This is a genomic window from Neomoorella sulfitireducens (genome assembly GCF_024733845.1).
Taxonomy (GTDB): domain Bacteria; phylum Bacillota; class DSM-521; order Neomoorellales; family Neomoorellaceae; genus Neomoorella; species Neomoorella sulfitireducens.
In genome coordinates, this window is sequence record NZ_JANRHG010000016.1 from 1 (window position 1) to 57,671 (window position 57,671).

General features: G+C 54.4%; 49 protein-coding genes, 1 other RNA gene and 1 pseudogene (1 of these 51 running past the window's edge). 8 read left to right on the forward strand and 43 right to left on the reverse strand.

Annotated elements, in window-relative coordinates; translation table 11 throughout:
- Positions 1-20 precede the first annotated feature (20 nt).
- Positions 21-968 (forward strand): 4Fe-4S binding protein, encoded by a 948-nt coding sequence (locus NWF31_RS12810; RefSeq protein WP_258360903.1) that lies wholly within the window; start codon positions 21-23, stop codon positions 966-968.
- 72 nt (positions 969-1,040) lie between these two features.
- On the opposite strand, the gene NWF31_RS12815 is transcribed toward NWF31_RS12810, so the two are convergent.
- Positions 1,041-1,541 carry a hypothetical protein gene (locus NWF31_RS12815; RefSeq protein WP_258360904.1) on the reverse strand — a complete coding sequence of 167 codons (501 nt, stop codon included), beginning with the start codon at positions 1,539-1,541 and terminating at the stop codon, positions 1,041-1,043.
- Between the two features lie 577 nt (positions 1,542-2,118).
- Between NWF31_RS12815 and NWF31_RS12820 the strand changes: the two genes are divergently transcribed.
- Together NWF31_RS12820 and NWF31_RS12825 are read left to right on the forward strand one after the other, a co-directional pair.
- A complete protein-coding gene (locus NWF31_RS12820) occupies positions 2,119-2,727 on the forward strand; it encodes a C-GCAxxG-C-C family protein (RefSeq protein ID WP_258360905.1) in 609 nt (202 codons plus the stop codon).
- 22 nt (positions 2,728-2,749) lie between these two features.
- Positions 2,750-3,940 (forward strand): MFS transporter, encoded by a 1,191-nt coding sequence (locus NWF31_RS12825; protein ID WP_258360906.1) that lies wholly within the window; start codon positions 2,750-2,752, stop codon positions 3,938-3,940.
- Positions 3,941-4,061: 121 nt separating this feature from the next.
- Here the strand turns inward: NWF31_RS12825 and ssrA are convergent.
- From ssrA to secG, 6 genes are all read right to left on the reverse strand, one after another.
- Positions 4,062-4,417: a transfer-messenger RNA gene (gene ssrA, locus NWF31_RS12830) on the reverse strand.
- A 3-nt stretch (positions 4,418-4,420) separates the two neighbouring features.
- Positions 4,421-4,888, reverse strand: coding sequence for an SsrA-binding protein SmpB (smpB, locus tag NWF31_RS12835; RefSeq protein ID WP_258360951.1), 468 nt, complete (start codon positions 4,886-4,888; stop codon positions 4,421-4,423).
- A gap of 77 nt (positions 4,889-4,965) precedes the next feature.
- Positions 4,966-5,232, reverse strand: a complete 267-nt coding sequence (locus NWF31_RS12840; RefSeq protein ID WP_258360907.1) for a YkuS family protein — start codon at positions 5,230-5,232, stop codon at positions 4,966-4,968.
- A 37-nt stretch (positions 5,233-5,269) separates the two neighbouring features.
- On the reverse strand, positions 5,270-7,546 hold the full coding sequence (gene rnr, locus NWF31_RS12845; protein ID WP_258360908.1) for a ribonuclease R: 2,277 nt from the start codon (positions 7,544-7,546) through the stop codon (positions 5,270-5,272).
- 101 nt (positions 7,547-7,647) lie between these two features.
- Complete coding sequence (locus NWF31_RS12850) at positions 7,648-8,199, reverse strand: HDIG domain-containing metalloprotein (RefSeq protein ID WP_258360909.1); 552 nt, start codon at positions 8,197-8,199, stop codon at positions 7,648-7,650.
- An 87-nt stretch (positions 8,200-8,286) separates the two neighbouring features.
- Positions 8,287-8,511 (reverse strand): preprotein translocase subunit SecG, encoded by a 225-nt coding sequence (gene secG / locus NWF31_RS12855; RefSeq protein WP_277999030.1) that lies wholly within the window; start codon positions 8,509-8,511, stop codon positions 8,287-8,289.
- Between the two features lie 213 nt (positions 8,512-8,724).
- On the opposite strand from secG, the gene NWF31_RS12860 reads away from it, so the two are divergent.
- Positions 8,725-8,934: a hypothetical protein gene (locus NWF31_RS12860; RefSeq protein WP_258360911.1), complete on the forward strand. Its 210-nt coding sequence runs from the start codon at positions 8,725-8,727 to the stop codon at positions 8,932-8,934.
- Positions 8,935-9,017: 83 nt separating this feature from the next.
- Here NWF31_RS12860 and NWF31_RS12865 read toward each other — a convergent pair whose 3' ends face one another.
- Positions 9,018-9,800: a DUF72 domain-containing protein gene (locus NWF31_RS12865; RefSeq protein WP_258360912.1), complete on the reverse strand. Its 783-nt coding sequence runs from the start codon at positions 9,798-9,800 to the stop codon at positions 9,018-9,020.
- Positions 9,801-9,896: 96 nt separating this feature from the next.
- On the opposite strand from NWF31_RS12865, the gene corA reads away from it, so the two are divergent.
- Positions 9,897-10,847: a magnesium/cobalt transporter CorA gene (corA, locus tag NWF31_RS12870; protein ID WP_258360913.1), complete on the forward strand. Its 951-nt coding sequence runs from the start codon at positions 9,897-9,899 to the stop codon at positions 10,845-10,847.
- A 57-nt stretch (positions 10,848-10,904) separates the two neighbouring features.
- On the opposite strand, the gene eno is transcribed toward corA, so the two are convergent.
- From eno to NWF31_RS12955, 17 genes are all read right to left on the reverse strand, one after another.
- Positions 10,905-12,191 (reverse strand): phosphopyruvate hydratase, encoded by a 1,287-nt coding sequence (gene eno, locus NWF31_RS12875; protein WP_258360914.1) that lies wholly within the window; start codon positions 12,189-12,191, stop codon positions 10,905-10,907.
- A 32-nt stretch (positions 12,192-12,223) separates the two neighbouring features.
- Positions 12,224-12,382, reverse strand: coding sequence for a hypothetical protein (locus NWF31_RS12880; protein WP_258360915.1), 159 nt, complete (start codon positions 12,380-12,382; stop codon positions 12,224-12,226).
- Positions 12,373-13,890: a 2,3-bisphosphoglycerate-independent phosphoglycerate mutase gene (gpmI, locus tag NWF31_RS12885; protein WP_258360952.1), complete on the reverse strand. Its 1,518-nt coding sequence runs from the start codon at positions 13,888-13,890 to the stop codon at positions 12,373-12,375. The genes NWF31_RS12880 and gpmI overlap by 10 nt, the downstream gene beginning before the upstream one ends.
- Positions 13,891-13,993: 103 nt before the next feature.
- Positions 13,994-14,746 (reverse strand): triose-phosphate isomerase, encoded by a 753-nt coding sequence (gene tpiA / locus NWF31_RS12890; protein WP_258360916.1) that lies wholly within the window; start codon positions 14,744-14,746, stop codon positions 13,994-13,996.
- 5 nt (positions 14,747-14,751) lie between these two features.
- Entirely contained in the window at positions 14,752-15,945 is a 1,194-nt protein-coding gene (locus NWF31_RS12895) for a phosphoglycerate kinase (protein WP_258360917.1), read from the reverse strand.
- 466 nt (positions 15,946-16,411) lie between these two features.
- Positions 16,412-17,419 (reverse strand): type I glyceraldehyde-3-phosphate dehydrogenase, encoded by a 1,008-nt coding sequence (gap, locus tag NWF31_RS12900; protein WP_258360918.1) that lies wholly within the window; start codon positions 17,417-17,419, stop codon positions 16,412-16,414.
- Positions 17,420-17,645: 226 nt separating this feature from the next.
- Complete coding sequence (gene rpoN / locus NWF31_RS12905) at positions 17,646-19,031, reverse strand: RNA polymerase factor sigma-54 (protein WP_258360919.1); 1,386 nt, start codon at positions 19,029-19,031, stop codon at positions 17,646-17,648.
- Between the two features lie 54 nt (positions 19,032-19,085).
- Positions 19,086-19,694, reverse strand: coding sequence for a DUF1405 domain-containing protein (locus NWF31_RS12910; protein ID WP_258360920.1), 609 nt, complete (start codon positions 19,692-19,694; stop codon positions 19,086-19,088).
- Between the two features lie 4 nt (positions 19,695-19,698).
- Positions 19,699-20,262, reverse strand: a complete 564-nt coding sequence (locus NWF31_RS12915) for an acyltransferase (RefSeq protein ID WP_258360921.1) — start codon at positions 20,260-20,262, stop codon at positions 19,699-19,701.
- Positions 20,234-21,169 carry a DNA-binding protein WhiA gene (gene whiA / locus NWF31_RS12920; RefSeq protein ID WP_258360922.1) on the reverse strand — a complete coding sequence of 312 codons (936 nt, stop codon included), beginning with the start codon at positions 21,167-21,169 and terminating at the stop codon, positions 20,234-20,236. The genes NWF31_RS12915 and whiA overlap by 29 nt, the downstream gene beginning before the upstream one ends.
- Positions 21,170-21,216: 47 nt before the next feature.
- Positions 21,217-22,557, reverse strand: a complete 1,341-nt coding sequence (locus tag NWF31_RS12925; protein WP_258360923.1) for a gluconeogenesis factor YvcK family protein — start codon at positions 22,555-22,557, stop codon at positions 21,217-21,219.
- A gap of 6 nt (positions 22,558-22,563) precedes the next feature.
- Positions 22,564-23,460 (reverse strand): RNase adapter RapZ, encoded by an 897-nt coding sequence (gene rapZ, locus NWF31_RS12930; RefSeq protein WP_258360924.1) that lies wholly within the window; start codon positions 23,458-23,460, stop codon positions 22,564-22,566.
- Positions 23,461-23,482: 22 nt separating this feature from the next.
- A complete protein-coding gene (locus NWF31_RS12935; protein WP_258360925.1) occupies positions 23,483-24,217 on the reverse strand; it encodes a PHP domain-containing protein in 735 nt (244 codons plus the stop codon).
- 3 nt (positions 24,218-24,220) lie between these two features.
- A complete protein-coding gene (locus NWF31_RS12940) occupies positions 24,221-25,033 on the reverse strand; it encodes a Cof-type HAD-IIB family hydrolase (RefSeq protein ID WP_258360926.1) in 813 nt (270 codons plus the stop codon).
- Positions 25,005-26,846, reverse strand: coding sequence for an excinuclease ABC subunit UvrC (uvrC, locus tag NWF31_RS12945; RefSeq protein WP_258360927.1), 1,842 nt, complete (start codon positions 26,844-26,846; stop codon positions 25,005-25,007). Before uvrC ends, NWF31_RS12940 begins: the two co-directional genes overlap by 29 nt.
- Before the next feature lie 16 nt (positions 26,847-26,862).
- Positions 26,863-29,781, reverse strand: coding sequence for an excinuclease ABC subunit UvrA (gene uvrA, locus NWF31_RS12950; protein ID WP_258360928.1), 2,919 nt, complete (start codon positions 29,779-29,781; stop codon positions 26,863-26,865).
- Between the two features lie 300 nt (positions 29,782-30,081).
- The gene (locus tag NWF31_RS12955; RefSeq protein WP_258360929.1) at positions 30,082-33,846 is read right to left on the reverse strand and encodes a UvrD-helicase domain-containing protein; all 3,765 of its coding nucleotides are present in this window, start codon (positions 33,844-33,846) and stop codon (positions 30,082-30,084) included.
- 110 nt (positions 33,847-33,956) lie between these two features.
- Between NWF31_RS12955 and NWF31_RS12960 the strand changes: the two genes are divergently transcribed.
- Positions 33,957-34,214: an AbrB/MazE/SpoVT family DNA-binding domain-containing protein gene (locus tag NWF31_RS12960; protein WP_258360930.1), complete on the forward strand. Its 258-nt coding sequence runs from the start codon at positions 33,957-33,959 to the stop codon at positions 34,212-34,214.
- Entirely contained in the window at positions 34,193-34,666 is a 474-nt protein-coding gene (locus NWF31_RS12965) for a type II toxin-antitoxin system VapC family toxin (RefSeq protein ID WP_258360931.1), read from the forward strand. The genes NWF31_RS12960 and NWF31_RS12965 overlap by 22 nt, the downstream gene beginning before the upstream one ends.
- Before the next feature lie 45 nt (positions 34,667-34,711).
- Here NWF31_RS12965 and uvrB read toward each other — a convergent pair whose 3' ends face one another.
- From uvrB to NWF31_RS13015, 10 genes are all read right to left on the reverse strand, one after another.
- Positions 34,712-36,700 (reverse strand): excinuclease ABC subunit UvrB, encoded by a 1,989-nt coding sequence (gene uvrB / locus NWF31_RS12970; protein ID WP_258360932.1) that lies wholly within the window; start codon positions 36,698-36,700, stop codon positions 34,712-34,714.
- Positions 36,701-36,877: 177 nt separating this feature from the next.
- Entirely contained in the window at positions 36,878-38,311 is a 1,434-nt protein-coding gene (locus NWF31_RS12975; protein WP_258360933.1) for an RtcB family protein, read from the reverse strand.
- Between the two features lie 215 nt (positions 38,312-38,526).
- The gene (locus tag NWF31_RS12980) at positions 38,527-39,084 is read right to left on the reverse strand and encodes a cysteine hydrolase family protein (RefSeq protein ID WP_258360934.1); all 558 of its coding nucleotides are present in this window, start codon (positions 39,082-39,084) and stop codon (positions 38,527-38,529) included.
- Between the two features lie 112 nt (positions 39,085-39,196).
- Positions 39,197-39,811, reverse strand: a complete 615-nt coding sequence (locus NWF31_RS12985; protein WP_258360935.1) for a glycerol-3-phosphate responsive antiterminator — start codon at positions 39,809-39,811, stop codon at positions 39,197-39,199.
- Between the two features lie 184 nt (positions 39,812-39,995).
- Positions 39,996-40,934, reverse strand: a complete 939-nt coding sequence (locus tag NWF31_RS12990; RefSeq protein WP_258360936.1) for a metallophosphoesterase family protein — start codon at positions 40,932-40,934, stop codon at positions 39,996-39,998.
- Positions 40,935-40,959: 25 nt separating this feature from the next.
- Positions 40,960-42,582: an amino acid permease gene (locus tag NWF31_RS12995; protein WP_258360937.1), complete on the reverse strand. Its 1,623-nt coding sequence runs from the start codon at positions 42,580-42,582 to the stop codon at positions 40,960-40,962.
- A gap of 40 nt (positions 42,583-42,622) precedes the next feature.
- Positions 42,623-43,381, reverse strand: coding sequence for a hypothetical protein (locus NWF31_RS13000; protein ID WP_258360938.1), 759 nt, complete (start codon positions 43,379-43,381; stop codon positions 42,623-42,625).
- Positions 43,336-43,572 carry a hypothetical protein gene (locus NWF31_RS13005; RefSeq protein ID WP_258360939.1) on the reverse strand — a complete coding sequence of 79 codons (237 nt, stop codon included), beginning with the start codon at positions 43,570-43,572 and terminating at the stop codon, positions 43,336-43,338. Before NWF31_RS13005 ends, NWF31_RS13000 begins: the two co-directional genes overlap by 46 nt.
- A gap of 172 nt (positions 43,573-43,744) precedes the next feature.
- A complete protein-coding gene (gene glpK, locus NWF31_RS13010) occupies positions 43,745-45,238 on the reverse strand; it encodes a glycerol kinase GlpK (RefSeq protein WP_258360940.1) in 1,494 nt (497 codons plus the stop codon).
- Positions 45,239-45,458: 220 nt separating this feature from the next.
- Positions 45,459-46,760, reverse strand: a complete 1,302-nt coding sequence (locus NWF31_RS13015) for an FAD-dependent oxidoreductase (protein WP_258360941.1) — start codon at positions 46,758-46,760, stop codon at positions 45,459-45,461.
- A gap of 371 nt (positions 46,761-47,131) precedes the next feature.
- Here NWF31_RS13015 and NWF31_RS13020 point away from each other — a divergent pair.
- Positions 47,132-47,584: pseudogene (locus tag NWF31_RS13020) on the forward strand (IS110 family transposase); the annotation flags it as partial.
- Positions 47,585-47,742: 158 nt separating this feature from the next.
- Here NWF31_RS13020 and NWF31_RS13025 read toward each other — a convergent pair.
- The 8 genes from NWF31_RS13025 to NWF31_RS14845 all read right to left on the reverse strand — a co-directional run.
- Positions 47,743-49,104, reverse strand: a complete 1,362-nt coding sequence (locus tag NWF31_RS13025) for an FAD-dependent oxidoreductase (protein ID WP_258360942.1) — start codon at positions 49,102-49,104, stop codon at positions 47,743-47,745.
- A gap of 102 nt (positions 49,105-49,206) precedes the next feature.
- Positions 49,207-50,820 carry a BCCT family transporter gene (locus tag NWF31_RS13030; RefSeq protein ID WP_258360943.1) on the reverse strand — a complete coding sequence of 538 codons (1,614 nt, stop codon included), beginning with the start codon at positions 50,818-50,820 and terminating at the stop codon, positions 49,207-49,209.
- 267 nt (positions 50,821-51,087) lie between these two features.
- Positions 51,088-52,350: an anaerobic glycerol-3-phosphate dehydrogenase subunit C gene (locus NWF31_RS13035; RefSeq protein ID WP_258360944.1), complete on the reverse strand. Its 1,263-nt coding sequence runs from the start codon at positions 52,348-52,350 to the stop codon at positions 51,088-51,090.
- Positions 52,316-53,623, reverse strand: a complete 1,308-nt coding sequence (gene glpB / locus NWF31_RS13040) for an anaerobic glycerol-3-phosphate dehydrogenase subunit GlpB (protein ID WP_258360945.1) — start codon at positions 53,621-53,623, stop codon at positions 52,316-52,318. The genes NWF31_RS13035 and glpB overlap by 35 nt, the downstream gene beginning before the upstream one ends.
- On the reverse strand, positions 53,616-55,211 hold the full coding sequence (gene glpA / locus NWF31_RS13045; RefSeq protein ID WP_258360946.1) for an anaerobic glycerol-3-phosphate dehydrogenase subunit GlpA: 1,596 nt from the start codon (positions 55,209-55,211) through the stop codon (positions 53,616-53,618). The genes glpB and glpA overlap by 8 nt, the downstream gene beginning before the upstream one ends.
- A complete protein-coding gene (locus NWF31_RS13050; protein WP_258360947.1) occupies positions 55,201-55,992 on the reverse strand; it encodes an HAD-IIA family hydrolase in 792 nt (263 codons plus the stop codon). The genes glpA and NWF31_RS13050 overlap by 11 nt, the downstream gene beginning before the upstream one ends.
- Before the next feature lie 198 nt (positions 55,993-56,190).
- Positions 56,191-57,354 carry a S41 family peptidase gene (locus tag NWF31_RS13055; protein WP_258360948.1) on the reverse strand — a complete coding sequence of 388 codons (1,164 nt, stop codon included), beginning with the start codon at positions 57,352-57,354 and terminating at the stop codon, positions 56,191-56,193.
- A gap of 66 nt (positions 57,355-57,420) precedes the next feature.
- On the reverse strand, positions 57,421-57,671 hold the 3' portion of the coding sequence (locus NWF31_RS14845) for a murein hydrolase activator EnvC family protein (RefSeq protein WP_258360949.1). 883 nt of this gene lie beyond the right edge of the window; the window shows 251 of its 1,134 coding nt (coding positions 884-1,134); its start codon lies off the right edge, out of view; its stop codon occupies positions 57,421-57,423.

Below are 57,671 nucleotides of genomic sequence, written 5' to 3' on the forward strand. Positions count from 1 at the left end.
TGTAGCGGGAGGAATGTCCAATGGAATGGGAACCGGATGCCCTGGCCAGGTTGGAAAGGGTACCGCTTTTTATACGAAAGAAGGTAAAAAAACAGATTGAGGATTATGTGCGGGAAAAAGCCGGCCGGGTAGTAACCGGTGAAGATGTAGCGGCAGCCCGCCGGGCCCTGGTAGGAGGAAAACGCCCGGAAATAAAGCAAACGACAGGGCAGGGAGGTGACCCTTCAGGACCGGCAGAAGCCACCCTGGAAACTCCGGCCGGCAGCCTGTCGTCCCAGGAACTGGCACGCATCGAGAACCTTGTAGAAAAGGGCCTGGTCATGGAGGGCCTTAAAACCCGTTACCATGAAGTAAAGGTATGCGGGGGTGCTACCGGCTGCCCGTTAACTTTAATCAACGACGCGGCCATCGCCCGAGCCCTGGCCCGTATTCTGGAAACTTCAGGGCTTGACCAGCACCTGGCAGGCCGGATCGACGGGCCGGTGCTGTTTCACCACAGGTTTAAGGTAGTCGTAGCCGGCTGCCCCAATGCCTGCTCTCAACCGCAGATCGCCGACTTCGGGGTAATAGGCCAGTCTTTCCCGGGCCGGGGAGACGACCATTGCAGCGGCTGCAGCCTGTGCGTTGAAAAATGCCAGGAAAATGCCGTCCGGCTTGAACCGGGAGGTCCCGCCTTTGATTATACCAGGTGCCTGGGGTGCGGTGATTGCCTGCGGGTATGTCCAACAGGAGCCATCAAAGAAAAAGTAAAAGGTTACCGGGTGCTGATAGGGGGAAAGCTGGGACGGCATCCCAGGCTCGCTGAAACCATCCTTGAAGGAGCAGAAGAAAACCTGGTGCTGATAGCCCTGGAAACGGCAGTCAGATTTTTCATGGACCACGGCCGCAAAGGGGAACGCCTGGGCCAGCTGTTAGAACGCACGGGCCGGGAAGCAATCACCGCCAGGTTACCGGGAAAGGCCCTTTAAGGGTGCGAAAACCCGGGATAATGAAATAAGCCAGCCTGATTTCCGGGCTGGCTTATTTGCCGTCCTGACTTTTTAAGTTTCTGTTGGCCTTTGGGTAAGCCCACGCAAGTTCTCCAAACGCCCCGTTGCATAAAGATAAAGCATAATCACAAGATGGATACCCAGGGAGAGAATGAAAGTCAAGGGCAGGTTCCAGTTGTAATAAAATAGCATACCGTTAGCCCGCAGGAGCAGGTGGATCAAGGTGGCGCCCAATGGAAAGGCCAGCAGTACAAGCACCACCGGCAAGAGGCTCCTGTACTGGGCCAGGAGATGGCTGAAGGTAATTACCAGCGGGAACCAGCTTGCCGCGAGGAAAAGGGGTATGCCGCCGATGCCGATCAGATCGACACGGCGAAAAGCCCAGAAACCCAAGTAATTTTGCATCAGGTAAATTACCAGGAAAGCCAGGACCAATCCGCCTACCAGGCCGATTAAGGCCAGTTCCTTGACTCGCTCCCAGGGCACGACCAGTAACATGAGTATCAAGCCGCCCAGGAAAATAATAGGTCCTGCCAGACCTTCTAAAACCATTTTCCATCACCTCAAGGATATTTTCCCCGGAAAAACTATAAATATACAGGTCATGAGGCACCGGCATATGTGAACCGGTTTACCCCGGAGGGCATTGTACCATAAATGGCACCATCGTCAGTTTATCTTTAGAGATAATGTTGCTCAGGAAGTACCACCCTTGGACTGAGCAACCGGAACAGGGTTGCTTCCCTTTTCATCTATAGACTGGCATGGTAATTGCATATAAGAAGGTCAAGGAAACCCCTGGCTTACCTTGTTACTTCATTCCCCGGCAATATGGGGTATCTTAGGCTCGGTTCTTGCAAGCGAAGATGCGGCAATACGTCCTGCTTATTGATGTGGTAGTTGGAATAGAACAACTTAAAAGAATGGGGGTGTTTATCAAAAGGCACGCCATTCCTTCAAATGGCGGAATATTGTGAAGGGATAGCGTTTTTATAGTTTCGCTGCTTCCGGAAAACGTGAACCTTCATGACGTAAGGAGGTGGTTACAGGGATAGGTAAAAGAAGCCTGTGAGTTTACCGTATCAAAACCAAGGCCGCATTAGCAACTTTTTTGGGGGGAGGGAACACCATGACGGACAATAATAAAAGTGGAATAATGGTATTAAATGGAGAACGAGTGACCGTCCCGTCCCCGCAAGGGACAGGTTTGGTGGTGCCGCCTTTGCCCTGGCCTTACAAAAAGCTTGATCCAGAAGTCGTTCGCAGGAGGGGATATGAGCTTTGCTTTGAAGCCGACAACTGTATGTATGGAAGTGGCGCCGCCCTGCTTCTTACCCTACAGGAAGAAATCGGCTTTCCCTATACCTGCATCCCGGCCGACATGTTCCGTTACGGCGCCGGAGGAGGTGTCGGGTGGGGAAGCTTATGCGGGGCTTTGAACGGCAGCGGGGCTATAATCGCTTTGGTGTGCAAGGATTATTTCAAGGTCTTCCGGGAACTCATAATATGGTACACGGGATTTGCTTTTCCCAGCGATAAGCATGAAGCTTACTGTAAATATGAAACCAGGGTTAGAACTGTGGCCTATTCGCCCCTTTGTAGCGACTCGCTGTTTAAGTGGGGAGCGGAAACGAAAGAAAGTATTCGTTCGGAGATACAAAAAGACCGTTGTTCCAAAGTTGTAGGAGATACGGCGGCCAAAACAGTAGAGATGCTCAATGCCCTGTTCGGTAATTAAAAAGGGAAAGGAGCCTGTTGTCATGAAACAGTCAGAGGGTAAAATCAAATTGGCCATATTAAGTGTTGGCATATTAATGATGGGCATTATGGCTATTGCCAGCGGGCTGTCGGTAATTGCCCAGCATTTCACCGAAGTATCCCAGCTTTCCATCCAGCTCCTAATAACCCTCCCCTGCATTATAATCATCATAGTTACTCCTATAGTAGGCAAGCTGCAGGAATACATTTCGATGAAGACGCTGGTTTTATTGGGTATACTATGCTTCCTGGTTGGAGGAGTTGTGCCGGCTTTCCTCACTTCCTTCACCCTGATACTGGTGTGCAGAGCTATACTGGGCGTTGGCATAGGGACGGTACAGGTACTTTGCCCGGCTATGGTCGCGGCGTACTTTGAAGGCGACGAGCGTTCGAATGTCATGGGCCAGCTGAGTTCGGCCCAGATGATCGGCTGTGCTGTAATGGTTTTTGCCAGCGGGTATCTGGCCATGATGGGCTGGAATATCACCTTCTATGTCCATCTTATCGCCCTCATCTCCCTGTTCTGCGTGGCGGTGTTTTTACCCCATACCAGGCCTATCAAAGGTGCCGGCGCTGAAGGCGGGCCTGCCGAAAAAGTCGAACTTACCGGTGCCGCCTATGGCTGGGCGCTGACCATGCTTATCTTCTTCATCAGCGGGTTGATCCTGGCGACATACCTGGCCTTCTTTGTAGCTGACCATAATCTCGGAACTGCCGCCCAGGCCGGGCAGGCAACCATGCTGTTCGCCATCGGCGGCTTTTTGATGGGCCTCGTATACGGCAGGCTGGCCCAGTGGGCCAAAAATACCAGCCTGGCTGTGGGGCTGTTCATAGGTGTTGTATCATATCTGATCATAGCTTTTGCGCCCAATATTTTCATGGTGTACCTGGGAAGCCTGATTTATGGTTTTTCGGTAACCACGGTTTTTGCCAGCATTATGGTTGGTACCTCTATGTCGGTGAAGCCTATTGCCGTACCCCTGGCCACTTCCTTTGTGGTAGCCGGCCAGAATCTGGGTTCGTTTTTATGCCCATACATCATAACTCCCGTATCGGCTTTAATGAGTTCTGACGTCAACATGTTTGCCTTTATAACCGGTGCTATCCTGTTTGCGATAATGGGCATTATCGCCCTGATCTGGGGCATGGCTAAAAACGCCAGGCCATCGGCGCCGACTAATATTAACGCATAAATGATGATAATTTCCGCAAATACCAATAAAGAAAACCCGGCTTTATTACTTTATTAAGAGCCGGGTTTCTTTTTTCCCTTTCCGGTTGCGAAAGGCCTCTAAACTTTAATTTGTGGTCTGGTGGTGGAGGCGGGGGGAGTCGAACCCCCGTCCGAAGGTGCACCCACAGTAGCTTCTACCAGGATAGTTTCCGTTTTGCGTCTCGCCCTCGGGCCTCCCGGAAACCGGATGCCCTCAGGCCAGCCTGATTGGAAATTCCCTTGAGGCCCCCAGGCCGGGGCCCTGCCGGTAGCCTGCTAGCTTTGACACCCGGTACTGGTCCCCGCAGGCCGGGACCAGGCGGATGGGCCGCTTAAATTAAGCAGCCAGAGCTAAATTATCTTCGGCACTTATAGCCGTTCCACCGTTTAACGAGCCGGTGGGATCTCGCCTGGCTACTACTGCCAATGCCACCCCCGTCGAAACCATTACGCCCCCATATTAAAACTTTTGCCGTTCACGGAAAGCTTTAGCGATTTCCCGCTGGGCATCGCGGGCGGCGATATCTTCCCTTTTGTCGTAAAGGCGCTTGCCTTTGGCCAGGCCCAGCTCTACCTTGGCCCGGCCGCGTTCATTGAAATACACCTTTAACGGTATCAGGGTCAAACCCTTTTCCCTGATCTTGCCGTACAGGCGCTGGATCTCATAACGGTGCATGAGCAGGCGCCTCGGCCGCCGTGGTTCGTGGTTAAAACGGTTCCCCTGTTCATAAGGGCTGATGTGCATATCGTGAAGAATTAGCTCACCGTTTTCGACCCGGGCATAGCTGTCCTTGATATTGGCCTTACCGTTGCGCAGGGATTTAACTTCCGTGCCGGTAAGGGCAATACCTGCTTCATAGGTCTCTAAGATAAAATAATCGTGACGGGCACGACGATTGTCCGTCACAATTTTTACCTGGCGGCCCATCGAGTTCACTCCCGCTCTCCCGCGTGTTTATTATATCACACCGGCCAGGGGTAACGTCAAGGGCCGCCAGTTCCTGCTTAACCTTGCAATTGCAGGCGCTCTTTTACCATAGCCGTAATTTCATCCGCCGTCCTGCCTGCAGCTTCAATCACCGGGATATCAGCTTTTATATCTTCCATGCCCAAAAAATTGGTTGCCTGCCCGCTCACAACGACGGCCCCGTATCCCTGCAACCGCGACGGCGTCAGATCACCCCTATCCACCCGCTCGACTTCGATGCCGTTTTGTGCCAGGTGATCACCGATGGCGCTGAGATTCTTTTCCACTGCTACCCGACGGGGCATAACCATGCCTCCTTTACTGCAGATATGTCTACGGCTATTATGAACGTCCCCGGGAATCTTTATTCCGTTTACGCCCCCTCTGCCCGCTAACCTTGCGCCTGGCCCTGTCTCCTCCAGCAACAGTTTTCTTTCGGCTCTTTTTCACCTTCTTAATGCCTTTTTGTGAAGCTGCTGTCCCCTGCCCCTTTGCGGTCATGTCCTCCGCTTTGACCAGCTCAAAGTCAACCTGCCGGGCCTCCACATTAGCCCTGGCCACCAGCACTTCTACCGGCAAGCCAATGCGGAATACCCTGCCGGTATGTTCTCCCACCAGGGCAAGCTGTTCCTCTTGATAATGGTAATAGTCATCAGCCAGGGTCGATACATGCACCAGGCCTTCAACGGTATTTTCCAGTTCCACAAAAAAGCCGTAAGGAACCACGCCGCTGATAACGCCGGAAAAAATTTCACCGATATGGCGTTCCATGTACTGTACCTTCTTCATATCCAGGGCTTCCCGCTCGGCTTCCTCTGCCATCTTTTCCCTTTCTGAAGCACGGGCCGCAGCCCGGGCTACAAAAGCCTCGAGTTCCGCCAGGCGTTGCGGCGTTAACCCGGCCGGGGACCAGGTTTCTCGCAAAATGCGGTGCACCACCAGGTCCGGGTAGCGGCGGATGGGCGAGGTGAAATGGCAGTAGAAAGGCGAGGCCAGGCCAAAGTGACCCAGGCACTGGCCGGCGTAACGGGCATGCATCATAGAACGCAGCAAGACGGTGCTGATTACCCGCTCCTCGGGCCGCCCCTTGAAGTTAACCAGTATTTCCTGGAAAGCAGCCGGTTTAACGCGCCCCTCCCTGTTGGGGCGGACCTGCACCCCGAAGTAACCCAGGAATTTATTTAGCTCTTCCATCTTATCCGGCGCCGGTTCTTCGTGGATACGGTAAACGGCAGGGACGGCCAGTTCGTACAGGTGCCTGGCCACCACTTCATTGGCGGCAATCATAAATTCTTCGATAATCCCTTCGGCCACCGAACGCCGGCGCGGGATAATGGCCACCGGCAGCCCCTGGTCGTCAAGTTCTACCTTGGCCTCCGGGAAATCAAAATCAATAGCACCCCGCTTTTCCCGCCGCTGCCTTAAAACTGCCGCCAGCCTGGCCATAAGCCGGAAATCCGGCACCAGCTCCCGGTAACGTTCCTGGAGTTCCGGGTCGCCATCATCCAGGATGCGCCGGACGGCGTCATAGGTCATACGCTCGCGCACGCGGATAATTGAGGGGAAAAGCTCGTAACTTTTCACTGTGCCCCGCGGCGTGATGGTCATCAGGGCCGTTATTGCCAGGCGGTCTTCGCCGGCATTTAACGAACAGATATCATTTGATAACCGGGGCGGTAGCATGGGGATCACCCGGTCCACAAAGTAGACGCTCGTACCCCGGTTAAAAGCCTCCCGGTCCAGGGCGCTGCCTTCCCGGACGTAGAAGCTGACATCGGCAATATGTACCCCCAGGAGATAATTACCGCCTGGCAAAAGCTCCAGGGACACGGCGTCATCCAGGTCGCGGGCATCGGCCCCATCAATGGTTACCAGGCGCCACTCCCGCAGGTCCCGGCGCCCGGCCAGCTCCCGGGTACTAAAATTCTTGCTTAAACCGTCGGCTTCGCGTAAAACCTCAGGAGGAAATTCAGGTTCCAGGTCGTACTTTTTGATTATGCTTAAAACATCTACTCCCGGCCGGCCCACCTGGCCAAGGATTTCCACCACCCGGCCTTCAGGGTTGCGCCGGGTCTCCGGCCAGCGGGTAATCTCTACGACGACCTTATCCTTTTCCCTGGCCCCGAGAGAATTATCCGGGGCGATTAAAATGTCCTGGTGCAGGCGGGGGTCATCGGGCACCACAAAACTTAAGTGCCGGGTAGAGGTAAAGGTTCCCACCACCCTTCTGTTGGCCCGCTGCAGGACGCGGATGATCTCTCCCTCCTGGCGGCGTCCCATAGTGCCGGGTAAAATCCTGGCCAGGACGAGGTCCCCGTGCATGGCCCCGTTGAGGTTAAGGGCACTGATATAAACATCGGCCTGCTCCCTTTCCCGGGGTACGACAAAGGCATAACCCCTGGGTGAAGCCTGGAGAAAGCCGCTGGCCAGTCCCATCTTTTCCGGCAAGCCGTATTTATCCTTGCGGGTACGGACGATATAACCTTCTTGCTCCAGGGTCTTTAACAACTCCCGGAAGGCTTCCTCATCCTCTACTCCCAGGGCATCCAGGAGCTCGGCCGCCGTCATGGGCCGGTAAGAACGGGTACGCATGAGGGACAGTAATTCTTCTCTATCCATAAAGGTTTCCTTTCTCAATTTTTAAGTTGATGATAACGTCTCACTATATTATTCCTGCCGCCCAGGTAAAAAGATACCCGGTTGTTTACCGGGTATCATGTCTAAAGGCCCAGCTCGCCGGCAATTGCCTGCATGGCTTCCAGGCCGATATGCATGAAGTCTTCCAAGGAGAGACCAAGCTCGCTGCAGGCAGCTATAGTTTCCCGGCTGGCCCCCCGGGCAAAGGATTTCTCGTGGTAACGGTTCATTAAGAAAGGAACGTCTATGATGGCCAGCTTTTTTTCGGGGCGAATGAGGGCCGCAGCTACAATTAAGCCCGTCAGGGGGTCGGTAGCATACAGGGCCTTGCTCATCAAGTCCGTCCTGGCCAGGCCGTGGTGCCCGTTATGGGCTTTAACGGCATATACCACTTCTTCCGGCAGGCCTTCCCGGGCCAGCATTTCCGCCCCCACCAGGCTGTGCCGGTGGGGAGCGTCTTTGGTGCTTTCGTAGTCGATATCATGGAGCAAACCGGCCAGGCTCCATTTTTCCTCATCCTCGCCGAAGTGCCTGGCCAGGGCCCGCATTACTGCTTCCACGGCGAGGCAGTGCTTGCGCAGGTTTTGATTTTTCACGTGTTTTGCCAATAACTGCAGTGCTTCCTGCCGGGTCATCAAACTCAACCTCCATGAAAAAAATTGGGCGCTGCCGCCCATTACATTTTTAAAGGATGTACTTTATGAAAATTATACCGGTGCCAATTAAAAAACCGAGAGGATCAGGGTCAATAGCAAGAATAAACCGGCCAGTACAGCTGAAACCTTGTTAAGAAAGGTATCGAGCCCTTTTTTCTTGCCAAAAATCGCTTCCGCGCCCCCGGCAATGGCACCTGAAATACCGGCGCTGCGGCCGGACTGCAAAAGGACCGTGGCAATCAGCCCGAGGGCCACCAGTATATCAATAACCAGGATAATGTTATACAGCAACAGCTTCACCTCCTGCCTACCTGCCGTGACGTCATAATTTTAACAAATAATAGCCCTGTAAAGCAAGGAAAAACGTAAATCTTCCTGCGCGTCCAAAACCTCAAACCACAGGCCGGAAAACAGTGAAATCATGGCAAAATAGTCTGAAATAGTCCTTGGGGAATTTAATGTATACATGATACAATATTCTCGGGACGGGATGGGAAGGAGACGATGGCGATGTTCCAGGAGGTTTATGATAATTGGGTAAAAGAAATCACCGGCGAAGGAAAAAAGGTTATGACTGCTCCTCCCACCGGTAGTATAGTGCCGTGCGAAATGACAGAATGCATCTATTGTTTAGACAACAAATACTGCGGTCGCCTTTACCCACCCCGCAACGGGGATGGGTATTGTAAAGATTTTATATCCATTAACGATTAGTGCCGGAAGGCACTTTTTTTATACCCCCGGGGCGGTTTAACCCTTCACGGCGGGCCAGTGTGACGGCTTTTTAGCTACACCCTTTAAGCCCCGGCCAGCAATTCCTTCAACATCCTGGCATTGGTTACCGCCTGGGAGTGATAATGGTTGTTAAAGGCCACAAAGACCCGTTCGGCCTGCCCGGCCAGGTAAGCTATGCCCGGCAGCCACCCTTTCAGTTCGGCTTCATTATAAAGGTAATCATAGCGTTCGTAGGCTTCGTCATGCCGCCACCACCGCTCCGCATTGCGGCCGTGAAAACGAACGTAAGCCACTGCCGCCGTACAGCGGACCACCGGCCCCACCAGCCCCGGCAGACCCGGCTCATCAACACAGGTATAGGCCAGTTCGTGACGCTGTAAGAAATCCCAGACGGCGTCATTCACCCAGCTGTTGTGGCGAAATTCTACCACCAGGGGGACATCGGGTAAAAGTTCTTTCAGCCTGGTTAAATGCTCGCGGTTGGCCTGGTTATTGCGGAAAGAAAAGGGAAACTGGAGCAGGACGGCCCCTAGCCGCCCCCTGTCAATCAGGGGCTGGAGGGCCTGGCGCAGTTGCCGGCCGTCACCGTACAGGCTGTCACCCCGTTCATGGGTCAGGGTGCGATAGGCTTTCACGGTAAAAATAAACCCTTCCGGCACCTTGCGGGCCATTTGCTCCAGGTTCTGGGGCCGCGGCAGGGCGTAATAGGTGGAATTTATTTCGGTAAAGTTAAACTCCCGGGCATAATAAGGGAGCATATCCTTCGCCGCCAAACCCGGCGGGTAGAAATGGCCCAGCCAGTCGCGGTAGCTGTAGCCGGAAGTGCCGATGTAGATGGCCGTCATTTGACCTCTCCATTTCCCTGGTAGTCCTGTGGGGTATCATTGAAATGCATATCTAATGGTAAACTAAAGCCGAATCCCTGTCCAGGGGTGACTGGTATGAAACACGTCTTAATTTTTTACCCGGCCCGGGGACTTAAAGAAGAGGTGCCGGAGGACTTTCAACCCCGCATCAGCGAGGCTTATACCTGGCTGGACCTGGTACAACCGACACCGGCGGAACTGGACCTTTTGACAGATCTTTTCCACTTTCACCCCCTGTCCGTAAAAGACTGCCGTCACCCCCATTATCGTCCCGGGATCGCCCAGTATGATGAATACGCCTTCCTCACCCTGCGCCTGGTCAAGCCCGGCCAGCGCTCCCTGACGGCAACCCTGAACGTCTTCCTGGGGCCAAGGTTCATAGTTACCGTCCACCAGGAAGAACTGGAGTTCGTAACTAAACTCTGGCACCAGTACCGCCGGGACCCGCAGCTTTTCCAGAAGGGCACCGACTTTATCCTTTACAGCCTGCTCGAACCCCTGTCGGATACCTTTTTTGCCTTTTTCGACCGTACTGAAGGCAAAATCGAATACCTGGAAGAGGAAGTCTTCCGCCGCCCTAACCGTCAGATCCTCAATCAAGTATTCACCTTGAGGCGCCAGGCCATTAAGCTGCGCAAAATTCTCGGCGCCCAGCGGGATATTTTGAACCTCCTGGCCTATCCCGAGTTCAAGCTGGTAAAGCCGGAAAACCGGGTCTTTTTCCTGGATATCTACAATGAAATGCTACGCCTTATGGACCAGGTGGAAACCTTTCATGACCTGGCCAGTTCCACCCTGGAAATCTATCTTTCCCTGACCTCCAATCGCCTGAACGAGATCATGAAGGTCCTGACGGTAATCACCACCATCATGATGCCTTTAACCCTCATCGCCGGCATTTACGGTATGAATTTCCGCTACATGCCGGAGCTGGAATGGCGCTACGGCTATTTTACCGTCCTGGGGGTAATGGCCCTCCTGGCGGCAGTGATGCTCTTTTTCTTCCGGCGCAAGGGATGGTTTTGAGAACACCGTAATGATTAACCCCGGCAGATTGCCCGCCGGGGTTTTGATTTGACTAAACTATTTCTTCAGGTTGTAGAAGGCCTTCAAGCCCGGGTAGAGGGCGGCGGCGTCCAGCTCTTCTTCAATGCGCAGGAGCTGGTTGTACTTGGCCACCCGGTCGGTCCGGGAGGGGGCGCCGGTCTTGATCTGGCCGGCGTTTACGGCCACCACGATGTCGGCGATGGTGGTATCCTCCGTTTCCCCGGACCGATGGGAGACAACGGCCGTATAGCCCGCCTTTTTGGCCATCTCAATAGCTTCCAGGGTTTCCGTCAGGGTGCCGATCTGGTTGACTTTGATAAGGATGGCATTGGCCGCCCCCATCTTTATGCCGCGGCCCAGGCGTTCCGTATTGGTGACAAAGAGGTCGTCGCCCACCAGCTGGACTTTATGGCCCAGCCGTTTGGTAAGCTCCTGCCAGCCCTCCCAGTCGTCCTCGGCCAGGCCGTCCTCAATAGAGATAATGGGGTACTTCTCTACCAGGCCGGCGTAGAAGTCAATCATCTCCGCACTGGTGCGGGTGACGCCTTCGCCGGCGAAGACGTATTTCCCGTCCTTATAAAGTTCCGTGGCGGCCGGGTCCAGGGCGATGAAGCAGTCCTTGCCCGGCTCGTAGCCGGCTCTGGTAATGGCCTCCAGGATGACTTCGATGGCTTCCACATTGGAACGCAAATCAGGGGCAAAACCGCCTTCATCGCCGACGGCCGTACCCAGCCCTTTCCCTTTCAATACGGCCTTCAGGCTGTGGAAGACCTCGGCGCCCATGCGGAGCGCTTCGGCAAAACTGCCGGCGCCGGCGGGCATGACCATAAACTCCTGGAGGTCGACGTTGTTGTCAGCGTGCTTGCCGCCGTTTAAAATGTTCATCATGGGCACCGGCAGGGTATGGGCATTGACCCCGCCCAGGTAACGGTACAGGGGCAGGCCCAGGGCATCGGCTGCCGCTTTAGCGACGGCAAGGGAAACTCCCAGGATGGCGTTGGCCCCCAGCTTGCCCTTGTTGGGGGTACCGTCCAGCTCGATGAGCTGGCGGTCCACTTCCCGCTGGTCCAGGGCATCCATGCCCACCAGTTCCGGGGCGATGATGGCATTGACGTTGTTGACGGCGTCCAGGACCCCTTTGCCAAAGTAACGCTTTTCATCTTTATCCCGGAGCTCTACGGCTTCATAGGCCCCCGTGGAAGCCCCCGAAGGTACGGCCGCCCGGCCCCACCCGCCGCCTTCCAGGAAAACCTCCACTTCAACTGTGGGGTTACCGCGGGAGTCAAGGATCTCCCGGGCATAAATGTCGTTGATAATGGTCATCGGACAACACCTCCGTGCATAATTTGGTTGCGCTATTTGTTAAACAACCGCGACGCCCGGCCTTTATTCCACTTTTGCTTCTCCCGGGCTGCAATGGCTTGAATCAGCCAGGCGCATGCGAGGGAAAAACCGGCCGCGCCACTAACCCTGACTTGCGCCGGCCACACAGGAATAATTATTCCTAGCTGCATTTTTTTATCAAGCTCTTCCCCGTCATCTCCGCCGGCCGGGGCAGTCTCAGGATGTCCAGGATCGTCGGAGCTACGTCCTCCAGGGCCCCTTCCCGCAAATGAACGTTGCGGTAGCCGGCGTCGACCAGGATAAAGGGTACCAGGTTGCTGGTGTGGGCAGTGTGGGGCTCCCCGTTGGGTTCCCGCATCTCTTCGGCGTTGCCGTGGTCGGCCGTAACCAGGAGGGGAGCCCGCCGTTCTTCCATAGCCGCAGCGATGCGGCCCAGACACTCGTCCACCGTTTCCACCGCGGCAATGGCCGCCGCCAGGTCGCCGGTATGGCCGACCATATCGGGGTTGGCGAAATTCAGGACAATAAAGTCATATTTATCCAGGCGTTCCAGGACTGCGTCCGTCACTTCCCGGGCGCTCATGGCCGGTTTTTGATCATAGGTTGCTACTTTCGGCGAAGGAATAAGCAAGCGATCTTCGCCGGGGAAGGGCTCCTCCACGCCGCCGTTGAAGAAAAAGGTGACGTGGGCGTACTTTTCCGTCTCGGCAATGCGTAGCTGCTTTAACCCGTTATTGGCGATGACCTCGCCCAGGACGTTGGTCAAAACCTGGGGCGGGAAGGCCACCGGCGCCGGGATGGTGACGTCGTACTGGGTCAGGCAGACAAAGTCGATATCCAGGCGGCCGCCGGGGCGGTCAAAGGATTCAAAGTCGCGGTCGACAAAGGCCCGGGTCAGCTGGCGCGCCCGGTCGGCGCGGAAGTTAAAGAAAATCACGCTGTCCTTGTCCCGGACCTGGGCCAGGGGCCGGCCATGGCGGGTTATTACCGACGGTTCCACAAATTCGTCGGTAATGTCCCGGTCATAAGAAGCCTGGATGGCCGCCGCCGCCGATGGGAAGGGGTGCCCTTCTCCCGCCACTAGGGCCCGGTAGGCCTTTTCCGTCCGCTCCCAGCGGCGGTCCCGGTCCATGGAATAGTAACGGCCCGTGATGGTGGCAATGGACCCTATGCCCCACCGCCGGCATTCTTCTTCCACCTGCTTGAGGTACCCAGCGGCACTGGCGGGGGGCACATCGCGGCCGTCCAGGAAGGCGTGGATGTAAACCTGCTGCAGGCCCTCCCTTTGGGCCAGTTCCAGGAGGGCATACAGGTGCTCCAGGTGGCTGTGGACGCCGCCGTCGGAAACCAGGCCCATCAGGTGCAGGGCGCCGCCCCGTTCCCTCGTCCCCCGAACGGCTTTAAGGAGCACTTCATTGCTAAAAAAGGTACCATCTTTAATGGCCCTGGAAATCCGGGTCAACTCCTGGTAGACTATACGGCCGGCGCCGATATTCAGATGGCCAACTTCGGAGTTGCCCATCTGGCCCGCCGGCAGACCCACAGCTTCCCCGGAAGCCCGGAGGCGGGTATGGGGATATGCGGCCATGAGGCGGCGGTAATTGGGCAAACGCCCCTGACTGATGGCATTGCCTTCGCCCGGATGGCCCAGGCCGAAACCGTCGAGGATCATTAACATTAAAGGACGATTGTTATTCACCAACACAACTTCTCCTGTTCCCTGCTCTTTTGGGGAGTTGCAGGATGGACGTCACTCCGACCACACAATCTCCCTTTTTATGCTAGTGTTCTTTGTAATTGACAATGGCGGCAAAGGATACGGCGTCCAGGCTGGCGCCCCCCACCAGAGCACCGTCGATATCCGGCTGGGCCATAAGTTCGGCGATATTTTCCGGCTTGACGCTGCCGCCGTACTGGATGCGGGTCGCCCGGGCCTTTTCACCGTACATGGCCCTTAAAGTCTCCCGGATAAAGGCGATGACTTCCTGGGCGTCGGCCGCCGTAGCCGTACGGCCGGTGCCAATGGCCCACACCGGCTCATAGGCCACCACCAGGGTTTCAACTTGATCCGCTGCCAGCCCCTGCAAACCCTCCTGGACCTGGCGGCCGACTACGTCCAGGGTGTTACCGGCCTCCCTTTCGGCCAGGGTTTCACCCACGCAGACGATGGGTACAAGGCCGTGGCGCAAAGCGGCATGGAGCTTTTTATTGACGGTGGCGTCGGTCTCGCCAAAGTACTGGCGCCGCTCGGAGTGGCCGATAATAACATAGCGGCAGCCGAGTTCTTTGAGCATTGGCCCGGACACTTCGCCGGTATAGGCGCCCCAATCTTCCCAGAAGAGGTCCTGGGCGCCGACAGAAATGTTGGAACCGGCGGCGGCATTGACTGCCGCCGCTATGGCCGTGAAGGGCGGGCAGACGACCACTTCCACGTCGGTGGCTCCTACCAGGGGCCGCAGCAGGGTAACCAGCTCCCTGGCCTTTTCCGTAGTATTATACATCTTCCAGTTGCCGGCAATAATGGGTCGGCGCAAGTCAATCACTCCTCAGCCTGTTTTTCCGTCAGGGCTACTACCCCGGGAAGGGCCTTGCCTTCCAGGAACTCCAGGGAGGCGCCGCCGCCGGTGGAAATATGCCCTATTTTTCCTGCCACACCAACCTTCTCTACCGCGGCCACCGAGTCTCCCCCGCCGACGATGGTCATGCCGTCCACGGCCGCTACGGCCCGGGCTACGGCCTCGGTACCGTGGGCAAAGGGCTCCATTTCAAAAACACCCATGGGCCCGTTCCAGACGACGGTGCGGGCACCGTTCAGGGCGTTGGCGTACTCGCGCGCCGTTTCGGGGCCGATGTCCAGGGCCATCCAGCCGTCGGGAACGGCATTGGCGGCCACTACCTGGTGGGGCGCGTCGGCCTTGAACTCCTGGGCCACCACCAGATCCCGGGGCAACAGCATTTTTACCCCCTGCCGTTCGGCCTGGGCCATAAGTTCCCGGGCCAGGGGGACCTGATCCTCTTCCACCAGGGATTTGCCCATGGAGTAACCCCTGGCCCTGAGGAAGGTGTTGGCCATGCCGCCGCCGATAATCAGGGTATCGACTTTGGTGAGGAGGTTACGGATAACACTGATCTTATCGGAAACCTTGGCCCCGCCGATAATGGCCACAAAGGGCCTCTCCGGATCGGCCAGGGCTTTGCCCAGGGTTTCGATTTCCTTCTGCAGCAGGAAACCGGCCGCCGCCGGCAGGTAGTGGGCCACGCCTTCGGTGGAAGCATGGGCGCGGTGGGCGGCGCCGAAGGCGTCATTGACGTAAAGGTCGGCCAGGGAGGCCAGCTTCCTGGCAAACTCCGGGTCGTTTTTCTCTTCTTCCGGGTGAAAACGCAGGTTTTCCAGGAGGAGGACTTCGCCGGGTTGTAGAGCGGCTGCCGCGGCCTTTACTTCCGGGCCAATACAATCGTTGACCTTATGTACCGGCCGCCCCAGGAGGCCTTCCAGTTCTTTAGCCACCGGGTCGAGGCGCAGTTCTTCCTTGACTTTACCCTTGGGGCGTCCCAGGTGAGACATGAGGATTACCCGGGCGCCACGGTCAATGAGGTACTGGATGGTGGGCAGGGCCGCCCGGATGCGGGTGTTGTCCGTTACCCGGCCTGCCTCCAGGGGTACGTTGAAGTCGACCCGTACCAGGACGCGTCTATTTTGGAGATCCAGGTCTTTCAGGGTTAACTTGGCCACCAGTCAAACCTCCTCGGGATATATGGTTTTATAAATGGTGATTACTTGTTAAGCTATAATCCTGCTACTCCAGGATTGGGGTACAGGCTCCGGTCTCCGGTGGTTCTCGGCTGGCAAACTTAGCGTTCAGCCTTGCTCGGCGGCGGGGGTGGCTTGGCTTTATCTCTTTGATCAATCAAAACGGGGCGTGGTAATTCTCGTTCCTGAGTTACGTTACGATCCCCCCCCGTTCACCGCCGCCTCACAAAGGCGTCGCGTAAGTATCTAGACGCCTCGAACCAAGTCGCCCTCCGCCTGTACCCTCCAGCCCATTGCCATAGCCTGCATTTTCATGATACGCTGTCGGGAGCGCCGCCCGCCGAGAGGGGCGGGCACTGGTGAGGGGTAATTGTGCCCATCTATTTAATCATTATGTTACCCTAATTGCCCCGGCATGCGAAACGGCCGCCTTGCGGCGACCGTTCCTTTACAGCCCTTTGGCAGCCATGAAAGCCGCCAGGTCGACGACCCGTTTGGAATAGGCCCATTCATTGTCGTACCAGGCCACAACTTTCGCCAGGGTGCCGTCGATGACCATGGTGGACAGGGCATCGACAATGGAAGAACGCGGGTCGCCGTTGAAGTCGCGGGAAACCAGGGGTTCTTCACAATAACCCAGGATGCCCTGCAGGGGACCTTCGGCGGCGGCCTTCAGGGCGGCATTAATGCTTTCCACCGTGGCCGGTTTCTCCAGGTCAACTACCAGGTCTACGACGGAAACGTTGGGGGTCGGTACCCGCATGGCCAAACCGTTGAGTTTGCCCTTCAGTTCGGGTAAAACCAGGCCGATAGCCTTGGCAGCACCGGTGGTGGTGGGAATGATGGACAGGGCACCGGCCCGGGCCCGCCGCAGGTCTTTATGGGTCAGGTCGAGGATGCGCTGGTCGTTGGTATAGGAATGGGCGGTGGTCATAAGGCCCCGCAGGATAGTGAAATTTTCGTGGAGGACCTTGGCGACCGGGGCCAGGCAGTTGGTAGTACAGGAAGCATTGGAGACTATATGATGGCTGGCGGGATCATACTTGTCGTTGTTGACGCCCATGACGATGGTGATGTCCTCGTTTTTGGCCGGGGCGGTAATAATAACCTTTTTGGCCCCCGCCTGGCGGTGGGCTGCCGCCTTGGTGGCATCCGTGAAGACGCCGGTAGATTCAATGACAATGTCAACGCCCAGATCCCTCCATGGGAGCTTGGCCGGATCCCGTTCGGCTATAACTTTAATGGCACGGCCGTTGACAACAATGCTGTCTTCCCGCGCCTCGACGGAGGCATTGAGGCGACCGTGGACGGAATCATATTTCAACAGGTGGGCATTGGTCTGGACGTCGGTAATGTCATTAATGGCAACAACTTCCAATTCGGGTTTCTCCAGGGAAGCCCGGAATACCAGGCGGCCAATGCGCCCGAAACCGTTAATACCTACCTTTACTGCCATATGTATATTCCTCCTTCAAGTATTGTTATTATAGCAAGGATGCCCCCGGGGAGCAATCAATTCCCTGCCATTTTTCCAGCCAAACTATCGTTATTATACCATAGGCACCGGGAATTTATAATAACGGCGGCTTGTACCTTAGGTCACTATTCAACACCAATCACCAAAATCCTCCTCTGAAAATAGCTACAATTACCTTTTCAGGGGGCATCTGCCCCCTGAAAGTCTAATAACGTTTTCTCTTAGCTGCTGCAGGTATACCCTGCTCGTCGCGGTACTTGGCCACCGTGCGCCGGGAAATCTTGATCCCCTGCTGCTGCAGCATTTCTTGCAACTGAAGATCCGTAAGGGGATTGGTAGCATCCTCCCGGCTGATGGCTTCGGCAATTATTTTTTTGATACTCTTGGCGGCGGCTGCGCCTCCTTTTTTTTCGACCCCGCTGGCAAAGAAGAACTTTAATTCAAATACCCCCCACGGCGTCTGGACATACTTGTTGGCCGTCGCCCTGCTGACGGTAGATTCATGAATGCCTAAGGAGGCGGCTACCTGGCGCATGGTGAGGGGCTTCAGGTACTTTAACCCTTTGTCGAGGAATTCCCGCTGCTCCTGCACCAGGCAGTTTACCACCCGGTAAAGGGTCAGGCGGCGCTGTTCCAGGCTGCGCATAAGCCAGGCCGCAGCGTTGAGCTTGCTTTCTATAAAGCGCCGGGTCGCCTGGTCTAGACTTCCCTCCTGGCGCATTAACGTCTGGTAAAAGGGGTTGATCCCCAGGCGGGGCATGGCCGGATCATTGACCAGGACAACATAATCCTTACCAACCCGTTCAATGATAACGTCGGGAACAATATAGCGGTTCTCTTCGCCGCCGCCAAAGGAGCGACCGGGCTTGGGGTCCAGGGTACGAATATAATCTACTACTTCCTGGACTGCCGGCAGGCTCATATTTAACCGCCGGGCAACCCGCTTTAAGCGTCCTGCGGCGACATCATTTAAAAAATAGCGGACAATTTTTTCTGCAGCCGGGGGAGCGTCTTTCCGCTGCTGCATCTGGATCAGGAGACACTCCGTAAGATTCCGGGCTCCTACACCCGGGGGGTCAAAACGCTGGATTAATTGTAATACCCGCCACACAGCTGCAGGAGAAACCTTCAAACAGGCAGCCGCTTCCCTGATACTGATCTTCAGGTAACCATTGGCGTCTAGATTGCCGATTAAGAAAGTGCCGATCTCCAGCTCGCGGGTTGTTGAGGCCGTTATTTTTAACTGGATCAGCAGGTGATCCTGCAGGGTAGGCTGGCCGGTCAGGAAGTTCTGGTAGTTCCATTCCGGCCGTTCTTCCCGGGGAACCCTGACATAACCCAGGTCACTGCCGTCCTGGAAATATTCCTGCCAGTCAATTTCAAAGGCTTCGTGCTCATCTGCCGCTTCATCGGTGAGAGCAGTGTCTTCTTCATCTTTTAACTCCAGCAGCGGGTTTTCCTGCAGTTCCTGCTGGACATATGCAGCCAGTTCCAGGGTGGAGAGTTGCAGGACAACAATGGCCTGGCGCAGTTCCGGTGTCATAATTAGCTTTTGCGTCTGTTCCAGGTTAAGGCCCAGGCGTTCGCGCACCGCTTTCCTCCACCCCCTGCAATTTATTTAATTTATATTATTCGTGCCCACGCGTTATTTTTCCTGCCTCCGGGGCCAATTTATTGCCCGGAACAGGTACCACAGGCTTAAAGCCAGGCTTAAAACAACAGCTGTTACCAGGGCCAGGTTTTCCTGTCCGGGACTGAAGAGGTACGGGTGCAATCCCAGCCTATAATCAACAAAGTCATTTACCCCCAGCCACAAGACCACCAGGACAAACTGGGAAATTGATACCGGCCAGTGGCGCAGGAAGAGAAAGCCTTCAACCGTCATACCCAGGTGGGAGAGCCACAGGCCCGTCTCTACAACCGTCACCGGGGCCCCGGATAGCCAGTAGTCACTAATTATTATTACTGCCCACAGGCCGTATTTTATGACCGCCGCAGCTGCCACCGCCCGCAGGAAGCCGCTTTCCCGGCGGCAATATGCCAGGATCATGGCCAGGCCAAAAAGGGTGGTGGCCAGGGGACTATCGGGGGTAACGGGCCACCATATTAAAGGTGTTTCAGCCAGCTGCTCCCGGTACCAGTAGTAACCATAAAGCGAACCCAGGAGATTAACGGCGGCTAGGGTTACCAGGAACAAGTTCTGGTAGGGGGCTTCCCAGAGAAGGTGTTTTAGCCAGCGAAAAAAATGCAACATGTAATTAATTCCTATCCCCTTTAAAGGCATTATTATCGTTGAGGTATTTGTCACTATCCGGAGAAGTATCTTCCGGCTCCATATCACTCACCCTGCCTATCACCCGCGCCGGGACGCCCCCGACTATGGTTCCCGGCGGGACATCCCGGGTAACTACCGCCCCCGCACCGACAATAGCCCCGTCGCCGATGCGTACTCCTGGTAAAATGGTGGCGTTGGCGCCAATGAGGACCCAAGATCCAATTTCTACTGTCCCCAGGCGGTAAGCGCGGGGTAAAAACTCATGGGTCAGAATAGTAACATTATATCCAATAATACTCTCGGGACCAATATGAATAAGATCCGGCCTCAAGATGTCGGGCATGACCATCAGGCCTACGGCAGCCGTCGGTGCTACATTCATCCCCACCAGGTGGCGTAATAGCCAGTTTTTTAAGGGTAAAAAGGGTAAAAAACGGCTTAGTTCAATCCAAAAAAAATTCCAGGCCACCCGCCATAAAGGGGCAATGCGGCACCAAAAGGCCATGCCATTGTGCCCGCTAACCGGAAAGGTTGTCGTCCGCCGCATCTGTTTCCCCCCTCCGGGCCCGCACCTGCCTGGTCAGGTTTTCCAGGCGGCGCAGGCGGTGATTGACCCCCGACTTTCCCACCGGCGGTACCAGCATTTCTCCCAGCTCCTTTAAACTTGCTTCCGGGTGCTGGAGACGCAGAGCGGCTATCTCCTGCAGGCTGGCCGGCAAACCCTCCCATCCCAGGGTCGCCACCAGGTAGCGAATGTTTTCCACCTGGCGCAGGCCCGTCTCAACGGTCTTGCTCAAATTGGCCGTCTCACAGTTCACCAGCCGATTGACACGGTTGCGCATTTCTTTAAAAATAAGGACGTTTTCATAAGCCAGAACGGCGCTATGGGCCCCCATCAGGCTTAAAGCCCGGACAATTTGCTCGCTGTCTTTCAGGTAAAGAACCAGGCTGCGCTGGCGCCGGCTGAGGCGAGGTTGAAGATCCAGGTGCTGCATAATGTCCTTGAGGCGGGCAGCCTCTTCTTCTCCTTCAATGAGGAATTCCAGGTGATGGGTCGCCGCCGGTTTATTGACGGAGCCGGCGACCAGGAAGGTACCCCGGAGGTAGGCGGCCCGGCAGCACTGGTGCTCCGGTACCCCCTTCCTGGCGGCAAGCCAATCATTGAGAGCCTCCCTGCCGGCGGGGGTTAGCACCTTAAAGACCGGCCGGCCTTTACCGCCCCGGCGCTCGGTATTTACCTGTACCGGCAGGCCCAGTGCCGCCCTGGCCAGGGAATAAACCCTCCTGGCTGTAGCCGCATGAGGGGTAACCAGCAGGACGCCCTCACCTCCCGGTAAAGGAGGTAATTTAGCCAGGCGTAAAATGGCTACCAGTTCGGCCTCGGTACAACAGGACCGTCGTTTTTTCACCCTGGCCAGTTCTTCTTTGGTTTCATAAGAGAAAGATATAGCCATAAGACCCTCCGTAAACTTCGAGGTTGATAACGCCGGCCAGGCAGGCGTTAGGCACCGAGGTTACGAAACTTCTCCCGGATTAAAAAACTAAAACGCTGGCGGCTGCGGGAATGGCGGTGGTAAAACTCTTCTATAATTAAGGCGGCCAGGCGTTCCGGGTGGTGCCGGACTAAATGGGTTTCGTCCACCAGCCAGCCCGTACGCAGCTCAACGCCCATCCTGGCAACTGCCGGTCCATCAATCACAACCGGGCGCGCCCCCTTTTCCCCGTAGCGCCTCAAGGCCCCGCGGGAAATAGGGCCTCGATGGGCAATTACTACGTCCACCAGGCCCGGGCCGCAGTGATCGATAATGGCCTGGAGGTGATCGCCAACTTTATAACCGTCAGTTTCCCCCGGTTGGGTCATGATATTACAAACATAGAATACCGGCGCCCGGGCCTGGCGCAGGGCTTCGGCCAGGCCGTGCACCAGTAAATTGGGCAGGACACTGGTATAAAGGCTCCCAGGCCCGATAATGATGGCATCGGCCCTGGCTACTGCTTCCAGGGCGGCGGCCGGCGGCCTGCAGGTGGACGGCTGTAAAAACACCCTTTTAACCTGCTTGCCGGCACGGGGGATATTGCTTTCGCCCAGGATTACGGTGCCGTCGGCCATTTCGGCTCCCAGGACGACCTGGCTGGTCGTCGAAGGGATAACCCGGCCGCCAACAGCCAGCACCCGGGCCAGTTCCTGGATAGCCCGGTCAAAATCGCCGGCTATATCCGTCATGGCCGCCAGCAGGAGATTGCCCAGGCTATGACCGGCCAGGCCCTCACCCTGGTGAAACCTGTAATTGAATAATTCCTCCATGAGGCTTTCGGTATCGGCCAGGGCCACCAGGCAGTTACGGATATCCCCCGGCGGGGGGATTTTTAACTCCTGGCGCAGGCGGCCGGAGCTGCCGCCGTCATCGGCCACCGTTACAATGGCCGTCAGATTGCGGGTGTACTTTTTCAACCCCCGCAGCAGGACGGCCAGCCCCGTCCCCCCGCCGATGGCTACTATATGGGGACCCCGGGCCAGGTACTGGCGCCGGTAAAAAAGCTGCCAGGGGTTGCCGGTAGTGCCGGGTAACAGGACTTGAAAAACAGAACCGGCCAGGCGCTGGACGCCCAGGATGATAAGGGCTATGCCCAGGGCTGCGGCCATCACCCCGCCCAGTAAAGGTGAACCCAGGGCCCCCAGGGTATGAAGGATAAACCAGGTAATGCCCTTTTCGGCCGAGGCCAGGAGTGTAATACCCAGGATTACCGTTAACCCGGAAACAAGTAAGAACAACCCCACGGCAGCCAGCAGCAGCCAGCGTTTGATCTTTAAACCGGGGTAAAGCCACTTTAAACCTTCCATCCGCTTTTACCTCCTGCCGCTGCTGCTCAGGTAACGCAGGACATCGCGATGCTTGACGACTACATCGTAATTATCGCCCCGGAGTATTTCCCCCAGCTTATTGGCCAGGGTTACCGAGCGGTGCTGGCCGCCGGTGCAGCCAATGGCAATGACCAGGTGAGATTTGCCTTCCTGCTGGTAATGGGGGATCAGGAAGCGCAGGAGGGAGGCAAACTGTTCGACAAACTGGCGGGCTTCGGGAGCGGCCATAACAAACTCGGCTACGCAGCGGTCGTGGCCGGTAAAGGGGCGCAGGTCCTGGTTATAAAAAGGATTGGGCAGGAAGCGCACATCCATAACCAGATCGGCATCCAGGGGAATGCCGTATTTATAGCCAAAGGAAATAATGCTAACTACCAGGTGCCGCCAGTTGTCGCCGAAGAGTTCGGTTACCTGTTCTTTAAGCTGGCGCGGCGTTAGTTCGGATGTATCGATAATCTTGCTGGCCCGGCCTCGCAGTTCCTCCAGGCGCCGCCTTTCGGCAATAATGCCCTCTAAAATCTGGCCGCCTGAGAGGGGATGACGGCGCCGTGTTTCTTTATAGCGCCGCACCAGGATTTCATCGGCCGCCTCAAGGAAAAGGATCTCGTAGGGGATACCCCGCCCGTCCAGGTAGACCAGGGCTTCCTCCAGGCCGTCAAAAAATTGGCCGCCGCGGATATCCATGACCAGGGCTACCTTGTTTATTCCCTCACCCTCTTTGGCTGGCTGCCCCAGGAGATCTACCAGCCCCGGGATCAGGGAGGGAGGCAGGTTATCAACGCAGAAAAAACCAAGGTCTTCGAGACAACGAACAGCCTGGGTCTTACCGGCGCCGGAAAGACCGGTGACAATGACGAGACGAGGATAACTGCCTGCCGGCACTAATCTCCCCTCCCTTAAAAACTCAATGACGCAGGTTTATAACCTGTTCCAGGGGCACCCCGGCGGCGCGCAGGAGCCGCCACCCCTCTTCCAGGCGGCCTACCGTGGCAGGCTGGTGGGCGTCGCTATTGACGACAAATCTTACCCCGTAGCTGGCGGCCATGGCTAACTCGCGGGGATGCTGGTAGAGATGGCCGACATTTATCTCCCAGAAGGTGCCGGTACGGGCGCAGGCCCGTGCCAGGGATTCAACATCGACCGGCATGCCAAGACCGGGGTGGGTAACACAAAAGACAGGATGTTTTTCCAGGGCCGCCATTAAAGCCCGCGTATTGGCCTCTATAGCCCTTTCCCGCCAGCGGCGGCCGCGTTCCTGGAGCAGGTTGGCCAGCACCAGTTCGCGGGCCGCCGGCCAGTCCCGGGGCAGGACATAAGGATGAAGCCCCACCAGCAGGAGATCCAGCTGCCGGTAAACGGCTGCCGGGATGTCGATTTCCCCCTTCAAACCGACAACATTGGCCTCGGCACCCACCAGCACGCGGATGCCCGGTGACTGCCAGGTCGCCACCTTCCTTTTCAAGCGCAGGAAAACGCCGGCGGAACTGGTGCCCACACCTATATTACGCGGACCGTGGTCGGTCAGGGCTACTTCTTCCAGGCCGGCCCGGCAGGCGGCAGCCACCATGTCCCCGGCACCGGCCCGGCCGTCGCTGTTGCTTGTATGCACATGGTAATCAGCCCGGAAGGATTGGGGCAAGGGTCACCCTCCCAGGATAAATTTTTCCAGAGCCCGGGCCACGCCGCCGTCGTTATTGCTGCCGGTGACATAATCGGCAGCCGCCCTAACTTCCGCCGGGGCGTTGGCCATGGCCACTGCCCAACCGGCATAACGGAACATCTGGAGGTCGTTATAACTGTCGCCAAATACCATTATTTCTTCCGGCCGGATAGCTTCCCTTTCGGCCAGGGCCTGGAGCCCCCGGGCTTTGTTAACTTCAGGGTTGAGCATTTCCAGGTAATGGGGCAGGGAACGGGTGAAGTAAACCTCGCCTCCCACCTGGCGGCGAATGGACGCTTCCAGGGGATCCAGTTCCGGGCCGTCGCGCAGGGCGACAATCTTCAACGGCCGTTTTTCTTGCTCCTGGAGAAAGGTCAGCATGTCCTCCACACGGTGGAGATCCACCCCGGCCCGTCTTGCATACTCTTCGTTTTCGGCTGCAACTTTTTCTACATAGAGCCGGTCGTCCAGGTAAACGTTATAGGCGTAACCGAACTGGCGGATAGCGGCAATTAAACGGCTGGCCAGGTCCAGGGGAATGGTGCGCTCAAAGAGTACTTCCCCCGTTTTCGAGTGGCGCACCTGGGCGCCGTGGTAAACAACAAGGGGCAAGTCCAGCCCCAGCTCCACGGCGTAAGGCCTGGCCGAACTGAACATGCGACCCGTTGCCAGGGTTACTGTTATGCCCTTTTCCCGGACTCTCCTTATAGCTTCTTTTGTCCGGGAGTCGATAACTAAATCATCGTTTAACAGGGTCCCGTCCAGATCAAAGGCTACCAGCCGGATTCTCCCCATTATTTTTCCTCCCTAAGCCTTCCAGGATGCGGGCCGCTACGGCCCGGTTCATCCCTTCTACGGCCAGTAGTTCTTCTAACGTCGCCCGGCTTATCCGTTCAATAGACCCAAAATGGCGCAGCAGGGCCCTTTTACGTTTGGGCCCCACCCCGGGAATGTCGTCCAGCACCGAACGGTAGGCGCCCTTTTCCCGTTTCTGACGGTGGTAGGTAATGGCAAAGCGGTGCACTTCATCCCGCAAGTACTGCAGGAGCTGCAGGGCGCGGCTGTCCCGCGGCAGGCGCACAGGTTCGGGACTGCCCTCTCTAAAGAGCAATTCTTCCTCTTTGGCCAGGGCAAAGGTGGGAATGGCCGCTACACCCAAGGCCGCCATGGCCTCCCGGGCGGCATGCAGCTGGCCCGGGCCGCCGTCTATCAGGACGAAGTCCGGCAGCGCGGCAAAACGCGGGTCCCCTTCGGCGGCCCGGCGGAAACGCCGGCTTAAAACCTCCTGGAGGGAGGCAAAGTCATTGGGGCCTTTGACCGTCTTGATCTGGAAGCGGCGGTAGGCCGACGTCAACGGCCGGCCATCCACAAAGACAGCCATGGCCCCCACCGGGCTGCTACCCTGGAAGTTGGAAATATCATAGGCTTCCATGCGCCGCGGCAACCGCGGCAGGCCAAGGGCCTGTTGCAGTTCCACCAGGGCCGCCTTGCCACCCTCCTCCTGGCGCTGGCGGGCCAGGAGGTACTCCTGGAGGAGGCTGGCGGCATTTTCATGGACCAGCTGTAGCAGCTTTAACTTGCTGCCCCGTTTGGGCACCTTCAACTCGACCCGGCCGCCGCGCAGCCGGCCCAGCCAGCGGGCGATGGTGGCGGCGTCATCCGGTTCGTCATGGAGTAGGATTTGCGGGGGAATTTCTACCCCCCGGCTGTAATATTCTTTCAGCAGGGCCGCCATAATTTCGCCCCGGGATAAGCCCTCTGTCCCCGTCAGGAAAAAATGGTCGCGGCCGATAACCTTACCCCCCCGGCTGAAGAAGATGAGGCCCAGGGCCGCTTCCCCCTCCCGGGCGAAAGCAACGGCATCGGCATCATCGCCGCCAGCGTCAGTAATTTTCTGGCGGGCACAGACCTCCTGCACCGCACGCAGCTGGTCCCTCAACCTGGCTGCCTTTTCAAATTCCAGCCGTTCGGCGGCGGCTTCCATTTTTTCCTTTAATTCCTTTACCAGGGTGGTATGCTTCCCTTCCAGGAACAGGATAATATTGTCTACCGCTTCCCGGTAAGCCTCCGGGCTGACCTTACCGCTGCAGGGAGCCAGGCAGCGGTTGATGTGGGTGTTGAGACAGGGCCGGCTGCGGGGCTGCAGGGGCGTCTCCCGGCAGGTGCGTACCGGGAAAAGGCCGCGCAGGATTTTTAAGGTTTCCCGCAATGCGCCCGCGTTGGTATAAGGCCCGAAATAGCGGGAACCGTCCCGCACCAGGGAGCGCGTTACCTGCAGCCGGGGGAACTGCTCCTGGACGGTAATTTTGATATACGGGTAGCTTTTGTCGTCCTTTAAACTGACATTGTACCGCGGCCGGTGTTCTTTAATAAGATTGCATTCTAAAACCAGGGCCTCAACTTCGTTGTCCGTCAGGATATATTCAAAGTCGGCAATATGGCTGACTAAGACCTGCGTCCGCGGCGGGTGCTGGCCGCGGAAATAGGAACGAACCCGGTTTTTCAGGGAAGCGGCCTTGCCGACATAGATGATCTCGCCTTTGGCATCGCGCATGAGGTAGACGCCGGGGTGGTCCGGCAGGCGCGCCAGTTTCTCCTCCAGGTCCATGGTATCCCTTCCTCATCTACTCCTGCCCCACTACCCGGGGCAGGTCCTGATGCCCGCCCGGGGGCAGGTGCGCGGGGCTTCCTTCCAGGTCCAGTCCGGCCTGCCTCCCTTTATCCCGCTCCAGGACGGGGGCCAGGAACTGGCCGGTGTAGGATTCTTTGACCCGGCAGATCTCTTCCGGTGTACCGGCGGCCACCACCCGGCCGCCCCCCTCGCCGCCCTCAGGGCCCAGGTCGATGATATAGTCCACCGACTTGATGACATCCAGGTTGTGCTCGATAACCACCACCGTATTGCCGGCATCCACCAGGCGCTGCAGGACGTTGAGGAGCCGCTCGATGTCGGCCATGTGCAATCCGGTGGTGGGCTCGTCCAGGATGTACATGGTCCGGCCGGTGCTGCGCCGGGCCAGTTCCGCCGCCAGCTTCACCCGCTGGGCCTCGCCGCCGGACAGGGTGGTGGCCGGCTGGCCCAGGGTGATGTAGCCCAGGCCAACGTCCTGGAGGGTATTCAAACGCCGGTGCAGGCGGGGAATAGCGGCAAAGAATTCCGCCGCCTCGTCCACGGTCATGGCCAGGACGTCGGCGATGGTCTTCCCCTTGTATTTTATGGCCAGGGTTTCCCGGTTATAACGCTTGCCCCGGCAGACCTCACAGGGCACATAAACGTCGGGCAGGAAATGCATCTCGATCTTAATAATGCCGTCGCCGCCGCAGGCCTCGCAGCGGCCGCCCTTTACGTTGAAGCTGAAGCGCCCCGGTTTATAGCCCCGGGCACGGGCTTCCGGCGTGGCCGCAAAAAGGGCGCGGATGTCGTCAAAAACGCCGGTATAGGTGGCCGGATTGGAGCGCGGCGTCCGGCCGATGGGCGACTGGTCGACCTCAATGACCTTGTCCAGATGTTCGGTTCCGGTGAGATCATCAAAGGCCCCGGGATTGGTCCGGGCGCCGTTCAGGCGCTGGGCCAGGGCCCGGTAGAGGATTTCATTGACCAGGGTGCTCTTGCCGGAACCGGATACCCCGGTAACGCCGATAAAGAGGCCCAGGGGAAAGCTCACGTCGATATTTTTCAGGTTGTGCTCGCGGGCGCCTTTAACGGTCAACCACTTATCCCCGGACCGGCGACGCCTGGCCGGTACCGGGATACACCGCCGGCCGCTCAAATACTGGCCGGTGAGGGAACTGGGGTTGGCCATGACCTCCGCCGGGGTGCCCGCCGCCACCACCCGGCCGCCCTGCTCGCCGGCCCCGGGCCCGATGTCGATGATATAGTCGGCAGCCCGCATGGTATCCTCGTCATGCTCTACGACGATGACCGTGTTACCCAGGTCCCGCAGGCGCTTCAAAGTGGCTATCAAGCGAGCGTTGTCCCGCTGGTGTAGGCCGATGCTGGGCTCGTCCAGGATATACAGGACGCCCATGAGCTGCGACCCGATCTGGGTGGCCAGGCGGATGCGCTGGGCTTCCCCCCCGGAGAGGGTGGCCGCCGCCCGGTCAAGGGTAAGGTAGTCCAGGCCGACGTCCAGCAAGAACTGGAGCCGGGCCTGGATTTCCTTTAAAACTTGGCGGGCGATTATCTCTTCCCGCTCGCTTAATTTCAAGTCGCGCAGGAAACCGGCCGCCGCCCGTATATTCATGGCAGCCAACTCGCAGATATTAAGACCGCCAACCCGGACGGCCAGGGCTTCCGGTTTGAGACGCGCCCCCTTGCAGGCCGGGCAGGGTTGCTGGCTCATGTAGTTCTCGATTTCCGCCCGCGACCACTCCGACTGGGTTTCCTGGTAGCGCCGCTCGAGGTTGGGGATGACCCCTTCAAAGGGGGCTTCGTAAGTGCGCCGGTCGCCGAAACGGTTGGTGTAGCGGAATTTTATCCGCTCCCGCCCGGAACCGTAAAGGATGACCTGCAGGTGCTCCGGCTTGAGTTCCCGCACGGGCACATCCAGGCTGAAACCGTAATGCCCGGCCAGGCATTCCAGCATTTGAAAATAGATGCTGTTGTTACTACGACTCCAGGGTTCGATAGCCCCATCTCTCAAGCTGCGGTTGCGGTCAGGTATTACCAGGCCGGGGTCGACCTTCATGGTAATCCCCAGGCCGGTGCAGGCCGGGCAGGCGCCGTAAGGATTATTAAAAGAAAAAAGACGCGGCGTGATCTCCGGCAGGCTGATGCCGCATTCTATACAGGCAAATTTCTCGCTCAACAGCAGCTCTTCCCCGCCGCCGATGTCGATAAGGACGATGCCGTCGGCAAGCTTTAAAGCCGTTTCCAGGGATTCGGCCAGGCGCGAAGCCACGCCCGGCCGTACCTGAAGGCGGTCTACGATTATCTCTATGGTATGTTTTTTATTCTTAGCCAGGTTGATAGTCTCGCTCGTTTCCCGGATTTCCCCGTCCACCCGGACACGCACGTAACCCTGCCGCCGGATCTCCTCCAGGACGTTGCGGTATTCGCCCTTGCGTCCCCGCACGATGGGAGCCATCACCTGGAAACGGGTTCCTTCCGGGTAAGCCAGCAGGCGATCCACCATCTGGGATACCGTCTGGGGCGTAATGGGCCGGTCGCATTGGGGACAATGGGCGTGGCCGATGTGGGCGAAAAGCAGCCGCAGGTAGTCGTAGATTTCCGTCACCGTACCTACCGTGGAACGGGGGTTGTGGCTGGCCGTCTTCTGGTCGATGGATATGGCCGGGGAAAGGCCCTCGATTACGTCCACATCGGGTTTATCCATCTGGCCTAAGAACTGCCGGGCATAGGAAGAGAGAGATTCGACATACCGGCGCTGTCCCTCGGCATAGATGGTATCAAAGGCCAGGGAAGACTTCCCCGATCCCGAGAGGCCGGTAATGACTACCAGTTTGTCCCGGGGGATGGTGACGTCGATATTTTTCAGGTTATGGGCCCGCGCTCCACGAATGACGATTTTATCGGTGGCCATATAGCACACCCCCTCGGGAAAACCTTATTGGCCGGCCAGGTACAGTACCTGGCCGGGTGATATCTGGCTTCCCCGACCTATTATAACATAAACACCAGGTGGGGCATACATGTCCCCTTTAAACGCCGGCAGCCTGCAAAAAAACCGGGTATTTAACCCGGTTGCCAAAGGCTACTTATGAAAAGATACTTGCCCTACATAATAATGGGGTCCCACATGGCCAGGATGTTTTCCGTTATGCCGTAGCCGGACAGGCTGCTGGCTCCGCTACCTTGATACGTTCCTAATCCGTAATTACCTTTATGAAAACAAACTGAGCTGCTTGTATTGCCCTTCGGAGTCACCCTGCTTCTTCCCTGCTCTTCCGGTCCAGGGCCTCTTCTCCAGGCACTCCGGGGGTATTTCCTGCAGGAAAGGAGAGGGCCCGGAGGGTACCTTCCTGCCGGCAACGGTCCGGCTGCGGGAGGTTACCAGGATTAATAGTTCCCGCGCCCTGGTCAGGCCCACGTAAAACAGGCGGCGTTCCTCGGCCAAACTTTCTTCACCATCCAGGGTAGCACCCCCGGCCGCCGGGAACTCCCCGTAAACGTCTTCTCCCTCCCGGGCAACTGCGGGACGCTCTTTAAGGGGCAACAGCCCGTCTTCTACACCGGCAATAAAGACCACGGGAAACTCTAAACCCTTGGCTGCGTGGAGGGTCATCAGGCTCACTGCCTCGGGGCTGGTAACATTACTGCCCCAGCGCTCATGGTCCCCTTCCTCCGCCAGGACGATCCCCCGCAAGAAAGCCCGGAGATCGTCAAAACGCGCCGCCACCCGCAACAGGCGGGCCATGCCGGCTACTTCCTGGAGGTTATGCTCCTCAATCCAGCGGGCCAGGAAGCGAACCGGGGGTTCCGCAAGCATTGCCGCCCTCCAGGTCGCCACGGCATTCCTGAAGGCCTGCAAACCCTTCCCGGCCGCCCCGGTGACCTCGCCTGTCGTTAACCTTTCTATGGCCTGCCAGGCCGAACAATGCATTTGCCCGGCCGTCTCCCGCACCAGGGCGATGGTTCTTTTATCCCGGCCAAAGGGGCCACTGGTGAGGCTCCGGTAAACGTGGAAATCGTCTTCAGGGTCAAGCAGGCACCGGCAAAAGGCCAGGGCCTCCCGTACCGGCCGGTCTTCCAGGAAGCTTTCGCGACCTACCAGCCGGTAGGGTATCCCCTCCTTCAGGAAACATTCTTCCAGGGCCTCCAGCTGGCGACCCGTCCGGGCCAGGATGGCTATATCGGCAAAGCCGAGGCCTTCCCCTTCCCCTTCCGCAGGGACAGCCGCCGCTACCATTCTTTCCTGGCCGTGGGCCTGGAGCATGGTCATGCCGCCCACCAGGCGGCCGATCTCCCTGGCAATGGCAATGCCCGCGGCCGTCTCGCCGGGGACCTCCAGGTGCAGGACCGGCGGGCCCTCTTTCCGGGTAGCCACCGGCCCTGGAGTCCCGTTCAACCGGGTATTGCCGCCGGCATTTTGCGGGCAAGGCTTAATGATTTCAGGCAGGGGTTCCCCGCCGGTCTTATAATTATGGGCGATTACGGCCGCAGCTGCCCGGAGGATGGTGGGCGTGGAGCGATAATTACGGGTCAGCCGGAAAACCCGTGCCGCCGGGAAGTCTTCCCGGAGCTGCCGGAAAAAGCGGTTGCTAGCCCCGCGGAAGCCGTAAATGGCCTGGTCGGGATCGCCGATGACAAAAAGATTGCTGCCGTCACCGGACCAGAGCCTGATCAGCCGGTACTGGAGCGGGTTAACATCCTGGAATTCGTCAACGAGGAGGTGGCTGAACCGGGAAAAAAGCCTTATAGCCCCCGGGGCGTCCTCCCCGGTAGCCCTCATCTCCTCCAGCATATCAACCGCCTGGAGCAGGAGATCGTCGTAGTCCAGGACACCGTATGCGGCCAGCCGTTTCTGGTAGGCACTGTAAAGAGGCCGCAGGTCTTCCGGGACGCCCGGTGATGAAGGAAGGATACCCTGGCTTTTAAGGAGGGAAATCTGCCGCTGCAGTTTCAGGGCCCGGCGCGAACCGGCCTTTTCCCCTTCCTGCAGGATTTCTGCCAGGATGCTCCTGGCGTCGATCTCATCGAGGACGATGGGCTCCTCGCGGCCGTGGAAAGCCGGGGGCGGTACCCGTTGTCCCCGGTGACACCGCAGCAGGTCCAGGCAGATACTGTGAAAGGTACCGATGGTTAAATCATCAATTGCCCCGCCCGCTCCCAGCAGTTCAACCACGCGCTGCCGGATCTCGGCTGCTGCTTTATTGGTAAAGGTGACGGCTGTTATCCGGGCGGGAGAAACGCCACGTGCGCCGATCAAATGGGCCAGGCGATAGACCAGGGTCCGCGTCTTGCCCGTACCCGGCCCGGCCAGGACAATTACCGGGCCTCCTGTCGCGGTAACCGCCACTCGCTGCTCTTCGTTGAGGCCGTCCAAGATACGGGCCGGGGCTGCCGTTACCTCGCCTTCCCCGTCACCCGCAGTCCCTGCCCGCTCCCGGCATGCTGCCGTGGCCGCATCTTTTCCCTTCCCAGTGCTGGCGATTTTACCCGGCAGTCCTTCTTTATCCTCCCCGGGACTTACCGGCCGGCGAACGCTCCCGGCTATATCTTTATCCTCGAATTCTATCCAAAAGCCTTCCCGGCAGGAAATACCGGCCGCCTTACCTGCAATCTCCCCGGTCTCTTCGAACAGGCCGGGCTGCCCGGTAAAATGCTCCCTTTCCCCCGGCCGTACCAGGATTATTTTACCGTACTCGCCGTCAAAGCCCGGGCAGGTTTCCACCTCACCGGCACGCATGCGCCGTACAGCTTCGGCCACCGTAGCCCCGGCCACCCGGGTGATGGCGTCCAGGGGTGCCTGCCGCAGTACGGCCAGTTCCGTCCCCAGGCGGTGAAGCAAATCAAAATAAAGGGCGGTGACTTTTTTAGAAGACACCCCTACCCCCAGGGCCGACGCCAGTACCTCCGGCAGGGGGACCAGGCTCTCGAAAGGACGGGCGCCCTCCGGGCGAAAACCCTCTTCCCGGTCGGCCAGCTCCTCGACCCGGTGCAGGACTCCCACCGTCACCTTGCGGCCACAAGCCGGGCATATCCCCCCTGCCGCCCGCGTCCGGGCCGGCGGCCAGCAGATGCCGCAGGCGCGATGGCCGTCATAGTGATACTTGCCTTCTTCCGGGAAGAACTCCAGGGTTCCCAGGAAACCGGCTCCATCTCGTTCCTGCAGGGTCCTGCGGATGGCCGGGTAGGAAAGCCCCGTGGCTAAGATATTGGCCTCCCTGGCAAGATACCGGGGAGAATGAGCATCGGAATTGGAAACCAGGGTGAGGCGGTCCAGGGCGGAAAGGCGCCAGTTCATGGGCGGGTCGGAAGAAAGGCCCGTTTCCACAGCGCTGACGTAGCCGGCCAGGTCTTCAAAACACTCTTCCATCCTGTCAAACCCGGAACTGGCCCCGAAGAGGGAGAAATGGGGAGTCCAGATATGGGCCGGGATAAAGACTGCTTCCGGGCATACCTCCAGGGTAATCTCCAGGAGATGGCGGCTGTCCAATCCCAGGATCGGGCGGCCGTCGGCATGAAGGTTGCCCCCGCCTGCCTCCAGGCGGCGGCTGAGGGCTTCCGCCGCTTCCAGGTGAGGGAGAAGGATGAGATGATGGACTTTGCGGGTACGGCCGCCTTTTTTATAAATGCAGCTGATTTCCCCGCTGATGATGAAACGTACTACCGGGCGCCCGTCCCCGTCAATAAAATCCGGGGGCGCGTCTCCACCCTTAAACCGGGCGGTCGTATGTATACCGGCAAACATATCTTCCCCTGCAGCCCGGCAGTAATCCTTTTTCAGGCGGTAAAGGCCCTCCTCCGCCGGCTCCAGCTTATCCCGCAGTTCCTCCCGCCACCCGGGATGGGTAAAATCACCGCTGCCAACCAGGGTAACACCTTTATAAAGGGCCCAGCGGTAATAATTCTCCGGGGTGGCATCTTTGCTGGTGGCCCGGGAATAATGGGAATGGACGTGGAAGTCGGCGATAAACGGCAACATTGAACAAGCTACCCCTTAGTCAGGATGAAATTTTTTACCGGGCAAGTTGTTGCCGGCATCACTTACTAATCGTATAATAGTAAGTAAAATAACGATCTGGAGGAAATGAAATGGATCATGCCATCGTAAAAGTTTCCAGTAAGCACCAGATAACGCTACCTGCTGCCATTTATAAAAAGCTTGGTATCCAGCCGGGACAAAAATTATTGCTGGAAGTACATGGAGACAAGCTCGTTATCTGGCCCAAAACTAAAAGCTACACGGAATTGTTAGCCGGGTCATTAAAAGGTATCTACGGCCAGACTAAAGAAGAGATAGACGACTATGTCAGGAAGGAACGCGAATCATGGGAAAAGACGCCTTTTTAAACAAGATCGCCGGTTTCCAGCGCTTGCTCCTCGATACAAATACCATTATCTATTTCTTGCAGGGTATTAGCCCTTTCAATACTATCTTAAACCCTTTATTCGGTCTTTTTGAACAAAAAAATCTGGAAGCTGTCATCTCGGTAATTACTGAAACGGAACTACTGGTTGGTCCTCTAAAGGCTGGTAATCAAGAAGCGGTTACTATGGTAAAACTATTCCTGCACGAATTTCCAGGCCTCAAGGTAATCCCTGTTTCGCGCCAGGTTGGCCAGATGGCAGCAGCCATCCGGGCAAAAACAAACTTGCGTCTTCCTGACGCCCTTATTATTGCCACAGCAAAAGCATCCGGGTGCGGGGCAATTATCGGAAATGATCATACCTGGTCTAAAATTAATACACCGGTAGCGGCTATGCCGGAAGTAATTCTACTGGACCTCTATGTCGATGGTTGATGACACCTTGCCCTGCCCTGCGCGGGATGCGGCAGCGCGCTCAATTTACCCGGCTTGTAGCCGCAGTTCCAGGATGGCGTCCCGCAATTCAGCAGCCCGCTCGAATTCCAGCCGTTTGGCTGCTTCCCGCATTTCCTTCTCCAGCCGGCTGATAAGTGCTTGCAGCTCCCGTTTATTATAGCGTTTCTTTTCATTAAGCCGGGATTGGCCTGCCCGGTACCCGGCTGTATCCTCGGCCACTGCTGTATCAATAATATCCCGCACCGGTTTGCTGACGGTCCGGGGGGTAATGCCGTGCCGGCAATTGTATTCTACCTGCACCCGGCGCCGGCGATTGGTCTCATCGATGGCCCGGCGCATTGATTCGGTGACCGTATCGGCATACATGATGACCTGGCCGTTGACGTTACGGGCAGCCCGGCCGATGGTCTGGATGAGGGATCGTTCCGAACGCAGGAAACCTTCCTTGTCGGCGTCCAGGATAGCCACCAGGGAAACCTCCGGCAGGTCCAATCCTTCCCGCAAAAGGTTAATCCCCACCAGGACGTCAAAAACCCCCAGCCGCAGGTCGCGGATGATCTCCATCCGTTCAATAGCCCCGATATCGGAATGCATGTAACGCACCTTGATCCCGAGTTCCCGCAGGTAATCGGTCAGGTCCTCGGCCATGCGCTTGGTCAGGGTCGTCACCAGGACGCGCTCATTTCTACCCACCCGCTTGTTGATCTCGCTCACCAGGTCGTCAATCTGGCCCTTCACCGGGCGTACCAGGACCTCGGGGTCTACCAGGCCGGTGGGCCTGATGATCTGCTCCACCACCTGCCGGGAGTGTTCCAGTTCATAGGGACCCGGTGTGGCCGAAACGAAGATAACCTGGTTGATATGCCGGCAGAATTCCTCAAAGGTCAGGGGCCGGTTGTCCAGGGCCGAAGGCAGGCGGAAGCCGTATTCCACCAGGGTTTTTTTACGGGAAAGGTCGCCTTCATACATGCCCCCGATCTGGGGTACGGTGATGTGGGACTCGTCGATGAACAGCAAGAAATCACCGGGAAAATAATCGAGGAGAGTGTAGGGCGGCTCCCCGGGCGCCCGGCCGGTCAGGTGGCGGGAATAATTTTCAATTCCCTTGCAAAAACCCACTTCCCGCATCATCTCCAGGTCATAGCGGGTCCGCTGTTCCAGGCGCTGGGCCTCCAAAAGCTTCCCCTGCCGCCTGAGTTCCTGCAGGCGTTCTTCCAGCTCGGCTTCAATGCTTTTTAAGGCCCGCTCCATCTTGCCTTCTTCCACCACATAGTGGCTGGCCGGGAAGATGGCCACATGCCGGCGCCGGGCCAGGATTTCTCCCGTCAGGGTATCGATTTCCAGCAGGCGTTCGATTTCATCGCCGAACATTTCCACCCGCACGGCCCTCTCATGGTAGGAGGCCGGGAAAATCTCGATGACGTCGCCGTGGACGCGGAAGGTACCCCGCTTGAAGTCATAATCGTTGCGGCTGTACTGGATGTCCACCAGTTTTCGTATAATGGCGTCCCGGTCGTACTCCTGGCCCTCCCGCAAAGAAAGCATCAGCGTGCTGTAGTCTTCCGGCGAGCCCAGGCCGTAGATGCAGGAGACGCTGGCCACAATGATGACGTCCCGCCGCTCAAAAAGGGCGGCCGTGGCCGAGTGGCGCAGCTTGTCGATCTCGTCGTTGATGGAGCTGTCTTTTTCTATATAGGTATCCGTCTGGGGCACGTAGGCCTCCGGCTGGTAGTAGTCGTAGTAACTGACAAAATACTCCACGGCGTTGTCGGGGAAAAACTCTTTGAACTCGCCGCAGAGCTGGGCCGCCAGGGTCTTGTTGGGAGCCAGGACCAGGGTGGGCCGCTGCACGGCCTGGATGACCTGGGCCATGGTATAGGTCTTGCCCGTGCCAGTAGCGCCCAGCAGGGTCTGGTGGGAGTAACCCTTCTGCAAACCTTCCACCAGGGCGGCAATGGCCTGCGGCTGGTCGCCGCTGGGCCGGTAATCGGACTTCAGGACAAAGGGCGGCATGGCGCTTCCCCCTTCCGGGAGCTATTATATCACAACGGCCCGGGGTATACTACCCGGGCCGATCTTACAGGATCGACGGCATGCTGTGACAGTTATTTTTAGCCTTCATAAGAGGCTGCCAGGATTATCCCATTCCGGCTTGCATATCCCGTAGCCGGTACTTTATAGTAATTTTGCTCAAGCCTCATCCCCTTCACCCTTCAGCACCCCCAGGGGCCGCAGCCTGGCCACCGGTAGCGTCAGCCCGGCTTCCGCCAGGGTGGCGACAACCTCATCGATATCTTTATAGGCCAGGGGGGCTTCGTCCTTTAGAAACTTGACATCCCGGGCTATAACCACAACGCCGCCCAGCTGGTCCAGGACGTCCTCCCGGGAAAACTCCTGCCGGGCCCTCTTGCGGGACATGACCCGGCCGGCGCCGTGGTTGACGGAACAGAAGGTTTTTGTTATCGCTTCCGTTCCTACCACGACATAGGAGGCGGTCCCCATGCTGCCCGGGATAATCGCCGGGTGCCCGGTGGCCAGGTAACAACCGGGGTTGTCCCTGTGCCCTGCGGGCAGGGCCCGGGTGGCGCCCTTGCGGTGGACCAGGAGCCACCTTGTGCCGTGCTTCTCCTTTTTGGCGATGTTATGGGCCACATCGTAGAGAAGGTCCAGGCCCAGTTCCTTCTCCGGTTTCTTGAAAACTTCCACAAAGGCCTCCCGGACGAAGTGGGTGATGAGCTGGCGGTTGGCAAAGGCGTAATTGGCGGCCAGGGCCATGGCCCTGAGGTAATCCTGCCCGTCCTTCGAGGCAATGGGCGCGCAGGCCAGGCCTTTGACCGGCGCCCGGCTGCCGTTTCGCTCCGCGTTGGCCCACATGCGGTTGCTGTAGTCGGTGCAGATCTGGTGGCCCAGGCCCCGGCTGCCGGTATGGATCAGGACGTAGAGGTGGTCTTTCTGGAGGCCGAACCCGCCGGCCAGGTCTTTCTCAAGGACGGCCGCCACCTCGCCGATTTCTACAAAGTGATTGCCCCCGCCGATGGTGGCCAGCTGGTCGGCCCGCTCCCGCGCCTCTTTACTCGCAGCGGCAACACCTGCCCCGGGCAGGCAGCCGCCGTCCTCTATCCGCTCACCATCTTCCCGGCGGCCGAAGCCTTCCCGGATGAAGAAACCTGCACCACCGGCGGCAACAGCTTCCAGATTAACACGGCGCAGTTCTTTATCACGGCTGGCACACCCCACGCCCGCCGGTACCAGCCGGGCAATTGTCGCCAGCAGCCGGCCTATCATATTGCTATCTACACCCGCAGCCGGGATTCGCGTAGTCAACAGCCGCACGCCGCAGTTGATGTCCATTCCCACCGCCCCGGCGGAAACGACGCCTTGCTCGTAATCGACGGCCATAACCCCGCCGATAGGCAGGCCGTAGCCGGTGTGGATGTCGGGCATGCCGATGACGGGCCCGACCACCCCCGGTAAAAGGGAGGCATTATATAGCTGTTCAAGGGCCTCATTTTCGGTAAAGGAGGCCCTGAGTTTTTCACTCAGGTAAACATGAATCGCTACCGGGCCGTCTCCAGCCCGGTAAATATAGCAGTTTTTGGCCACCAGTTGTAGCTTTCCCGCCATATGATTCCTCTCCAGAAAACAGCTATTCTTTCGCCGGGTTTCCAGTCCCGTACCAGACCCGGTGGTAACTCCTATCTTAGTCCTATCAGTAATTTGCAAGCCAGCTCCCGGGTATACCGGCGTATACCAGCCTGAAGACAATTCTCTTACTCCAGAGCTGGCCTCCTGTTAAGAGCAAAAGGCCGCTCCCGTGCCCGGTTAACCCGGGCAGGCCATTATTCAACCACCTGGAGCCCCAGGACCCCGCGCATCTGGTCCAGGGCCCAGCGGTGCGCCCCGGCATCAAAAGAAGCCGTACCTGCTGCCAGGACGCGGACGGGTATATCGCGGTTGGCCAGTTCTTCCGCCGTAAAAAAGCAGCAAATGTTGGTACATACGCCCACCAGGTCGACCTGGCTCACCTTTTCCATCGAGCTGCCCGGCGCCAGCCCCAGCCAGGCATCTAAATCAGTGTTGTAGAAAGCACTGTAACGGCTCTTTTTAAGCAGTTTAACCTGCCCCGTCCCCTCATAAGGGGCGATCAGGGCCCGCAACTCGGGAATCAGGTCCTGGCCGGGGGTTCCATCCAAACAATGGGGCGGGAATTTTTGAAATTCGGCATCACCGGGGGCATGGGTATCAAGGGTAAAAAGCACTTCCTGCCCCCGGGACAGGGCTTCTTTCACTTTGCCTGTTATGAAAGGTATTATTTCCCTGGCAGCAGGAAAACTTAACGCCCCGCCTCCGGCGACAAAATCGTTTTGCATGTCGATAACGAAAAGGACCTGACGCATAGCTGGCCTCCTTTCAGATATCTAAAATAAAAATGGGTGTCATGTAAATTATACCATAACACCCTTAGTAGTACATTATATGATCGGTTGCCTGCTGGAACGCTGGAACACTTTAAACCTTTTTTGCCGGAAAATCTTTACTGAGCTTTTTATTCAACGCCCACAGATCGCTGCGGCTGGTACTGATCGCTAGGCAGCCAATGTCTAACAGGCGCTTTACCTGTTCCTCCTTCTTAATCAGACCGCCAGCGATAATGGGTTGCGCCAGGTTACTTTTAATGTCCGCCATTATCTCCGGAATTACCGGTCCCGGTAGAATATCCAGCGCATCAGGCCTGGTCCTCCTGGTGATGTCAATCGCCCTCTTTAAGCTCCGGGAATCTTCAATAAATGTCCGCAAAACGCTAATAACCCCAGCGCTGCGGGCCGCCTCAATCAGGGATGGCTTGGTGCTGATTATGCCATCACCGCCGCACTGTTTGACGTATTCTACCGCATAGTTGTCGCTGCCTATGCCTTTGATTAACTCGACATGGATAAAGATGGCTACCTGGAATTTTTCATGCAACATTGAACAGATTTGCGCCAGATCAATAATGCTTCCAAATTGCAATGAGATTACCGCCACTGGCAGCGTTTCTATCGCCCTTAAAGCTTCCGAACTCCAGATAGCAGGTATTACAGGATAGCGCCTCAAGGTTAAAAATACGCTTTTAGCAGTAAGCAAAAATCCCTTTTCACCCCTATTTCTGTTAGAATTTAGTATATACCATATTTTATATTTTAGCCAGACGCGTTGCACCATCATCAATAGAATTGTCTGTAGCCGCATTCTAGCATAATCTGGCCTGAGTGTAAAGGAAACTCTATCCGTTAATCTATAAACGGTCTTTGAACCGTACATTAAAGATCTAGCCAGAAGTTAAGACATATTTTTTGACACCTATTCCATCCAGGTCAATTACCGCTCCCAACAGGATCCCCTGCTCATAGGAGCTGCCGGGATTAAGGCAGATGGTCCGTCCTAGCCGTTTGACTCCCTTCCCCTCATGAATATGCCCGAAAAGGCCCAGGGGTGGTTGGTACTTTTCCACTACCTGGCGCACCGCATGGCTCCCCACCGGTACCAGGGAACGGCCGGCAAACTTAGGGCGTAGAGAACTGTCCAGCTCCGGCGCCTCATCCAGGCCGGACCCGTAGGGAGGTGCATGGAAATTAAAGATACAATGCTCCATATCGACTACCTTGGCGATAATATTTTCTAATCTGGCCAGCAGGGTTTCTTCGTCACACTCCCGGTAAGTTTTCCAGGGCGTGGGATTCGACCACCCGGTACTGGCCATCAACCATCCCGGCGCCACTTCCAATATTTCTTCTTCCGCCAGCCGGACATGCCGGGACTGGCGAAAAACCTCGTCAAGTTCAAACATATCATCGTTGCCCGGGCAGATAAAACACTTGATACCCCACTGGCCCAGCCGCTCATCGGCGTAGGCAGCCCACCGTTCCGCTACCTTAAGCACATTTTCCTTAAAACGCCGGTGTACTGCCTCCGGATTTTGATTTAGTTCCTGGAACTCATCTTCCGTCAGGACAATGGGATAATAACCGCGGTTAGCAACCATCTTTGCAAACTGGGGTACTTCATCCTCCTTAAGATTCACCTGTTCCTCCAAAAACGAGGCCCGGTAGCTACCGGCAGCCGCCCGGACAAGGGGTACCAGGGCTTTGCCGGTCATATCACCACCCAGAATAATAGTCGTTGCTTGATAGAATTTACCTGCATTAATAAATTTTTTCCAGCATATCTCCGAACCATGGATGTCGGTAGCAAAAAATATGCGGGCCATCTCTGAACCCCTTTCATCATTGCTTTCATTCTACTGGGATGTTTTTATAGACCATATCCAGGTCAATACCCTGCCGGCGGCGGAACCACTTGGAGCCAAAGTAGATGGCCACTGACAGGGCGTATAATACCAGCATATAGACTGCGGACGTCGGGCTATTAACCCCATAAACGCTGTCCGTAATCCACTTATAAAGATTAAAGCAAAGGAAGATAAGAAAGATTACCCCGCTCACACATATCCAGGGGATGCCGAAAATCTTATACCTGGCCACTGGTGAAGACTGGAAAAGCTCTTTATCCTTATAAGGCAAGAGAATAGCCGCCACCGTTGTTCCCAGGTAGGTAATGGCGATAACTACCGTGGCATCGAGGGTATAGGTAGAAAAGCCTGGCAAATAGGAATTAAGCAAACTGATAATGGTCGCCGGGATGGCCATTAATAATAAAGCGTTGATGGGAGCCCTGGTCCGGGGTGATACCCGGGCCACCCATTCCGGTAGGACCCGGTCAAAGGCCGCCGCAAAGACCACCCGGGTGGAAGAAAGAAAGACCGTCCCGCACCAGCCGAAGAACCAGGCGCTCAAGGTCACCAGGAGCAACAGCTGCAACAGGGGATTGTTGATTAGGAAAGCCACCAGCAGGCCGGGATAGGGATAAACGGGGAAGGGTGATTTGCCGGAAAAGAAATCATAATTAAGGGCATGATAAAATTCCCAGCCAAAGGTTTTGGCAAAAAGGGCCAGGAGAATAATGGCCAGGGCCGCCGTGATCAGCAGGCCGGCAGCCATACTCCAGAAGTTACGCTTGAAGTCGCCGGCTCCCCGGACTTCGCCATATAAAGTAGCCCCCCAGTTGGGCCACAGGTTCCAGAAGACTACCATGGGAATGAGGGACAGGCTGGCACTAAATGACATATTATGCCAGGCTACCGGCGTATAACCTTCTTTACTGGCTAATTGCATGATTTCTTGGTAAAGGTTGTTTCCCGGGGCACCCAGGAAAGTGGTGGCATAGTGGTTAAAACCGGTAATAAATTGCGCCTGGCTGGCATCCAGTAATACCAGGATGGCTAGCAACAGGCCGGCAGCGCCGATAAAGAAACACGCCTTCTGGATGCGGGCATACCATTTCATCCCGGCACTGACAAATAAAAAGGCCAGGGCAATGACAATTATAGAAGAAAAAAACAACCCGTTTTTATCCGAAAACCACATGGCAGCCCGCACCAGACCGGGGCTCCCCGTCCAGCCGCCTAAAACCGCTAAAATGGGCGTAAAGACTTCATAGGCTAGAATCGTACCGTAGATGGGAACCCAATGCCAGAGGATAAAGACCCAGCCGGTAATTGCCAGGACAAAACCCGGGCCGCCGCCCAGGACCCGGCTCTGCCAGACGTAATCACCCCCAGCCCGGGGCATGATGGCCACCAGCATGCCATAGACCACGACTTCGGCCAGGATTAATAGGCTGCTGATGATAATGGCCGGGACCAGGTGGGCTTCCGGTAAAAAAGGTGCGAAGGAAAAAATATAAAGCCCCAGGGTAATCAGATTGATGGAAAAAGTGGCGTAAATGAAACCGTCGAAAACCGACCATGCCCGCACCAGGCCGCTGGCCTTACGGACAAACATGGTAGGTTCTGCCATTTAAAGTTCCCTCCCTATTTTTTTGAATTATTAATTTTGCTCAGTGACCTAATTCATCCACTTCTTTGTACCATTTCACCCGCTCGCCGATTTTATGGCGCAGCTTCCACGCCGTTGATTTCGGCTGCCTGGCTATATAAGCGAGCAAGATTTGGATCTTCCCCCTGACATCAGCAACATCCTCGGCCGTTAGGGCCGTAAATTGTTCCAATAGCTGGCTAACTTTCTCCAGGTTCATGGTTACTGTCCGCCATAACCCCCAGTCCCTGGCACATAGCTCAGCTATTAATTGCCCGTTGATCGTTTCAGTGTCCTTCGTCCCTACCTCATGTTCGCGCAAAAGCATAATGGTATCGATAATATCCTTTTGATTAATTTTGACAATCTGCATCTTTTCCAGGAGCATCTCCGCCAGGGGGATGGTTAATTCATCAACCTCCAGGCGCCGGGCCAGGGGGATATCATGACAGAATTCCAGCTTGTCGAGAAAGACATCGCTATGCCAGCCGCCCCGGGGATTATTAAAGACCAGCCTGCCCTCACCGTATAAAATGGTAACCTGCATATCCTCCACATAACCTAAACCGGCAAATAATTTCCTAATCGCCTCCCGGTCGCCGGAGCGGCCGGCAAAATCAATATCCGTAAATACCCTTCCCAACTGTTCCTGCAGGTAGTTATACCGGGGGCAATGGTAGTTAAAGGCCAGGGCACCGAGTAAACGCAAAGCTAATTTTTGTTCCCTGGCAGCAGTTACGATCCGCCGGGCTTCCCGGATAAATTCCTCCTGCTTGCCCATCCCTGCTTCACCCCGTTTTTGCTTTTAGTGCCGCTACCTTCCCCCACCCGGAAGCAACCCACCAGGCGCAGTGCTTCTTCTGCCGCCAAGCGAGCATCTTGTGCATAACCATCGGCCTGGATCACTTTGGCATATTCGCCTGTAACCGGCCCGCCACTTACCATTACTTTTATCCCTTGGCACAAGCCCACGGCCTTTAAAGCTTCCATTTTATTAGAACTATGATTAAGGTTTTACGAAAAATGTATGATTATCTCCTGATGGCTAAACAAGGTCCGGAAAACGCGTTAATCAACTACCACGGGCTGGAGGTAATTAAAGCCCTTGATCTTGCGGAAATTCAATTTGCATAGTCACCGACCCCTACGGTTCAATCCAATTACGCGCTCTTTCTATAGCCCTTTGCCATCCTTTATATAAAGCTTCGGCCTTCTCTCGGGGCATTTGCGGCCGGAAGGTCTTTTCCAGTTTCCACATCCGGGTTAACTCTTGCCAGCCGGAATAAGCCCCTGCTCCTTTCCCTGCCATCATAGCCACACCCAAAGCGGTTGTTTCATTGACCCATGGCCGGTCTATGGCGATTCCTAGGATATCCGATTGAAACTGCATGAGGAAATTATTCCGGGTAGCGCCTCCGTCCACCCGTACCCTTTCCAGGGTCAAGTCGGCTTCTTGTACCATGGTCTCCAGGACATCCCGCGTCTGGTAAGCAATAGCCTCCAGGGCTGCGCGCACCACATGGTATTTATTGGCACCCCTGGTAAGGCCACAAAGAATACCTCTTGCTTTCATATCCCAGTACGGCGTACCCAATCCAACGAAGGCAGGTACGAGATATACACCATTAGTATCTTCAACTTTTAGAGCATAATTCTCCGATTCGGAGGCACTCGCTATAAGGCCCATTTCGTCCCTTAGCCATTGCACCACGGCGCCGGCTATAAAGACGCTTCCTTCCAAGGCATAAAAAACTTTGTCCTCTTCTCCCCAGGCAATAGTAGTCAAAAGGCCCTGCCGAGAAGTGATTGCCCGGGAGCCTGTATTCATCAATATAAAGCAACCCGTACCGTAGGTGTTCTTAACCATACCGGGGGTGAAGCAACACTGTCCGAATAAAGCGGCCTGTTGGTCTCCTGCTATTCCAGTAATAGGTATGGAAGCGCCCAACAATGATTCCTCAATTACCCCGAAGTGACCACAGGAAGGCAAAACTGCCGGTAAAATATTACCCGGTATATCCATCTCCCGAAGGATTTCCTCGTCCCACCTGAGAGTATGAATGTTAAACAACATGGTACGGGAAGCATTAGAGTAGTCTGTGGCATGCACCTTGCCACCGGTTAATTTCCATAAAAGCCAGGAATCAATCGTACCGCACAGGATTTTTCCCGCCCTGGCCCGGTCGCGGAGCCCCGGTACATTATCCAGCAACCATTTGATTTTAGTAGCGGAAAAATAAGCATCTATGATTAAACCTGTTCTGGCCTGAATTTCCTTGCTCCAACCCCTTGCCAACAAATCCTGGCAGTAGGGCGCCGTCCGGCGGCATTGCCATACAATGGCGTTATAACAGGGTTTCCCTGTCTCCCGGTCCCATATGACCGTAGTTTCTCTTTGATTGGTAATGCCGATAGCCAGAATGTCCCGGGCACTGAGGCCTGCTTGGCCTATAGCCTCGCAGGCCACCTCAAGCTGGCTATTCCATATTTCTTCCGGATCATGTTCTACCCAACCAGGCTGGGGATAAATCTGAGTAATCTCCCGGCTAACTTGTTTTAAAGGTCTACCGTCCAGGTCAAAAATAATAGCCCTGGAGCTGGTAGTACCCTGATCTAAGGCCAAGATGTATGGGGCCACGCGGGCCTTCCTCCTTATCAGACATAAAACTAAATTAGTCTTTTAAGTTTGCAGATAAACTCATCATATAGCCTAGGTTGCCTAGTACGGGGTGAATAATATACGCTAGGGTAACCAAACAATATTTATATGCCATAATAACACATAAATAACAATAGAGTTACTTAATATGCAAGTGCTCTAGAATTTTACTGAATGTATAAGCATGTACCCATAACCACTATAAAGGTTCATCACCTAACCCATTCACACCCTGGTTAATTAAATCTTCCACAAGATCACGATAATCAATGTCTTGAACGGAAGTATTGTTTTTTATTGCCATGGCCGCTGCCGTACCGCAAGCTTGCCCCATTACCATACACTGGGGCATCCCTCGAACAGAAGCAAACGCAACTGGATCAGTAGAGATAATTCTTCCAGCAAACAACAGATTTTTGATATTCCTAGGGACCATACATCTATACGGAATGGTATAATATGTTCCTTCTTCACCTATAGCATCGTAAGTAAAAGTATTAGAACCGCGGCAAACAATATCAATTGGATTATTACAGCAAACAATACCGTCTGAGAATTTTTTACCGATTGTTATATCATCAGCAGTAAGTCTGTACAATCCTTCAAATCTGCGCGTTTCACGTATTCCTACTATCGGACCCATATAAATCGGTATAGCGTTTTCAAAACCAGGTACTTCTTCTATTAAAAATTTAGCTAATTGATGACATCTTTTCCTAGCTTCATTTGTTGCTCTTACTATACTCAAAGGGTCAGTCCCATCAACATCTTTTATATTTACAGTGTTAAAGAAAACAGTATCCTTATGAAACCCTTTCATAATATAGATTTTGTCGAGATCTGGATGCAATTTACCCTCTTTAATACCTTTAGCAGCAATCTCTTTAAAATAAGGATCATAATTATCTTCAAAGATTCTTTCCCAAGGAGTATTTATCATTAAGAAAGTAAGTGTTGCTCCCATTAAATGTCCATCGTCATCACCTTTTTGAAAAGGTACGCCTGCTTTGGCTGCTATATAACCGTCACCTGAACAATCAATAACGGCTTTAGTATTGATAATGTGTTTCCTATTCCAGTCATAATAAATTACACCTTTAATTATATTCCCATTCATTATCGGTTCGAGTGCAGTAGCGTTTAATAGTAGAGTAACTCCCGCCTCTTCTAGCATTCTATATAAAGTAAAAATGAGAATTTCATGATCATAAACTACTTCTGGTCCAAAATTTTCCAAGCTACACTCCCTTTTCTCTGCAGCGGGAGGGTCCATCTGATACAAGCTATTTACTAACTCATCAAATATACCGCCTATCGATTTACCAAGCGGGTAGCCGGCCCCCAAAGGCATTCCAGGGCAAGAAGCTAATACCCCTCCAATTTTATTGGTTGACTCCAACAGATATACTTTAAGACCCTTTCGAGCTGCAGCTACAGCAGCTCCAAACCCAGAAGGTCCACCCCCAATTACTACTATATCAGTTTCAATAACATCTATCATTTTAAATTAACCTCCTCGTATAATTCATTTTGTAAGTTATCATAGAACCCGAACTAAAAATTAGGATAAGGGTTCTTGATAATCTGGTGTGCCTTGCGAAGATCAACATAGGTTGGTCCGGGGTCACTCTTAAACTCCCCCTGTAGCCCAGTTATTTGGTGACTACTCAGTTAAGAGTGAGACCATTGCGGTGCGGCGCATGTTTCTTACGCGAAAGCTCTAGCCAGCAGGGCCAGCCGGCCTCTGGGTTCAGCAGGCCAGAGGTGCACCCCTGGCTGTCCTGCCGCGCTCTCATCGACCTGCGTGGTTGTTACGCTCCGCACCCGCAGGGCATGCCCCAAATCTTGGGCCAGCCAAAGGAGGGATACCCTTTGGCCCAGGTCATCTTTGCAGGCATTGATATCAGCGCTCTTAAATGTGACCTGGTATGCCTTGATGAGCAAGGGCACCAGCTGGCGCCGGCTAAATCCTTTGCCAATAACCGCGAGGGCGCTTCTGCTTTGGCTGAGGTGCTGGACAAGCTTGTTAATGATTTTAATGCCCAGCAACTTCTTATAGGTTTGGAGGCCACCTCTGTCTATGGCATCCACCTACGCGATTTCTTGCTGGATGCTTTGGCGCTAAAAGAATACTCTGCTGAGGTCTATGAGATTAATCCTGTTATGGTAGCCGGGTTCAAAAAGGCTTTCGGTCCTAAACGCCCGAAAACGGATGCTATGGACGCCTATGTTATTGCTGAACGGGTGCGCTTCGGGCACCTTACCCCTTATCGTCGGGACTCTATGGTCACCGAGCCTTTACGCCAGCTGACCCAATATTATCTTTTTTACTTCTTAAGTTATCAAATCCCATTTTTTAGACCTTGACATTTTACCGTGAGCCTAAATCTAAGCTTTTTACCAGCGCAATCTAAGAATAATGTATGGCTATATCCGGTTTAATCTGAGACACCCATGCCGCCAGCGCGGCACCAGCAGAAGGATTAAAATACCCTCACATTTTGTTTCTCAAGGGTAGACTGAACCTTACGAATATCAACTTTTGATGTAGGTACATCATCTAAAACAGAAATTGCGGCTGCAACCCCTGCACCCTGACCGGTTACAATACAGCAACCCATATTTCTGAAGGCGGCGTGAGCCATTATGTCACCCGAAATACATCTTCCGGCTACAAGGAGATTATCAATTTTTTTTGGTAAAATAGCGCGATATGGAATCTGAAAATAACGGCCTGTCGTTGGTAACCATAGAATCCCATTACCATCAATGAATTCAGGAAAAATTCCAATGGAATCTTCAAATCTTCCTTGATTCATTACGTCTTTACCTGTCATTTTGTAATGACCTTCGATAAATCGAGATTCCCTAGTCCCCAAGGTCATGCCAAAATTTCTTAGCCGTGCTTTCTCAAAACCGGGTACATATTTTCTTAGTACATTGACGGCATTAATAACACATTCTCTTCCAATCATTTCGGCCCTAGTCAAATCTTCAACGTTGGTACAATCAATTCCAGATATATGAACCATATTAAGCTGAGTTACTTCTCCTTCTGGTGTGACCGAACTGTACGTACCGCCAAAATCGACGTTATCCGGTTTATTTAAAAAACCTTCATTTATTGCATCCATAAAAGGTTTAACCAGATATGGACTGAACATATTATCTTCTTTGCCGCTTGTTTCCATCTTCCAAAAACCTTTCCAGTCAGCATAAGTTGGCTTTAATTCTTCTATATATCTGAGAAATCTTTCCGTATTTACCCCTCGGCAGTGGAACATTTGGGTTACAATGGAAAGCTCTTCTCTCTTTCTTTTGGTGAACGGTACACCTGCTAAAGCAGCAATATCTGCATCCCCTGTGCAGTCAATTATCCGTTTAGCCAAAATTGCCTGCCTTCCAGATTTACTTTCTGTAATTATACCTTTTATCATTCCGTCTTCAACAATAGCATCTACTGCATAGCAATGCAGCAATGGCTTAACACCTGCTTCTGTAACCATTTTATCCGCTACATATTTAAACATCTCCGCATCAAGCGCTTCGCTATCAGATTGGCATTCTTTCGTGCTTGCTCCAAATGTCCTCGCTTTTTCTTCAAATTCGAAAAGTAATCCTCCAGCTTCGATGGTTCCTTCATGTCTATACCAAGCCACTGCTTCAACTCCGACTTGAGTTATAACACCGCCAAAACAACCATAACGCTCAACTAGAATGGTGTTTACGCCTTCTCGAGCCGCAGCTATCGCTGCTGCTAATCCCGCAGGACCTCCGCCTACTACCAGGACATCGGTCTTTGCTAGTATTGGTATTTTTTTAGGGGGTTCGTTAATATATTTCATTATCATTCTCCTTTGTTGCTTCGGCGTCTCCGGTAAAAGTTCTTACAAGAGACGCCGAAGCTCATCAATTCGAGGAATTTCTGTGGAATAGGTTACTAGGTTTTATTCTTCCGACTTCACATAAATCTTCTCGCCACTATACTTAATTTGTGGAATTCCCAAAGGAAAATCTTTATTGAGCTGCTTAAAGAAGCTCAAGATAAGCACAAGCATTGCAAAGCAGATAGGTGCCCCGGTGATGAGGGATACGGTTTGAAGCGGTTGTAATGCTTCTCTATTGAGAAGATAGAGACCGAGAGATACAGTTCCGGCTAATATGAGCCAAAACGCCATATTCCATTTCTGCGGATCTTGATCACCCTTGATCTTTTTCTCAGAAGCCGCGGCTAGTGAATAACCGACAGCGACATGACCGGTGATATACGATAGTAGGCAGACCGCCGTGAACAAACCAATCCAGAAGTAACTTCCAGGTAAATGGTTTAATAACTCTATGACGAGGCCACCGCGTCCCTTATCACTAAGGGTCTTCACCATATCCACAGCACCGCTAAGCTGTAGATTTAATCCGAAATTCGGCAGAATCATATAGAAAAGCATACAACCCAGGGATCCGGCAGTAAGGCCCCCAATGACAAGTTCTCGGATCGTCCGGCCTTTGGAAATTTTGGCGATGTAAAGACCGAATGGAAGCGCGTAAACAGCCCACCAGGAAAAGTAGAATATTGTCCAGTCTTGGGGGAAACCATGCTGCCCAATCACGTCTGTAGTCAAGCTCATATAGAGAAAATTCTGCAGCATTAAACCTAAAGCGTCAACAGACTGATTCAGAATGAACCAGGTTGAACCGCTTAAAAGTAAAATCCCAAGCAATATAATAACGAAGCCCCAGATATTCAAATCGCTAAGCTTGGCCACCCCTTTCTTTAGGCCGAGCATGAGTGCAATAAGAGGAATAAAGGTCCAGAGCGCGATAACAATAACGTCAAGCAGCACATTTGACTTTTCCATACCAAGAAGGTACGCTATTCCATTTGAAATGGGGGGTGTACCAAGAGCTAGTGAGGTTAGAACACCGCCAAGAAGTCCAAAGATATAAAGAAAATTGAGCACATGACCCGCGAAGCCATCCGAACGGCTTCCAAGAAGAGGTCGTGCATATTCGCTCATTTTCATGTTCTCTTTTTTCTTGGCATAGTAGAAATAACCGATGGGAACAGCCACGGCTATATAAAATGCCCAGGCCGAGGGACCCCAATGAAACATACCGTATGTTGAGGCCCAGCGAGCCGCCTCCTGTGTTTGGGGAGCAATACCGAATGGAGGTGAGCTATAAATCCAGATCCATTCGACTGCGGCCAGGTAAAGCAGGCTTCCACCGGTTCCTGAAGTAAGAATCATACCAAGCCACTGAAGGGTTGAAAACCGAGGCTTCTCTCCTTCCCCTCCCAATACGATGTTACCCATATCAGAGAATGCGTAATAAAGACAAAGTATGAACATGGCCATCGTGAACACTAAAAAGAACCATCCGAGTTGATGGGTGGTAAAGGCATGAATCTTACTAAGGACATTACTGCTTGCCTTCGGGTACATAAAGAAAAATACACCGCATAACAATGTGACCAACGTGGCAGGCCAGAAAACCGCATTGTCGATACGCATACCAGTTGACTTCGCGGAATCGCTCGTCAGAACCTCTTTTTGCGGAATCACTTATTATAACCTCCTTATTATGATAGTAATTGAACAATACACTAACTCAGCTACAATCTCTTTAACAGTTGTCAATCTTAGCTACATCATATCAACCCACCTCCAATACGGTATAAAATTAACCTCTGGCATTTTCAAAGCGCTGCCAAAAGATTTGGTTGCTATCTTATGCCATTTGGGTGCCTAATAATTCACTCATATACTTTGAAGGCTGTTATTTTAAGTATATATTTGCCATTTCCAGGCAAATTCGGATTGTAAAAAATATCATCTTGCTGCTTCTACCTGTTTCACCATAGCTCGGCTGGCTTCCAGAGCCTGAAATAATAAATCGATTGGATGTATCACAGTATAACCGGTATTTTCCCCAATTTGAAGTGCACAAGTACCACAATCGGTAACTACTTTATCGGGTTGACATTCTTTTATTTCTTGGAAGAGGGAAGTACCAATTTTCAAGGAGAGGTCGTACTTCTCTGCCTTGAAGCCGTAGGTTCCGGCCATACCGCAACAGTTATTGCCCAGGACATGTAACTTGATAGCGGGAATAAGAAATAATAACTCCACCGCAGGTGTACCTATTCCCTGCGCCCGCAAATGGCATGGCGTATGATAAGCTATCTTCATTGCAACAGGGCCAAATGCGTTTTGTTTTATATGCTCTGGTATTTGATTCAGTATAAATTCACAGGCATCAAAGCAGTTTTTAGCTACTTCTACAGCGCCGGGTAAGTCGAAAACATCAACATAATAAGACTTAAACATTGAAGCACAGGAGGGACAGGTAAAAACAATAGGCATTCCTTTTTCGACATAAGGCAATATACATTCTAGATTATCCCTGGCCAAGTTACGGGCAGCTTCTATATCGCCATTCAGGGAAAGAGGCAACCCGCAGCATTTCTGTTTCGGCACAATTACCTCGTAGCCGACATTTTCCAGGACCTGGACCAGGTGCCGGCCCAGGTCGGGCCGGTTGAAGTTGGCATAACAGCCGTGAAAAAAAACGACTTTCCTGGTTACAGCAACCTGCTTTTGCAGGGCGCTGGCATGCCTGGCATACCACCGGCGAAAGGTAACGGGAGCATAAGCAGGAAAGCTTCTTGCTGCTGCAATGCCGATAACCCTTTCGGCAACCCGGCGTGTCATTTTTTGTTTCAAGGTCCAGTTGACCACGGAGGGCCATAAAGATATTATCTTCCCGATTCTATCCGGGCGGCTGAGGACGCTGTTGCGAATAATAGAAACCCTGGAACTGCGGCCCTGCCAGCGCTGTTTCAGAATCAAGGTGGCCGGTTTGATACCGCTGGGACAGACCAGGTTGCAGGTCCGGCAATCGGTGCATAAATCCAGGGTTCCCACGGCAGCCGGGCCTTTTTCCTGCAGGTGCACCAAACGGGCCCCATTTGCTCCGGCCATTTTGGGGCCGGGAAAGGAAGGTTCTACCTGCAGGACAGGACAAAAACTCTCGCACAAGGTACACTTCTGGCAGGCTTCAAATTCCTGCGCATGAATAGCAGCCACATTCATGCCCGGTTTCTCCTTCAAGAGTGGTGCTTATCTTCATGGCCGTCGCCAGGGCAATCCCGTTACCGCAACCTTCATAGTAAGGATTATACCCTCCCAGGATGCGGCCGCAAGCGAGGAGGTTGCTAAATCCCTGGACGCGAAGATTGTCATCTACGGCCACGCCCGCATTATAAACAAAAGATTGATAATTCAGCCGGAAAGCACCGGTTAACGGGCTGTAGCACAGGGGTTCGCAAAGCTGGCCGTTAACTTCAATCAGTCCACCGCCGATTAGCCCGCCGGTGGCCAGGATAAAATACCTGGCCCGGTATCGTATAATTTTCCCTTCGCTGGCCACATCTATATATTTTACCTCCCCACCGGCGGCACCGGCCGATAAGGCCTGGCAGTTGAGATTCACAGGTACTTTCCTGGTGTCAAGGACTGATTTCAAAGAGTTGAACAATCTTGCGCCGGCTACAGAGGGGGGAAGGACAGGTACTTCAAACACTTCCATGCCCAGGTGCTTACGAAGAGCTTGCCAGGAAGCAAAGTGTTTTTTCAAGCCCAGGACCGCCGGCACAAGGACTACTTCAGGCTTTTCCCGCCAGGGAATAGCTTCCTTCAGGCTTTTAATAAGTATCTCTCTCTGCTCCTCATCATCAAACTCCCTGGCGATAGTCAGGCTTTTAACATTGCCGGACTGGTAACTGCCTTTTCTTTGCGGCAAACTGGCCAACGCCCAAGTTATTTTTGTTCCCGGAAACAGCCCAGCCAGGTTGCTCTGCACCAGGGAAGGGTTAAAATCCAAAAGTCCATCAAAAGAAATGACAGCTACGGACTTTTTCTTCAAGGTTTCCGTCGTGGCAGCAGACGCTGGCAAAAGATGGGTCTGCTTGAGAGTTCCCAAGGGGGTTAACGCCCGCGTATTAGCTGTTTGACAGGGAGTTATATATTTCAGGCCAATAGAGCTGAGAAGTTCGGCCAGATAATTCTCGGCCGCAGCCAGGGCTTCCCAGCCCGTCCGGCCGTAAGGGTGGTCCGGCCAGTGGGTTTTAAACTGTGAAAGGGTTGCTTTTAAGTCCTCTACCGGTTCGCCGGCCGGTGTCCGCCGGAGCACATCAATAAAACCGGTACTGGCGACGACAACCCCTGCCCCCTTAGCGATAACTGCTACCCGCATCCCCATTTTACTTAACAGAGCTGCTGTGAACAGCCCCGCCAGGCCAGCGCCCACTACGACTATATCAAAGGTACGTTCATAGGCCGGCACCTGGACTGACTCTTTAAGCAAGGGCAAACCCCCTCCCCTGATCCCGTTGTAAGGCTAAATCTAAACCCATAATGTAAGTATAAAGGGCATGGGCGAACTCCGTTTCCCGGAACTGCTCTTGAGCCAATGCCGGCATCATCCCTTGCCAACGCTCATGGATAAAGTCGATTAGCATGACTACAGCCTTTCCCGGGGGGATAAACCCGCTTTCGTTTAATGTCCCAAGGACGCGGTAAGCACAGAAGGCCCCCTGGCAGGTTCCCATGCCGAAACGGGATCGCTTGCGCAAGTCATCCAGGGTAAAAAACTCCAGTTCCCCGGCGGCATTTAAAACTTCGCCGGCGGTTACCATTTCGCATTCGCATACTCTCCGGGAATTAGCTTGCTGTCCCTCCCTGCGTTGGGCCGGCGCCCCCGCCTTTACAGCCCAAAGTTTTCTGCTTTCTTCAGGCGGCGGCACCGGCGTACCAGACGTTGCCGAGGGCTTGCTCATACCAAGGATTGCCGCCGCTACATCGGCTGTTTTCTCAGCCATTAACCTGAAGGTGGTAAACTTGCCGCCTACCACGGATACCAGGCCGCTAACTCCATCAGAGCGCTGGTGATTGATAATTGCAAAACCCCGGGATAAATTGCGCGTGTCATATTGCCCGCCATCGTTGTCGGTGGTCAGCAAGGGCCTCACCCCGGCAAAGGCTCTAAGAAGACGAAAACTTTTTAAGTCAGGAAAGAGTTCGCTGCCAATAGTTAATAACTTTTCCACTTCATGGCGTGCTACTATCTTCCTGTCGGGCTCGCTGGTAGAGCCTGAGGTGGTGCCAAAAATTGAAATATTATGTGATGGTACTAGAATATCGCCATCTCCCGGTTCCCGCAGGCGGTTGATGACACAGTTACTGAGACGGGAATTGAAAACTAGTAATACACCCCTGTCGGGTAAGATTTCTACGCGGCAATTGGCCATCCGTGCTACAATGCCCGCCCAGGAACCGGTAGCGTTGATTACTAGAGATGCGGTAATTATCTGCTCTTCCCCGGAAAGGGTATTACGTGTTTTAACCCCCACGATGGAATTGCTGCTATCAAACACAAAACCAGTTGCGGCTGTTCTTGTTTTTATTTCTGCTCCCAAAGATCGAGAAGCAAGTGCTAGACCCCTGACGATTTGGTACACTTCAATGGCCGCATCATCCACCTGGTAGGCTTCCGCAATATTACTGTTTAGAAACGGGCACTTTTTATAAACTGTAGCTAGCTCTTGTGGTTCGACCTTTATACCTGCATCTTTACAACCTTTAAGCCACTTTTGGGTATATTCCGGACTATCCCCTGCCAGCCTGACAAATAACCCTCCACAGGGATCAATGGCCCAGGGGGCTATCTTTTTTAAAATCATGTTTTCTTGAGCGCATTCTGTTGCTGCTTCCCGATCCTCTACGGCGTACCTCCCACCGCTATGGAGAAGGCCATGGTTACGTCCAGAGGCTCCATTACCAAGGTCCTCTTTTTCAATAAGGGTGCATTTAATACCCCTGAGGGATAAGTCCCAGAGTATCCCTGTCCCCGTAATGCCCCCGCCAATAATTACTACCGTAGTTTCACTCCTCATAAATTTCACCCTTTAGTAAATCGGCCAGGGTTTCCAAAATATAATCAGGTTGGATCTCAGAATGTTCCAGGTCTTCACGCCTGGTTACGCCCGTCAATGTTAAAGCAGTTTTTATTCCCACCATTTTCCCCATCTTAATATCTGTTTCCAGCCGATCACCGACCATTAATACATCTTCTTTAGGTAACCCCATTCTATTTAAGGCCGCCGTTACTGTCCACGGCGAAGGTTTACCAACAATTTCTTCGCATTTCTTTCCGGTCACCGCTTCTACAGCAGCGATCATTCCTGCTGCATCCGGCACTACTCCTCCCGGAACTGGGCAGGTACGGTCTGGATGAGTGGCCACCAGTCGTGCCCCATTACAAATGGCCTGCATCGCATCATTTAGCTTTTTATAATTAAATTCACGATCCCAGGAAACGACTACATATTCTGCTTCAAGAGGATTATCTGTTATTATACATCCAGCATTTATAAGTTCGTCAGCAAGAGGCTTCTCGCCTATCAGGTAAATACGTAAACCTTCTTTTATTCCTTTTAAATACTGTGCCATTACTATAGAAGAGTTGATTATATTTTCCTTTTTGACCGGGATACCCATAGCATTTAATTTTTCTTGATATTTTGTCACCGGTTCAATTGGTTTGTTAGAAAGAAATACGCAACGACAACCCTGTTTCATAAGTTCACGAATCGTTTCCGCCGCCCCCGGTAGAGGGTAGTCGCCCAGGTAAACAGTCCCATCAAGATCAAATAAATAGCCACCAAATATTTTCATTCTTGATTTCTCCTGTATGCTTCAAATCTCCAAAAAGAAAAGCTCCAACCAAGAGTGTATTACACAACTCTTGATGGAGCTTCTCGTCCTCTCTGCTCCATGCTTTTTAAATTTTCTACTAATAGTATATCGTTTCATGGATAGAATGTCAATAGTTTAATAAACCTTTCTTCATGAACTCAAAAACTCAAGCTCCGCCTATTTCCCCAGCACCTCCAGCGCCTTCTGCAGCTGGACATCCCGCTCCGGGTCCGGGGCGGCGGCCAGGACCTGCTGTTCCAGCTGGGGGTCCATGGTGACGACATAATCAGGGTTAATGCCCTTTTTATGGATATCGTGTTTTCCCGGTGTTAGATACTTGTGGGTAGTGATTTTCACAGCCGTCCCCCCCGGTAAGGGGTAAATCGTCTGGACGATGCCTTTGCCAAAAGTCGTCTCGCCCACCAGGATGCCGCTGCCGGTATCCTTGATGGCCCCGGCCACAATTTCCGCCGCGCTGGCGCTTCCCCTGTTTACCAGTACCACCAGAGGCAAGGGGTGCGCATAACCCCGGGCCATCAGGGCTTCTGTGTTTTTCTGGTCGGCGATGTAAACCACCGGCCCTTGAGCCACAAAATAACTGGCCACATCGACGGCCGCAGGCAGCGCGCCGCCGGGGTTATTGCGCAGATCGAGGATCAATTTCTGCATCCCCTGCCGGCGCAATTCTTCCAGTTGCCGGCCCAAATCCCCGGCCGTCTGTTCGTTGAACATAGTCAGGCTGATATACCCGATGCCGGGATAACCGGGAAGCATTTTGCCGTCTACCGTCGGTACCTTGATAACCTCCCTGGTGAGGGTTACTTTGCGAAGATTGCTCTCGCCTGCAGGCAGGATTGTCAACTCGACCACGGTCCCCGGCTGCCCCTGCATCAGGCCGGCAGCAGTCTCCAGGTCCATGCCGGTGGTATCCCGGCCGTCGATGGCCACAATATAATCCCTGCTTTTTATCCCCGCTCGCTGGGCCGGCGTACCCTTAAAGGGAGAGACAACCATCAACCTTTTGTCTTTTTCGTCCAGGGTGATAAGCAGGCCGACGCCGCCGTAACTGCCGCTAACACTCTCCTGGAGTTGCCGGTAGGTTTCGGAATCTAAATATGTAGAGTAAGGGTCATCAAGGGCATCAACCATGCCCCTGATGGCCCCTTCCATAAGCTTGTCCGTGTTTACAGGTTCCAGGGCTTGAAAGCGCAACAGGGTATAGGTCTTAAGCAGCTGCTGCACTTCCTGATAGTGGGTGGCTACTCCCAATCCCAGAGTCAGGGTAGTGAGGATACATAGAGTAATTAACCCGTTTTTAACCTGCCGCCATATCCTTGGCAAGCCAACCACCGCCTGCGTTCAACTTCACCATTATCCTTATCCAATTATATGTAGAAAGGGTAAGGATTAGTAATAATTCATTGGGTTGGTGGGCTCGCCCTGGAGGAGGACCATAAAGTGGAGATGGGGACCTGTACTCCAGCCCGTTGAGCCTACCCGGCCAATCACCTGTCCCTTTTTTACCTCTTGACCATCCCGGACCAGGATCGCCGAAAGGTGGGCGTACATGGTGGACAACCCGCCGCCGTGGTCAATAACAATGTGATTGCCATATCCTCCCAGATAGCCGGTAGAAATTACCTGGCCATCTAACGGGG

Coding starts and splice junctions, on each gene's coding strand:
- NWF31_RS12810 (WP_258360903.1), top strand. CDS start 21: ATGGAATGGGAACCGGATGCCCTGGCCAGGTTGGAAAGGGTACCGCTT.
- NWF31_RS12815 (WP_258360904.1), bottom strand. CDS start 1,541: ATGGTTTTAGAAGGTCTGGCAGGACCTATTATTTTCCTGGGCGGCTTG.
- NWF31_RS12820 (WP_258360905.1), top strand. CDS start 2,119: ATGACGGACAATAATAAAAGTGGAATAATGGTATTAAATGGAGAACGA.
- NWF31_RS12825 (WP_258360906.1), top strand. CDS start 2,750: ATGAAACAGTCAGAGGGTAAAATCAAATTGGCCATATTAAGTGTTGGC.
- smpB (WP_258360951.1), bottom strand. CDS start 4,888: ATGGGCCGCCAGGTAAAAATTGTGACGGACAATCGTCGTGCCCGTCAC.
- NWF31_RS12840 (WP_258360907.1), bottom strand. CDS start 5,232: ATGCCCCGTCGGGTAGCAGTGGAAAAGAATCTCAGCGCCATCGGTGAT.
- rnr (WP_258360908.1), bottom strand. CDS start 7,546: ATGGATAGAGAAGAATTACTGTCCCTCATGCGTACCCGTTCTTACCGG.
- NWF31_RS12850 (WP_258360909.1), bottom strand. CDS start 8,199: ATGACCCGGCAGGAAGCACTGCAGTTATTGGCAAAACACGTGAAAAAT.
- NWF31_RS12860 (WP_258360911.1), top strand. CDS start 8,725: ATGGCGATGTTCCAGGAGGTTTATGATAATTGGGTAAAAGAAATCACC.
- NWF31_RS12865 (WP_258360912.1), bottom strand. CDS start 9,800: ATGACGGCCATCTACATCGGCACTTCCGGCTACAGCTACCGCGACTGG.
- corA (WP_258360913.1), top strand. CDS start 9,897: ATGAAACACGTCTTAATTTTTTACCCGGCCCGGGGACTTAAAGAAGAG.
- eno (WP_258360914.1), bottom strand. CDS start 12,191: ATGACCATTATCAACGACATTTATGCCCGGGAGATCCTTGACTCCCGC.
- NWF31_RS12880 (WP_258360915.1), bottom strand. CDS start 12,382: ATGCAGCTAGGAATAATTATTCCTGTGTGGCCGGCGCAAGTCAGGGTT.
- gpmI (WP_258360952.1), bottom strand. CDS start 13,890: ATGTTAATGATCCTCGACGGTTTCGGCCTGGGCCATCCGGGCGAAGGC.
- gap (WP_258360918.1), bottom strand. CDS start 17,419: ATGGCAGTAAAGGTAGGTATTAACGGTTTCGGGCGCATTGGCCGCCTG.
- NWF31_RS12910 (WP_258360920.1), bottom strand. CDS start 19,694: ATGTTGCATTTTTTTCGCTGGCTAAAACACCTTCTCTGGGAAGCCCCC.
- NWF31_RS12915 (WP_258360921.1), bottom strand. CDS start 20,262: ATGCGGCGGACGACAACCTTTCCGGTTAGCGGGCACAATGGCATGGCC.
- whiA (WP_258360922.1), bottom strand. CDS start 21,169: ATGGCTATATCTTTCTCTTATGAAACCAAAGAAGAACTGGCCAGGGTG.
- NWF31_RS12925 (WP_258360923.1), bottom strand. CDS start 22,557: ATGGAAGGTTTAAAGTGGCTTTACCCCGGTTTAAAGATCAAACGCTGG.
- NWF31_RS12940 (WP_258360926.1), bottom strand. CDS start 25,033: ATGGGGAGAATCCGGCTGGTAGCCTTTGATCTGGACGGGACCCTGTTA.
- uvrC (WP_258360927.1), bottom strand. CDS start 26,846: ATGGACCTGGAGGAGAAACTGGCGCGCCTGCCGGACCACCCCGGCGTC.
- uvrA (WP_258360928.1), bottom strand. CDS start 29,781: ATGGCCACCGATAAAATCGTCATTCGTGGAGCGCGGGCCCATAACCTG.
- NWF31_RS12955 (WP_258360929.1), bottom strand. CDS start 33,846: ATGTTGCCGTTTATCGCCGACTTCCACGTCCATTCCCATTATTCCCGG.
- NWF31_RS12960 (WP_258360930.1), top strand. CDS start 33,957: ATGGATCATGCCATCGTAAAAGTTTCCAGTAAGCACCAGATAACGCTA.
- NWF31_RS12965 (WP_258360931.1), top strand. CDS start 34,193: ATGGGAAAAGACGCCTTTTTAAACAAGATCGCCGGTTTCCAGCGCTTG.
- uvrB (WP_258360932.1), bottom strand. CDS start 36,700: ATGCCGCCCTTTGTCCTGAAGTCCGATTACCGGCCCAGCGGCGACCAG.
- NWF31_RS12975 (WP_258360933.1), bottom strand. CDS start 38,311: ATGGCGGGAAAGCTACAACTGGTGGCCAAAAACTGCTATATTTACCGG.
- NWF31_RS12980 (WP_258360934.1), bottom strand. CDS start 39,084: ATGCGTCAGGTCCTTTTCGTTATCGACATGCAAAACGATTTTGTCGCC.
- NWF31_RS12990 (WP_258360936.1), bottom strand. CDS start 40,934: ATGGCCCGCATATTTTTTGCTACCGACATCCATGGTTCGGAGATATGC.
- NWF31_RS12995 (WP_258360937.1), bottom strand. CDS start 42,582: ATGGCAGAACCTACCATGTTTGTCCGTAAGGCCAGCGGCCTGGTGCGG.
- NWF31_RS13000 (WP_258360938.1), bottom strand. CDS start 43,381: ATGGGCAAGCAGGAGGAATTTATCCGGGAAGCCCGGCGGATCGTAACT.
- NWF31_RS13015 (WP_258360941.1), bottom strand. CDS start 46,760: ATGATAGATGTTATTGAAACTGATATAGTAGTAATTGGGGGTGGACCT.
- NWF31_RS13025 (WP_258360942.1), bottom strand. CDS start 49,104: ATGAAATATATTAACGAACCCCCTAAAAAAATACCAATACTAGCAAAG.
- NWF31_RS13035 (WP_258360944.1), bottom strand. CDS start 52,350: ATGAATGTGGCTGCTATTCATGCGCAGGAATTTGAAGCCTGCCAGAAG.
- glpA (WP_258360946.1), bottom strand. CDS start 55,211: ATGAGGAGTGAAACTACGGTAGTAATTATTGGCGGGGGCATTACGGGG.
- NWF31_RS13050 (WP_258360947.1), bottom strand. CDS start 55,992: ATGAAAATATTTGGTGGCTATTTATTTGATCTTGATGGGACTGTTTAC.